The sequence below is a fragment of the Streptomyces sp. NPDC087215 genome (assembly GCF_044744885.1).
Taxonomy (GTDB): domain Bacteria; phylum Actinomycetota; class Actinomycetes; order Streptomycetales; family Streptomycetaceae; genus Streptomyces.
On sequence record NZ_JBIUZD010000001.1, the window covers coordinates 171,623 to 227,765 of the forward strand.

Consider the following 56,143-nt stretch of genomic DNA (forward strand, 5'->3'; position numbering starts at 1 on the left):
CCGATGCTGCTCTGGTTGCCGCGCGGATCGAAGTCGCCCTCGTAATTGATCATGTCCCCGGCGATCTGGTCGCCCATCCCGTAGACGATCCAGGTCCCGTTGACCTTCTCGTACGCCTGCGGGACATGGGCGTGCGTACCGACGATCAGGTCGATGTCGGGGCGGCCGCCGGTCCGCGAGGCGGTGAGCGCGCGGCCGAGGGAGAGCTGGTCCTCGTCGGGTTCGGTCTGCCACTCGGTGCCCCAGTGGACGCTGACCACGACGACGTCGGCACCGGCCGCACGGGCGGAGCGGGCGTCCTCGACGACCTTCCGCTCGTCGAGCAGCCGGACCGCCCAGGGCTGCCCGTCGGGCAGCGGGTGGTCGTTGGTGCCGTAGGTGTACGCGAGGTGGGCGACCGTGGCGCCGCCCGCCTTGAGCAGGGTGGGCTTCGCCGCCTCGGCCTCGGTGCGGGCCGATCCGGCGTGCCGGACCCCGGCCCGGTCCAGGGCGTCGAGGGTGCGGCCGAGGCCCTCGGCCCCGTCGTCGAGGCTGTGGTTGGAGGCGGTGGAGCAGGAGTCGTACCCGGTGGCCTTAAGCGCGGCGGCGACCTCGGGGGGCGACTTGAAGGCGGGGTACCCCGTGTAGGGACCGCCGTCCTTGCCGTAGACGGTCTCCATGTGGCAGAGGGCGAGGCCCGCGCCGGAGACCACGGACCGCACCCCGGAGAACATCGGGGCGAAGTCGTAGCCGTCGCCCTCGGAGTCCTCGGCCGCCCGGCGGATGATCGAGTCGTGCGGGAGGACGTCCCCGGAGGCGACGAGGGTGAATCCGGCGGGCGCCGAGGCACCGCCGGGCGCGGCGGAGGGGGCGGTGGACCCCGCCTTGCCGGGGCGTGCGGCCGAGGTCCCCGGGGCGGCGCCGCCCGCCGGACCGCTCCCGCCGGTGCAGCCGGTCGCCGCCGCGAGCAGGACGGCGGCGAGCGCCGCGGCCCCCGCCGGTCTGGTGCGTGAGGTCATGTACGGCACTCCGCCCGAATCAGAGGATGAACAGGTGTTCACACGAATTGATCTCTCGGACATGCGCCAGTCAAGGGTCGGGGCCGTACGGAGGTGCGAACCCCGCTGAATCGGACGCAACGGTTCCGGCCGACCGCCGCCGCCCTCCCCTCCGGCCCGTTCCGGGCCTACGGGAGCACCACCGGCCACCCCGCGCGACCGTCCACGGGCCGGAATCCGGCCACCGCCCCACCCGCCGCGCGACCGCCCACGCGCGCCCCCGCCGCCCGGCCGCGAACCGCACCCCGCCCCGTCGTCGACCGGCCGTCGACCGTTCGCCGTACCACTCGTCGCTCGGTGCGACCGTTCGTCGCAGACCCGTGTCCGTGCCCTGTCCCTCGCCCGGCGGATGCGTTCGGATACGCCCCGGACGACGAGCACGGGAAAGGCGGCAGGCACGATGACGACGGCGACCACCGACGAGCGGACCCTCCAGGAGCTGCAGCGGGACCACGGCCCCGCCCTGCTCTCCTTCCTGCTCGGGCTCACCTACGGGGACCGCCAGCGGGCCGAGGACCTCGCCCAGGAGACCCTGGTACGGGCCTGGCTCCACCCCGAGGCCTTCACCGGCCCCTACGACTCGATGCGCCCCTGGCTCTTCACCGTCGCCCGCCGCCTCGCCATCGACGCCCGGCGCTCACGCCTCGCCCGGCCCGCCGAGACCGGCGACGGCGTCCTCGCCGTGACCCCCGACCCCGCCGACGCCACCGCCTCCGCCGAAGCCGCGCTCGACGTACGGGCGGCGGTCCGGGGCCTGAGCCCCGAACACCGCGCGGTCCTCGTCCGGCTCTACTTCCACGGCCTCACCGTCAACGAGGCGGCCGTCGACCTCGGCATCCCCGCCGGGACGGTCAAGTCCCGCTCCCACTACGCGCTCCGCCAGCTCGGCCGGTCCCTGCCCGGCTACCGGCCGCGCCACCCCACCGCCCCGGCCCCGAACACCCGCCGCGCCACGCCCCGTACACCGCACGCGGCACCGCGAACCCCGCTCGTCCCACCGGTACCGATCCGGCCGGGAAACGTATCCGAAACCACACGGGCGAGTTGAGCAAAGCGGGACACACGGGCGTCCTCCCCGGAGGAAGCTCTCCCCCGGGTGCCCACACATCCGGGTCCCCGATCTCCGGGAGAAGGTGGGAACGTTGCTGCCCGAGAGCACGAACGGCACCGGCGGGACGAGCGGCGGCGGACTCGCCGTACCGATGGCCTGGCTGTGCGCCGAGTACCTGGCCGACGAGGTGCTGCGGGCCGCCGCGCTCGTGGCGCCCGGCTCGCTGGAGTACCGGGCGGGCCTCCAGGCGCTCGCCCTCACCGTCCACCTCACGGAGGAACCGGAAGGACCGGACGGCCGACGGGCCCTCGGGGGAACCGACGAGTGGCTGCGGCACACCGCGTACGACCGGCCCTGGCCGCAGTGGGCCGAGGAGCGGCTCTCGGCCCGGCGCGCGGCCGACCCGGGCGGTCCCGACCTCGTACTCGCCGAGACGGCCTGGCGGCGGCTGCGGGACACCTGGGTCCGCGCCACCGACCTCGACGGCAGGGACGACCCCACGGCCCCGGTCGACGAGGACGAACAGATCTGGCTGCCCGCCTGGAAGCTGGGGCTGCCGCTCGCGCACCTCTCCCTGCACCTGCGCTGAGCCCGGCCGACGACCGGGCGGGCCGGGTCAGGGCGCCGAACGGTGGACTCCTGGACGGTACTTGGGAATCCGTACGGTCACCTTCATGCCCGCCCCGACCCCCGTCTCGATGACGAGCCCGTGCTCCACCCCGTACACCTGGCGCAGCCGCTCGTCCACATTGGACAGGCCGATGCCGGAGCCGGCCCGGTGCTCGCCGCGCAGCACCGCGCGCAGCAGCTCCGGGTCCATGCCGATGCCGTCGTCCTCGACGGTCACCACGGCCTCGGCGCCCGCGTCCCGGGCGGCGATCGTGACCCGGCAGCCCCGCTCCCGCTCCTGGAGCCCGTGCTTCACCGCGTTCTCCACCAGGGGCTGGAGGCAGAGGAAGGGCAGCGTCACCGGCAGCACCTCGGGAGCGATCTGCAGCGTCACCTTCAGCCGGTCGCCGAACCGCGCTCCGGCGAGCGCCAAATACTGCTCGATGGAGCGCAGTTCGTCCGCCAGATGGGCGAACTCGCCGTGCCTGCGGAACGAGTACCGGGTGAAGTCAGCGAACTCCAGGAGGAGTTCCCTGGCCCGCTCGGGGTCCGTCCGGACGAAGGAGGCGATGGCGGCGAGGGAGTTGAAGATGAAGTGCGGGGATATCTGGGCCCGCAGCGCACGGATCTCCGCCTCCACGATCCGGGTCCGCGAACGGTCCAGCTCGGCCAGCTCCAGCTGCACGGAAGCCCACCGGGCCACCTCCGTCGCGGCCCGCACCAGGACGGCCGACTCCCGCGAACCGTAGGCGACGAGCGCGCCGAGCACCCCGTCCTCCCCGGTGAGCGGGGCGACCACCGCCCAGCGCAGCGGGCACGCCGGGTCGGCGCAGCCGGTGTGCGCCGAGCGGCTGCGCCCCGACTCCAGGGTCTCGGCCGCCTGTTCCGGTACGTGCGCCCGGTGATGCTCCTCGCCCGGTCCGTCCCAGGCGAGGACCGCGCCCCGGTCGATGAGGCAGAGCGCCTCCGTGCCCAGGAGCGAGCGGAGCGTCCCCGCCGCCCGACGGGCGGTCTCCTCGGTGAGTCCGGCCCGCAGCGGCGGCGCGGCGAGCGAGGCGGTGTGCAGGGTGTGGAAGGTGGCCCGCTCCACGGGCGTCCCGAGCCCGGGATCGGCGGCGCGCCCACCGTCGCGGGCCGTGAACCGGCCCAGGACGAACCCGGCGGCGAGCAGGACGGCCGCCGTGGCGACGGCCGCGGCCAGGGCGATGCCGCTCATCCTCGTACCTCCTGGGCGGGGACGGTGCCGGGCCCCTCCTCCGGCGCGCCGGGGCGGGTGACCTCCTCCGGCAGGTGCAGACGGGCGAGGAGCGCCGAAGTGCCGGGCGGGACGCTGCGGGGCGTGGCCAGCGAGACCAGGACCATGGTGAGGAAGCCGAGCGGCACCGACCACACGGCGGGCCAGGCCATCAGGGTGTGCGGCCAGCCCGCGGGCGGGAGCCCGGCCCGGGTCGCCATCACGGCGGCCAGCGCCGAACCGCCGCCGAGCAGCAGCCCGGCCATCGCGCCCGGCGGGGTGAGCCGCCGCCACCAGATGCCCAGGACGAGCAGCGGACAGAAGGAGGACGCGGAGACCGCGAAGGCGAGGCCGACGGCGTCGGCGACCGGCACCTTGGAGGCGACCACCCCGACACCGAGCGGGACGGCGGTGGCGAGCAGGGTCGCGAGCCGGAAGTGCCGTACGCCCCGGGAGGGCAGCACGTCCTGGGTGAGGACCCCGGCGACGGACATGGTCAGCCCGGAGGCCGTGGAGAGGAACGCGGCGAAGGCGCCGCCCGCGAGCAGCGCCCCCAGCAGGTCGCCGAGGAGCCCGCCGAGGACGCGGTCGGGCAGGACGAGCACGGCGGCGTCGGGAGAACCGGTGAGGGCCAGTTCGGGGGCGTAGATCCGGCCGAGGGCCCCGTAGAGCGGCGGCAGCAGGTAGAAGGCGCTGACCAGGCCGAGCACGACGAGCGTGGTGCGCCGGGCGGCGCGGCCGTGCGGGCTGGTGTAGAAGCGGACGGCGACGTGCGGCAGGCCCATGGTGCCGAGGAAGGTGGCGAGGATCAGCCCGTACGTGGCGTACAGCTGGTGTCCGTCGCGGCCCCCGGCCAGGGGCTGGGACCAGCCGAGGGGATCGGCGCCGTCGGCCACCCGCTCGGGGAGGACCGCGCCCGGGGCGAAGGCGAGGGTCGTGCCGCCGAGGACGTGGTGGGTGCCGGACGCGAGCGTGACGGCGCCGCCCTCGTACCGTACGGAGTCGACGGTGCCGGTGACGGTCAGGGAGAGCGGCGCGTCGAGCCCGATCCGAACCGTGTCGGCGACCTGGACGACGGTGTGGCCGCGCAGCACGGCGGGGGCGTCGAACCGGGCGCGCGGCGCGCCCTCGCCGTACCAGGCGGTGAGCAGGAAGAGGGCCGGGACGAACAGCGCGGTCAGTTTCAGCCAGTACTGGAACGCCTGGACGAAGGTGATGCTGCGCATTCCGCCTGCGGCGACCGTGCCGGTGACGACGAGCGCGACGAGGAGTCCGCCGACCCAGTCGGGGGCACCGGTGAGGATCTCCAGGGTGAGCCCGGCGCCCTGGAGCTGGGGCAGCAGGTAGAGCCAGCCGATGCCGACGACGAAGAGGCTGGCGAGCCGACGGGCCTGCGGCGATTCGAGGCGTGCCTCGGCGAAGTCGGAGAGGGTGTACGCGCCCGAGCGGCGCAGCGGGGCGGCGACGAGGACGAGGAGCACGAGGTATCCGGCGGTGTAGCCGACCGGGTACCAGAGCATGGCGGGGCCCTGGACGAGGACGAGTCCGGCGATGCCGAGGAAGGAGGCGGCGGAGAGGTACTCGCCGCTGATCGCGGCGGCGTTGAGGCCGGGGCCGACCGTGCGCGAGGCGACGTAGAAGTCGGAGGTGGTCCGGGAGATCCGCAGGCCGAGGGCGCCGATGAGGACGGTGGCGAGGACGACGGCGGCGACGGCCACGACGGCGTGGGTCTGGTTCACGGGAGCACCTCCCGGGGCGCGTCCACGACGACCGCTCCTCCGTACGTCAGGACCGCCCCGGCGCCGTCCGGCACGGCCGTCTCGCGGTGCGTCACGGCCGCGCCGTCGCCGGTCACGACCGCCCCGCCCTCCGGCATCGCCGTTCCGTCGTCCGTCACGGCCCTTCCGTCGTCCGTCACGACCGGCCCGTCCTTCGGCACGGTCGTCTCATCGTTCGACGAGGCCGGTGAAGTCGCGCTCGTTGCGTTCGGCGCGGCGCACGTACCAGCGGGCGATGCCCCAGACGACGGGGTGGACGGCGACGCCGAGGGCGATCCACACGAACGCCTCGGGCACGGGCAGGGCGAGCAGCAGCGGCAGCGGGCCGACGAGCAGGACCAGCGCGCCGAGGGCGGTGAGCGCGGCGCGCAGCTGGCTGCGCATCAGGGACCGGACGTAGGTGTGGCCGAGGGTGGTCTGTTCGTCGATCTCCGAGCGGGCCGGGGGGTGGACCGGGCGTCGCCGGGCCGGACCCGGCGGGGCGCCGGGTCCGTGGGCGGAGGCGTAGGTGACCGTCTCTCGGCGGGGCCGGCGCGGCGGGTGGTGCTCGGACATCGGGGTCCGCTCCGGCATCTCTCGACGGCCTCCCGTACGGGAAGGGAGGGCCTCGGGCCCGGGGACGCGTGGAGTCTACGCAGGTGGGCGCGGGCGCGGTAGGGGTGCGGGGTCAGCCTGCGGCGCGGCGCATCAGGAGGTCCCGCAGGGGGCGGGCGTGCCGACGGCTGACGGCGAGGTCGGTGCCGCCGATCCGGACGGAGGTGGTGCCCCCGTCGAGCCGCAGTTCGTCGATCCGGGCGAGGGCCACGAGGTGGCTGCGGTGGATGCGGACGAAGCCCCGGGAGGCCCACCGCTCCTCCAGGGTGGAGAGCGGGATGCGGACGAGGTGGCTGCCGTGGTCGGTGTGCAGCCGGGCGTAGTCGCCGTGGGCCTCCGCGTACGCGATGTCCTCGACGGCCACGAAACGGGTGACTCCGCCGAGCTCGACGGGGATCTGCTCGGGCGCGGAGGTCACCGGAGGGACCGGGGCGGCGGTCGCGTGGACCAGGTCGTGGACGCGGCGGACCGCTTCGGCGAGGCGCTCGCGGCGGACGGGCTTGAGGACGTAGTCGACGGCCTTCAGGTCGAAGGCCGTCAGCGCGAAGCCCTCGTGGGCGGTGACGAAGACGACGAGCGGCGGGCGGGCGAAGCCCGCGAGCAGCCGGGCCACGTCGAGTCCGGTGAGGCCGGGCATGTGGATGTCGAGGAAGACCACGTCGACGGCCTCGTCGCCGTCCGGGCCGGACTCCAGGGCGCGGCCGATCCTGCGGAGCGCGGCGGTGGCGTCGCCCGCGCCCTCGGCGGAGCGGACCCGGGGGTCGGCGCGCAGCAGGTAGAGGAGTTCCCCGAGGGCGGGTTCCTCGTCGTCGACGGCCAGTACGCGCACCATGGGCGGAGTGTAGTGGGCGGTCCGGCGGGGTGGGGCCGGTACGTCACCGGGTCCGCGGGGGCCCGGTCCTGCGCATGGGCCCGAGGGGCCGGTCCCTCGTCGGGCGTCCGGTCTATTTCAGGAGCTTGGACAGGCGCCGGTCGGCCAGGAGCTTTCCGCCGGTCTGGCAGGTGGGGCAGTACTGGAGGGAGGAGTCGCTGAAGGAGACCTCGCGGATGGTGTCGCCGCACACCGGGCAGGGTTCGCCGGTGCGGCCGTGGACCCGCAGACCGCTCTTCTTCTCCGCCTTGAGCTTTCCGGCGGCGACGCCCCGGGAGCGTTCGACGGCGTCGAGGAGGGTGGTCCGCATCGCCGTGTACAGGGCGGCCGTCTCCTCGGGGGTGAGGTTCTGGGTGGGTTTGAAGGGGGACGTCTTCGCGGCGTGCAGGATCTCGTCGCTGTACGCGTTGCCGATGCCCGCGATGAGGCTCTGGTCGCGCAGGGCGCCCTTGATCTGGCGCCGTTCCCCGGCGAGGAGGGCGGCGAACTCCTCGGGGCCGAAGTCCTCGGCGAGCGGGTCGGGCCCGAGGCGGGCCACGCCGGGCACCTCGGCCGGGTCGCGGACCACGTACACGGCGAGGCGTTTCGTCGTGCCCATCTCGGTGAGGTCGAAGCCGTCGCCGCCGGTGAGCGCGGTGCGCAGGGCCAGCGGGCCCTTGCCCGGCTTCGGCGGTCCCGAGGGCAGCGGGTCCTGCCAGCGGAGCCAGCCCGCGCGGGCGAGGTGGACGAGGAGGTGGAGCGTGCCCCCTGGGCCCTCGGTGGTGAGGTCGAGGAACTTCCCGTGCCGTCCGACCCCGGTGACCTCGGCGCCCTCGACGGCGGTCACGGGCGGGTCGTACGTCTTCAGGACGCTGATCGCGACGGGCAGCACACGGGCGATCTCCTTGCCCACCAGGTGTGTGCCGAGGAACGCGCGCAGCGCTTCCACCTCGGGGAGTTCGGGCATGTCTCCACCCTGCCGCACGGACGGCGGGGACGCGCGACGGGCGCGGCTCCGGGGACGTGGGTAACGACGGCTGCGGGGCGCGGGCCGGGTCCGGGTCCGGGTCCGGGTCCGGGTCGCAGCGGGCCCGGCCAGGCAGAGCCGTGCCGTGCCGTGCCGTGCCGTGCAGAGCCGTGCCGTGCCGTGCCGTGCGGACCGTGGTGTGCCGTGCCGTCAAGGCCCTCCGGCTCCGTCCTCCTCCAGCGCGAACTCGCACCACACGCACTTGCCGCCGCCCCGGGGCTCGACGCCCCAGACGTCGGAGATCTGCTCGACCAGCAGCAGTCCACGGCCGGACACCCCGGCCTCCCCCGCCTCCCGGCGGCGCGGCAGGGCGCTGGAACGGTCCTCCACCTCGACCCTGAGCCGCCGTTCGGGACCGCCCAGGATCCGCAGGGTCAGGATCGCGCCGCCGTCGGTGTGCATAAGGGCGTTGGTCATGAGTTCGTCGGCGGCGAGTTCGATCTCGTCGGCGCGTTCTCCCCCGCCCCAGGCCCGGACCGCGGCCCGGATCATGTGCCGGGCCGAGCTGAGGGCCTCGGGGTCGTTCTGTGCCACGTGCTGCCGGAACCGTCCGGTGCCCCGGGCCCCGGTCGTCTCCTCGCGGCGCAGCAGCAGGATGGCGACGTCGTCCTCGCCGCCCCGGTCGGCGACCACGTCACACAGGTGGTCGGCGAGTTCCTGGAGGTCGGCGGGGCCTCGCCTGACCAGGGAGGAGAGCCATTGGAGGCCCTCGTCGAGGTCGGCGCCGGGCTTCTCCACCAGTCCGTCGGTGTAGAGCATCAGGGTCCGGCCGGGGTCCAGTTCCAGGGTGGTCACCGGGTAGTCGACCCGGCCGAACTCGGCGGAGAGCCCGAGCGGCAGGCCGCCCTCCACCGGAATCCGGCGGCAGTGGCCGTCGGGTTCCCGGACGAGCGGGTCGACGTGTCCGGCCCGGACGACCTGGACGACGCCGGTGCCGAGGTCGGCCTCGGCGTAGGTGCAGGTGGCGAAGCGTTCGGTGTCGAGTTCGTGGAGGAAGACGGAGGCACGGGCCATCACCGTGGCCGGGGGGTGTCCTTCGGCGGCGTAGGCGCGGAGCACGATCCGCAGTTGTCCCATGACGGCGGCGGCGTGCGTGTCGTGCCCCTGGACGTCTCCGATGACGGCGCCGACCCGTCCGCCGGGCAGGGGGATGAGGTCGTACCAGTCGCCGCCGACGTCCCTGCCGAGGCGGGCGGAGCGGTAGCGGACGGCGGTCTGTGCGCCGGGCAGGTCGGGAATGCGGCGCGGCAGCATCGCCTGCTGGAGGCCCTCCGCCAGGTCGTGCTCCTGTTCGTAGAGCATGGCTCGCTGGAGGCTCTGGGCGATGCTGCTGCCGAGGGCGACGAGCAGGGTCCGCTCGTCCTCGCTGAAGCCGGTCCGGTCGTTGTACAGCAGTCCGAGGGCGCCGATGGGCCTGGCCTGGGCGATGAGCGGGAGGTAGGCGGCGGAGGTGATGCCGAGCCCGCTGATGTGCGGCCAGAGCACGGGGAAGGAGGCGGCGAAGTCCCGCGCCGATTCGATGAAGCGGGGGCGCAGGGTGCGGATGACCTCGCTCATCGGGTAGGGCTCGTCCACCCGGGTGAACCGGGTGCCGGGCACGAAGGAGCCCTCGGGTCCCTCGGCGACCAGTTCGATGCGTCCGGCGTCGAGGAGGCCGACGACGAGGCTCGCGGCGCCGAAGTGTTCGAGTGCGTGGGAGTCGTCGAGCAGGTCGATGACGTCCTGCACGGTCCGCGCGTACGCCAGGGCGGCGGTGGTGCCCTCGACGACACCGGCGCGGCGGCGTCTGCCCTCGTCGAGGCCGAGCCGGGCGGCGGACTCGCTGAGTTCGTGGGTGGCGTCGCGCACCACGCCGACGATGCGCACGGGACGGCCGGTGGCGTCCCGGTGCACCAGTCCCTGGGTGTGGGTCCACTGCTGGACGCCGTCGCGGCGGCGGATGCGGAAGTAGGCGCCGTACTGCTCGCTGCCGTCCTTGAGCGCCTGGGTGACGAGGTTGTCCAGGCGGCTGCCCTCGTCCGGCTGGATCCGTGAGCCGAGGCGTTCGGGGCGTCCGTCGTACTCCGCGCGGTCCATGTCGAAGACGTCGAGCGCGGCGTCGTCCATGGCCATCGTCCCGGCGACGAGGTCCCAGTCGAAGCCGCCCATGCGGAAGGCGGAGCCGTGGGCGGAGAGGATTCCGGCGGTTCCGACGGAACTGCCGGTTCCGACGGAACCGGCCCCCGGCCCCTCGGGCGCGCGGCCGGGCCGTCCGGCCGGTTCCCCGCCCCCGTTGCCCGCGTTCATGGGGCCACGCTAGGCGCGGTGCCGCTCGGGCGCACCACGAAGATCCGTGTCACCCCTGGAAGGTCTCGTGCCGGTCCGGGACGGGCGCGGCCGGGAAGACCTGGTCGGGCGGCAGTTCCCCGTCGGGGGCGGTGGGCGGTTCGGCGTAGGGGTCGGGGAAGGGGTCCCCGTAGGGGTCGGCCGGATGCTCGGGCGGGGTGTCGGGGTGCTCCTCGGGGTGCTGCTCGGGGTCGGGGAAGGGGTACGGCTCCGGGTGCGCGGGGGCCGGTTCGGTACCGGTGCCGCCGCTTCCCGAGGGGTCGGGGCCGATCGGCGGGCTGACCGGTTCGGACGGTACGGGCGGGGGCGGGACGGGCCTGACCGGCGGGTCGGCGTCCGGGCCGGTGGGACGGCCGGGCGGTGCGGTGTCCGGTGTGCCGGGCGCGGTCCGGTCGGGGGTACCGGTGCCGGGTGCCGTCCGGTCCGGTGTGCCCTCGCCGGTGAGGGTGCACGCGTCGGGGTCGCAGGTCGGGGGCACGTCGGGGGCACGGTCATCGGCGCCGTCGCTGCCGGTCCGCCGTTCGATCCAGCTGCGGTCGGTGGCGTTCACGATGACGAGGCTGGTGACGACGGAGGTGGTCGGCCGGACGACGATCACGCGGTCGGGGTCGAAGCCGTCCCAGGGGTCGCCCCGGTGGATGCCGGAGGGGTCGGCGGCGGGGGTGCGCAGCGGGTTGCCGCCGGCGCAGCGGACGCGGGGGGCGCCGTAGGGGTCGACGAGGACGGCCGTACCGGCCTGGAGGACGGACTGGAAGGGCCGGGGCCGGGTCTCGCGGTATCCGTGGCTGGTGACCCTGACGTCCGCGCGGAGCACCACGGGGGTGAGTCCGCGGAGCCAGCCCTCGACGTTGCTCTCGGGGATGCCGGAGGCTTCGGCGAAGGCGCGTTTCTTGTCCTGGTCGGCGGTGAGGAGCGCGGACTGCCGGGGGACGTCGCAACTGCCGACGGACCGGGTGCCGCCGTAGAGGCCGGGGGTGGAGCCGGTGACCTCGTGCGCCTGCTGGGCGGTGTCCTCGGAGTCGCGCTCGGGCGTCGGCGGGCGTACGGCGTTGCGGACGGTGGAGGCGGTGAAGGGGTCGGGGCCCGTCGCGGAGAGCGGCTGGAGGAAGACGTCCGTGACCCCGCCCGCGGCGGGTTCCGCTCCGCCGCGCGAGCCCTCCCACGCGGCGGAGCAGCCGGTGAGCAGCAGGGCGGCGGCGAGCACGGCGGAGGTCCCCGGGACCGTACGGGGGCGGGGGCCGGGGGGCGAGCCCGCTCCCGTACGGGGCCGGGCGTCGGGCCGTCCTCCCGCGCGGGGTCGCTCGTCGGGGTCTGCCGGGACAGGAGCCGGGGAGGCGGTGGGGGTTCGCCGCGTCCGGCGGTGGGCTGAGCGCACCTGTCTGTCTCCCGCTTTCTTCTGCCCGGGGTCCGGGCCCGGGGTCCGGCCGTTCCCTCCTGTCTGCCGCAGCACCCGGTGCGCCGCAAGCGGAGGGCGGCCGACCGGGTGGGGAGGGACACGCGAAGGACTGGAACACGTTCAAGGAAACCCCTACGCTCTCACCCTGCCAGTTGAACGCGTTCAAGCAGGGGGCGGCCGGTCCTCCCCCACGGCCCGCCCGCGAACGGAGCTTCCGGCATGACCCGTCTGCTCAACAGCCTGTCCCGCCCCCGGCCCGCCCTCACCTACGGCGAGCCCGGCGCCACCCGCGCCCCGGCGGACCTCCCCGAGGGATACCGCCACCTGCGCTGCACCACGGTCGTCGGCCACGGTCGCGCGGCCTTCGAACGGGCCGGGACCGCCGTCACCACCTGGCGGATGCACCGCGACTCCGGCGCGTCCCTGCTCTCCGACGCCGGGCGCGCCGCGCCGGGCACGGTCGTCGAGGTGTCGGTCGGCCTCGGCCCGTTCCGGCTCACCGCCCCCTGCTCGGTGATCTGGGCGGCGTACGAGGACCGGCGCACGGGCTTCGCGTACGGCACGCTCACCGGGCATCCCGAGTGCGGTGAGGAGTCCTTCGTCGTGGAACTGGAGGACGACGGCACGGTCCGCTTCACCGTGACCGCCTTCAGCCGCCCCGCCACCTGGTACACCCGGCTCGCCGGACCGCTAGTCCCACCGCTCCAGCGGGCGTACGCGCACCGGCTCGGCCGCACCCTCCGGCGTCTCGTCAGAAGCTGATTCCCGGCCGATACTGGAAGGGATGGAGTGGTTCACGGCACCCGACCTGTGGCTGGGCCGGATCGTCTTCCAGCGGGGCCTGGCCGCGCTGTACTGCGTGGCGTTCCTGTCGGCCGCCCTGCAGTTCCGGGCGCTGATCGGGGAGCGCGGGATGCTGCCCGTGCCGGAGTACGTGCGGGGGACCCGGGCGCGCGACACGCCGTCGCTGTTCCACTGGCGCTACTCGGACCGGCTCTTCGCCGCCGTCTCGTGGTCCGGTGCGGGGCTGGCCCTCGCCCTGCTGGCGGGCGCCGGGGACGCGGTTCCGCTGCCGGTGTCGATGCTGTTCTGGCTGGTGCTCTGGGCGCTGTACCTGTCGATCGTGAACGTGGGCCAGACCTGGTACTCCTTCGGCTGGGAGACGCTGCTCCTGGAGGCGGGCTTCTTGGCCGTGTTCCTCGGCAACGACGACATCGGGCCGCCCGTCCTCGTCCTGTTGCTGCTGCGCTGGCTGCTCTTCCGGGTGGAGTTCGGCGCCGGTCTGATCAAGATCCGTGGCGACCGCTGCTGGCGGAACCTGACCTGCCTCTTCCACCACCACGAGACGCAGCCGATGCCCGGCCCGCTGAGCTGGTTCTTCCACCGTCTGCCGCGCCCGCTGCACCGGGTGGAGGCGGCGGCCAACCATGTCGTGCAGCTGGTCGTGCCGTTCCTGCTGTTCGCCCCGCAGCCGGTGGCGACGGTCGCCGCCGGGCTGATGATCGCCTCCCAGCTGTGGCTGGTGCTCTCGGGCAACTTCGCCTGGCTGAACTGGCTGACCGTGGTGCTGGCCCTGTCCGTCGTGGACGCCTCCGCGCTCACCGGCCCGCACCCGCGCCCGCTACCGCCGCTCTGGTACGTGGTCCTGGTCGTGGCCCTGACCGCGTTCGTCCTGGTCCGCAGCTACCGCCCGGTACGCAATCTGCTCTCCCGCCACCAGGCGATGAACCGTTCGTACGATCCGTACCACCTGGTCAACACCTACGGGGCGTTCGGCACCGTCGGGCGGGTCCGGGAGGAGATCGTCGTCGAGGGCACCCACGACCCCGAGCCGCACGAGGGCACGGTGTGGCGGGAGTACGGCTTCCGTGGCAAGCCCGGGGATCCTCGCAGGATGCCCCGCCAGTTCGCCCCGTACCATCTGCGGCTCGACTGGCTGATGTGGTTCGCGGCGCTCAGCCCGGGGTACGCGCGCCCGTGGTTCGGCCCGTTCGTGGAACGGCTGCTCGACGGCGACCCGGACACCCTGCGGCTGCTCGCCCACGATCCGTTCCCCGGGCGGCCCCCGCTCTTCGTCCGGGCCCGGCTGTACCGGTACCGCTTCACGACCTGGCGGGAACTGCGCGCGACCGGCGCCTGGTGGCACCGGACACCGGTGCGGGAGTACCTGCCGCCGACCCGGCTGCGTCCCGGTGCCCCCGGCCGGACGCGGCCGGGGGCACCGGGATGAGGCAAGGGGATCAGTCGATGCCGGGCAGGATGTGCGGCTCCGCGAGATCGTCCTCGTAGCCCGCGAGCCTGATCGGGGCCGAGCGGGCCCAGACCTCCAGGCTCCCCAGCTCTCCGTTGCGACGCGGCCGTTCCTTGGTCGGGGCCGGTCGCGGTTCCTTCTTCGTCAGTTCGGGTGTCACCGCGCACTCCTTCGTGTCGCGTACCTGTGGGACAAGTGCCGGTCGGTCGCGGTGGCGCCGTTCGTCGGGCGGGACCGCGGCCTTGGTGGAGGACCGGTCCCGGGAAGGCCGTGAGGACGGTGTGTCTCCTCGGTGGCCGACCGTGAACATCAGAGTAACCAAATGAGCGCAGCCGCGCTCTACCGGGCCGCCAACTGTGACGCGATCGGGTGAAGGAAACCGAAGAGCGCCCCCTCCGGCGGAGGGGGCGCTCTCGGGAAGCGCACGGGCACTGCCGTGCGCGGGGACCGCTCGTGCGGGGGAACCACTCGTGCGCGGGGGCCACTCGTGCGCGGGGGCCACCGGTTCGCGGGACTACCAGTTCGCGGGGGCGTAGTCCTTCAGGAAGCACCCGTAGAGGTCCTCGCCTTCCTCGCCGCGCACGATCGGGTCGTACACCCGGGCCGCGCCGTCGACGAGGTCGAGCGGGGCGTGGAACCCCTCCTCGGCCAGCCGCAGCTTGTCGAAGTGCGGGCGCTCGTCGGTGATCCAGCCCGTGTCGACCGAGGTCATGAGGATGCCGTCGGTCTTGAACATCTCCTCGCCGCTGGTCCGCGTCACCATGTTCATCGCGGCCTTGGCCGCGTTGGTGTTCGGGTGCCCGGCGCCCTTGTAGCCACGGCTGAAGACGCCCTCCATCGCGGAGACGTTCACGACGTAGGAACGCCCGCTCGCGGCCTTCCGCGCCGCCTCGGCCATCAGCGGACGCAACTTGCTGATCAGGATGAACGGCGCCGTGTAGTTGCACAGCTGGGTCTCGAGGAGCTCCACCGGGGAGATCTGCTCGATGCTCTGCACCCAGGTGTTGCTGTCGACGACGTCCGGCACGAGACCGCCCGCGTCGATGGCGGTGCCGTCGAGGTGCTTGGCGATGCTGGCGTTGCCCGCGACGAGCGCGAGGTCGGCGACCTGCTGCGCCTCCAGGTCGCGCACGCCCACGGGCAGCTCCGAGGAACCGACGAGCTCGCCGACCGCGCCCGAGTTGAAGGCGCCGATGACGTGGTGGGCGGGCAGCTCACCGGACGGGAGCGCCGCGCTCTCCCCCTCGACGAGCGCGGAGTACGCGGACGGGAGCCTGCGCACGGTCTGCGTCGCGTTGTTGACCAGGATGTCGAGCGGGCCGTCCTCGGTCATCCGGTCGGCGAGCGCCACCACCTGGGCCGGGTCGCGCAGGTCGATGCCGACGACCTCCAGGCGGTGGATCCACTCGGCGGAGTCCTCCATCGCCTTGAAACGGCGGATGGCGTCCTTCGGGAAGCGGGTGGTGATCGTGGTGTGGGCGCCGTCGCGCAGCAGCCGCAGCGCGATGTACATGCCGATCTTCGCCCGGCCGCCGGTCAGCAGGGCCCGCTTGCCGGTGAGGTCGGCGCGGGCTTCGCGCCTGGCCCGGTTCTCGGCCGCGCACGGCTGGCAGAGCTGGTGGTAGAAGTAGTCGACCTCGACGAACCGCGTCTTGCAGACGTAGCAGGAGCGGGGACGCTGGAGTATCCCGGCGATCCGGCCCTCCTCCGTCACGGAGGAGGGCAGCAGGCCCTCGGTCTCGTCGTCGATGCGCTGCGCCGAGCCGGTCGCCGTGGCCTCGGTGACCGCCTTGTCGTTGGCGGTCTTGGCGGCCCTGCGCTCCTGGCGGCGGCGCTGCTTCACCGTCCGGTAGATGCCCGCGGTGGCGCGCCGGACCTGGATCGCGTCCGGGTGGTCGACCTCCAGCTTGTCCAGTTCGTCGAGGACGCTGAGGCAGACGGCCAGGCGCTCGGGGTCGACGCCCGGCCCGTAGTCCTGGGTTTCTTCGGTCACCGTCATGGCCTTCGGGTTCCTCGTTCGCTCGTACGTCGCCGGTCGTGGGCTCTCGAAGGAGCAACTTTACGGAGCGGGGGGCCGCGCCTCCAAACCCGTACGGGGAGCGTGGTCGAAGACACAGTCGCCGCACAGAGCGCCACCCGGGCAGCGGTAGTACAGGCAGCAGCTCGCGCGGCGCAGCCGGGGGCCCCGGACCGTGCCCGCGAGGTCGGGGTGCTCCAGGAGGCCGGAGACCAGCGCGGCGGCCCGCTCGGCGGCCTCCGGGCGGCCGTGGGCGAGGGCCCAGCGGGTCAGCTCGCGCAGGGCGCCGGCGAGGGCGGAGCCCGCGTTGCCCCACAGCAGGCGCGGGGAGACGCGTCCGTCGCGGGCGAAGGCCGCGTGCAGCGGGACCAGGTGTGCCTCCTGGACGGCCGCGCGCAGCTCGGCCACGGTCGCGGGTCGGGTCGCGGAACCGTCCCACCACAGGTCGTCGGGCGAGGTCAGCGCCCCGTCCCAGTGCAGTGCCGCGGGATCGAGGTCGGGGAAGGCGCCGTGGAGGGCGGCCGGTCCGAGCGCGGTGGACCAGAGCCTGGCCGCGAGTCCGAGGTGCGCGACGGAAGCGCCGACGCGTCGCTCGGGGGCATGGAGCCGGGCGGCGACCCGGTCCACGCGCGCGTGGAGGGGTCCGTCCTCCCCCGCGTAGAGACGGGCGAGCGGGCGGTGGGCACCGCCGGTCTCCGGCGGTGCGGTCCGCAGCGCGAAGAAACCGCCCACCGATCCGCTCTCGACGAGATCCACGCGTGACTCCCCCTGGTCCTGTCCGACCGGCTCTGTCCGACCGCCGCCGCCGTGCCGGTGCCCGTGGCGCTCCGGCACGTCGGCCTTCTGTCGGATTCCGGTTTTTTCTCCGTCCACCGTATCGGCCTCCCCGCACCTCCGGCAGTACATGAAAAGACCCTTTACACCCGTTCTGACCTGCACGGGTGTACATCCCACGGCGTACGGCGGAGCCGGGTACCACGTCGGCGGTAGCGGTGAAGACGTCCCCTGGGACGACGACGCGATCGGCCGGTCGGAGAGATCGTGGAAGGTATGAGTCCCCTCCTGCTGTCCGTCCTCCTGGCCCTGGTCTCCGCGGTCGCCTACGCGGGCGCGGCGATCGTGCAGGAGCGGGTCGCGGCCTCCGCCGCCGGTCCGCGCTACGCGCCGCTGCGCAGCCGGGCCTGGTGGGGGTCCGTCCTGCTCAACGGCTTCGGCGCGACCCTGCACGTCGCGGCGCTCGCGTACGGGCCGCTCAGTCTGGTGCAGCCGCTGGGGGCGCTCACGATCGTGTTCGCGCTGCCCATGGCGGCGCTGTTCGTCGGCCGGGGGGCGGGGCGGCGGGCCTGGCGGGGTGCCGTCATGGCCACGGCGGGCCTGGCGGGACTCCTGAGCCTGGCGAGCGGCGCCGGGGGAAGGTCCCTGGCCGACGGGGACCGGTGGCTGCTCGCGCTCTCCGCCTTCGGCCTGGTGGGCGTCCTGTTCGCGGTCGCGCACCTGATCGGCCGGTCGGTGCTCCGCAGCGTCGTGCTCGCCACGGCGGCGGGCGTCTCCTTCGGCATCGCCTCCGTCTTCACCAAGTCGGTGGCCGAGGGCTGGACCCCGGGGGCGCCGCTCGCCGAGTGGACGGGGCTCCTCGTGCTCTCGACACTGGCCGTGACCGGGCTGCTGCTCTCCCAGGCCTCGTACCGGGGTGCCGGTCTCGCCGCACCGCTGGCGACCGTCACGGTCGTCAACCCGGTGGTCGCCGCCACCGTGGGCCTGACCCTGTTCGGTGAGAGCTTCCGCTACGGCACCGCCGGTACGGTGGCGGCGCTGATCTGCGGTGCGGTGGCGGCCGGCGGTCTGGTGGAGCTGACCCTGGACCGGATGGCGCCCCCCGCGACGGGGGTGCCGTCCCCGGGCGGGACGGCACCGGACGCGGAGGCCCCGAAGCCTTCGGGCCCCTCCGGTTCCCCGGCGTCAGAAGGTGACGCCGCGGGCCCTGAGGTAGGCCAGGGGGTCGATGTCGGAGCCGTACCCGGGACCCGTCCGGACCTCGAAGTGGAGGTGCGGTCCCGAACTGTTGCCGGTCGATCCTGAGCGGCCGATCCGCTGCCCCGGGGTGACCCGCTGGCCCTCGCGGACGGTGAGCGCGGAGAGGTGGGCGTACTGGCTGTAGCGGCCGTCGTCGTGGCGCAGGACGATCTGGTAGCCGTACGCGCCGCCCCAGCCCGCGGCGACGATCCGCCCCCCGGACACGGCCTTCACGGAGGTGCCGGTGGGGACGGGGAAGTCGACGCCGGTGTGGTAGCCGCTGGACCAGGAGGAGCCCGGCTTGCCGTAGCGGGTGCCGATGTCGGAGGAGACGGGGGCGGAGTAGCGGTCCTCGTCCGCCTCGGCCGGGCGCGGCCGGGAGACCGGCCTCGGCTGGGGCTTGGCCTCCTCGGTGGGCTTGGCCACGGGCTTCGTGACCGGTTTCGTGACCGGTTTCGTGTCGGTGCGCGCATCCGACGGGGCCGTCGCCGGACGGGTGCGGGGCACGTCGGACCGGGGTGCGGGCGTGGCCTTCGGCGGCGTGGCCCGTGGCGGCTTCGTGACGGTCTTCGGCCCCTTGAGCCCGGGCTTCGGGGTGTTGACGGCTGCCTTCGGCGGGGTCGTACCGACCGGCTCCGCGGGCTTCTTCGGCGCCTCGATGCGCAGGGTCAGGCGCTGGCCGGGGTGGATCAGGTCGGGGTCGTCGCCGACGACGGTCCGGTTGGTGGCGTACAGGCCCTTCCAGCCGTTCCTGACGCGCTCCTCGCGGGCGATCTTCGACAGGGAGTCGCCGGGCGTCACCGTGTACATCTCGCGGACGGTCGGAACGGCGGTCGGGCCGACGTTCCGCGCGGTGCGCTCGGGCAGGGCGCGCTGGCCCGGCAGGGAGGTGGTCCTCGCCGCGTTCCCGCCGGATGCCTTCGCGCCGGAGGCGCCGGGGCTGATGTCCGGTGCGTCCCCGCCCCGGGTGAGCCCCGCTCGGGCGCCGCAGGCGGGCCAGGCGCCGGGGCCCTGGCCCTTCAGGACGCGCTCGGCGATCGCGATCTGCTGGTCCTTGGAGGCCAGGTCGGCGCGCGGCGCGTAGTGGGTGCCGCCGTACCGCTCCCAGGTGGACTGGGTGAACTGGAGTCCACCGAAGTAGCCGTTGCCGGTGTTGATCTGCCAGTGGGAGGTCGACTCGCAGGCCGCGACCTTCTCCCAGACGTCCAGCGACGCGGCCTGTACGCTCCCCGCCCCGATCAGCGGCAGCGCCATTCCGGCGCCTCCCGCCGTGACGGTGAGCGAGGCGCGGTTGATCCGGCTCGGCTGGTGGCGGCGATGACGTCCGCGTACGGCCATGGGCCCCCCTTGAACACAGCGACAGCGGTCCAAGTTAGGGGGTGCGCACGTTCCGTGACAAGTGATACGCGGAAGACCAACCCTCTTGTGTCAGCTCGGTGTTGACCGCGGAGCCCTCAGGCCGGGCCCGGCTGGGGCTGCGGCTCGGGTTCCGGCACGGGCCCACCGGGTCCGGGGACGGGCTCGGGAGAGGGCACGGGAGCAGGCCCGGGGCCCGGTCCGGGCGGGCCGGGCAGCGGGCCGGGCGGGGGTACGGGCGGCGGCGAGGGCACCGGCGACGGGAGGGGCGAGGGCGGCAGCGGGTCCGGATGGGGCTGGGTCATCGAGGTCCTCCGGGTCGACGGGTTCCGGCCCTCCAAGGGTGACCCGCGGAACGCCGGACCGCCCGCCGGGCCCGTACGGGAGGGGTCCGGTCGGGTGGGGCCCGGTCTGCCCGTACGGGAGGGGTGACGAGACCCGTAGGGGCAGGGCGACGGAACGGAACCCCTGTACGGGGCGGGAATCCTTACGGGGCGGGAACCCTTACGGGGCGGGAGACCCTTACGGGTGGCGGCCCCTTGCGGGCAGGGTCTCCTACGGGCGGGGCGGGTCGGACTGCGACCGGAGCCGGAGGGGTGGCGCCCCGGCGACCCGGTCACCACAGCCCCGGACTGGCCTCCAGCTGGAGCTGGGCGGCACGGACGACTTCCGGCGGCGCCGCCGGAGCCTCCTCGGGGTGCCGCCCGGCCCATGCGGCGGCGTACGAACAGAGCGGCACGACGGGAACGCCTTCGGCGGCGGCGAGCGCGTAGAACTCGCGCGCGAGGGACCCGGCGATCCCCTTCCCCTCGTACGCCCGCTCGACGACCGTGTGCACGGCGACGAGCGCGCGGGGTTCGGCGTCGAGGGCGAAGTAGACGATGGCGCCGACGCGGGTCTCCCCCTCGAACGCCTCCAGACGTCCGGACGACCGGTCGTCGACGATCTTCAGTTCGTCCATGCGCCGCTCCCTCTGCTCGTACGGTGACGGGCTACCGCGCGGGCACGGCGCCCGGACCGCGCACCGTGTCGCTCCCGGGAACGGGTGCGGAGGCGTCGGTCCCGAGTTCCACGATGCGGTTGTCGGCGTCGACGTGCACGACGCGCGGGACGAAGGAGCGCGCCTCCGCGTCCTCGACCTGCGCGTAACTGATCAGGATGACGAGGTCACCGGGGTGGACCAGATGGGCGGCGGCGCCGTTGATCCCGATGATCCCGGAGCCGCGTTCGCCCTCGATGACGTACGTCTCCAGACGGGCACCGTTGTCGATGTCGACGATGTGCACCAGCTCACCGGGCAGCAGGTCAGCCGCCTCCATCAGCTCGGCGTCGACGGTGACCGATCCGACGTAGTGCAGATCGGCCTGAGTCACGGTCGCCCGATGAATCTTCGACTTGAAGAGGGTTCGAAGCATGGAAAGACTCCAAAATATCGGCTCCCTGCCTGCGTTTTGCAGGTCAAGGGCTGTCCTCCAGGCTACAACGCCGGGCACTTCGCACACGAGTCCGCCGACCGGGCCGGTTCGAGGAGTCCTGAAACGCGATCGGCCGGGCTCCGCGCCACGGTGAAGTCCCCACCGAGGGGCTCGAACCATGAGAGCGTTTCTGCCATGATCTCCATGCGAAGGGGCCGTGCCGCGTAGGGCACCGGCTTCGCTTCGGCCTCGACGACACCACGGGGGACAGCCCTGGGTGCGGTACCGCGATGTCCCGGGTCTGTCGGGAGCGGCGAACGCCGCCGTCCGACTGCTCGAACGGGAGCGGTTCTCCCCGGGTGCCGTCTCGGTGGCGCTGAGCGTGTGGTCGGTGCGCGTCCATGGCCACCGGCGTCGGTGGAAGCAGTGGGAGGCCGAATTCGCCTGCCCCTGCTGCGGCGAGGGGTGGGCCCGGGACAGGCTGGCGGACGTACTGCTCCTGCTGCCGCCGAGAGCCGCGACGGAACTCCGGGGCCGGGTGGTGCGTCTGGACTCGGTGCTGCTCGCCCGGACGCACCACGATCCGACGACGGACCCGGGCCTCGCGTGGTGGCACCGCCGGTGCTGACCACGGTCGTACCGCCCCCGCGCCGGGAAGGCATGGCCGCCTGCCGCTTCCCTCATCACCGACCCGAGACCGAAATCGTCATCTCCCTCGCTGTCAAAGGGCTTTCTGAACGGTTCTCCCGGCCAGCCGTTGCCGTCACCGACGGCTGCCGCGGCGTTCTTCTCACGTATCGCGCGACCGGGAAGAATCCCGCGCGTCGGCGCTCTTCCGACGACCACCGCACGGAAGCGTGCCGCAGGGAATCGGTGGGCAGTCCGCCGGACACGGGGATGACCATGGCCGAGAACAGCGGTAGCCGCTGACCACTGCTCACGCCTTGGTCACGGCCGAGCCTCACGGGACTCCGCTCCCGGGCGCCGGCGTGCCGTTCCGGGTGCGGGGAGAAGGGGCGTCCGCGCGCGGAGGCCCCGGGCCGGTGGCCGGCCCGGGGCCCGCGTGTGGTGTTCACGCGGCACGAAGACGCGTCAGAAGCGCACGTCGGAGCAGGCGTAGAAGGCGTTGTCGGTGTCGGCGACGGTCCAGACGCCGAGGATCAGGTGGCGGCCGGTCTTCTGGGGAAGGACGCCGGTGTGCGTGACCGTGGCGCCGGGCTGACGTCCGCCGAAGGGGACCGTGAGGAACGGCTGCGGGTCCAGGTCCGCCCTGGTCAGCGGCTTGGTGGGGTCCCAGCCGTTCTTGGTGATGTAGTAGCGGAAGTCGGTGGTGGCGTGACGGGCGCTGATCCGCCAGAGGAAGGTGTGGTTCTGGCCCGCGGTCAGGCTGGTGGCGGGCCAGTTCCCGCCGCGCGGGTCGTCCAGTTCGGAGAAGCGCCCGATGCCGCCGGAGCAGATGCGGCCGTCGGCGGGACCGCGCGAGGGGAATCCCTTGAGACCCTCCACGCTCGGGGGCTCCCACTGGATCTGTCCGCAGTTGCGGACGGTTCCGTTGCCGCACAGTTGCTGGCGGCTGACGGGCGAGTCGGTGTAGCCGTGGCCCTGGGCGGTGCCGCTGGTGGCGAGCAGGGTGGATCCGGCGATGCCGAGGCCCAGGAGTAACGAGGTGAGCTTCTTGCGCATGATGGCTCCCGTGGTCCGAGGTGCGGGTGGGGGCGGGCGCGCGCCTCGGACGTACTGCCGGTGGAACAGTGGGGACGGAACGGCAGCACGGAACAACCGGAAGGCACGCGTCCGACGCGGTCTAGACCAAGTTCGAGACTAGTCCCGACGATTGGGCATGTCCATACCAATGGCGGATCGTCAGGAGTGGCTGGAAGAAGGCGGGTCGGGGGATTCGGACCCGCGCGTGTCGTGGCCCCGGCGCCCCGGGCCGATGAAGTCCGGGCGGCCACACCCGCCGGTGTCCCGGGACGGGGAGAGCGACACGCCTTCCGGCGGCCCGCCCCGGGCCCGGAGAGAGCGACGGTGCTTTCCCCGCACGGGCGGCAGGCGCGGTGGCCTCGGGGGCACTCACTCGCCGGTGGCCTCCAGGAGGCGGCGGGTTCGGGCGCTGGCCCCGGTGAGGACCAGGGGGACGTGGAGGCTCGCGCACAGGCGCCGGGTGCGGGCGAGGGCGCTGAGGGTGGCGGGCGTGGGGTCGGCGCCGGGGAGGGCGAGGACCACCCGGACGGGCCGGTGCGCCTGCACCAGCGTCTGGATCTGGAGGGCGGCGGCGGCCCTGGTGGTGACGTCGAGCTCATGGTGGAGGGTCACGTACAGGACGTGGTGCCGCAGGACGTGGCCGATGAGCATGAGGTCCCTCCGCACGGGGCGACGGCGGCCCACGGCTCGGCGAGAGGGTGGGCGGTTCGTCCGAGGATGGCACGCGGAGGGAGCGGTCGCCGGTCTCGCGGCGCCGTCCGCGCGGGTGCTTCGCCCGTACGGGAGGGAGTCGTGGCGGACGGGCGATGTCACCCGTGCGCGGAGGGCTCTTCGGGATCCTGGGCGCGCCGGGGACGGAAGGGGCCGGAGCCCGAGACGTGCAGCCGACTCGGGCTCCGGCGGGTGCACGCGTGTCGTGCACGGGCGCGTCGGCCGCCGGGGCGGGCGCGCGCTCACTGGTTTCAGTGCCAGTACTTCATGGTCGTACCTCCTCCCCCGTGTCGGGACGCAGCGTCACCTCGAAGCGGTCGAGACCGCGCAGGGTCAGATTGCGCCGGCGTTCGGGTTCCGCGACCGCCCGTGCGTCCGGGAAGTCCCTGGCCAGGGCCCCGAGGACCGATCCGGTGAGCCGGATCGCCATGGACGCGCCCAGACAGGCATGGGCCCCGCGGCCGAACCCGAGGTGCGGGTTCGGAGCGCGGTCGAGTCGCAGTTCGGCGGGGTGGTCGAAGCGGAGCGGGTCGTGATGGGCCGCGCCCAGGAAGAGCGTGACCGGATCACCCGCCCGCAGGGTGACGCCCCCGAGTTCGGTGTCGGTGACGCAGACCCGGGCGTCCGCCTGGACCGGCGCGTCGTACCGGATGAGTTCGTCGACGGCCGTCGACGGGCTGTCCCGGAACGCGGCGAGCGCGCCGGGGGTGGTGAGGAGGGCCGCGGCGGCGTTGCCGAGGAGCCGGGAGGCGGATTCGTAACCCGCGTGCAGGACGGCCCGCAGACTGTTGCGAAGAACCGTTTCTGCAACTCCGCTGCCCGGCGCGTTCTCCGCCACGTGGGCGATGAGGCCGTCCTTGGGCGGATCGGCGAGCCAGCCACCCGCGTACTCGGCCAGCCTGGCGCGGGCGGCGACGGCCGGTTCGTGCTTTTCCGGCCACAGCCCCGCGTCCATGCCGTCCACGACGGTACGGGACATGGGCACGAACCAGTCGAGCCCGGGGGCCGGTACGCCGAGGAACGCGGTGACGAACCGGAGCGCGACCGGTTCGGCCAGTTCCCCGACGAAATCGAAGGAAGGACGCCCGGCGAGCTCGGCGAGGAGGTCGGCGATCCAGCGGTCCAGTTCCTCGTGGAGCGCGGCGCGGTCCTGGGCGCGGAAGCCGTCGAGCAGCAGATGCCGGATGGCGGTGTGCTCCGGCGGATCGAGCGTCTGGACGCTGAGGAGCGGAGCGGGGACGTCCTCCCCGGCACGGCGCCAGTCGGAGGCGAAACGGTTGCTGTCGGTGAGCACCGCGAGGCAGTCGGCGTGCCGGGTGAGCACCCAGGAACCGAGCAGTTCATGCCACAGGACGGGGGTGGCCTCGCGCATCGAGGCATAGGCGGGGTAGGGGTTCCGCAGGTTCGCCGGACTGGCCAGATCCAAGATCGGGTCCACGGCTGCCGCTTGCTCCACGAATCGTCTCCTCCCGCGCACAGTGCCTGGTTGAGGCCTTGAATGCTTCTGAGTCGAGCGGTGCGGAACGTCGGCCGCCGGTGGGCGGAACGTCCCGCTGACACGACACCGGTGGTTCGCCGGTGCTTCATCCGTACATCATTCGAGCCGAGCGCCGGTGACGCTACCACGCAACTGGGGTGGCTGGTATGACTACCTGCCAGAGATCTTTCACAAAGCTGCGGGGAGTTACGGAAGATGACCGGTCAAGACCAGACAATCATTCACGATGTCCCGGTAAACGTCGCTCAACAGCCCAACCCGTACCCGCTCTTCGAGCGCATCCGTGAGCACGGGGTGGTTCAGCGCGTACGGCTGAATCCCACCCTTGAGGTCTGGATGGTCACGGGGTACGACGAGGCCGTGGCGGCGCTCACCGACCCCCGGCTCAGCAGCAGTCCCGTGGGGGTCAACGGACTTGAGGAGGAGATGGCCCACCAGGCGCGCACCAACGTCCTGATGGCCAGTATGCTCGTCGGTGACGGGGAGGATCACACCCGGCTGCGCAACCTGGTGTCGAAGGCGTTCACCGCCCGCCGGGTGGAGCAGTTCGCACCCCGCGTGCAGGCCCACACCGATGCCTTCCTCGACACCTTCGCGGCACGCGGCAGCGCCGATCTGGTCTCCGAGTTCGCCCTGCCGCTGCCCATGGCCGTACTGAGCGAGCTCATCGGCATCCCGGCCGAGGGACAGCCCGACTTCGCCCGGCTCGCCGTCGGCCTGATCATGCCGCCCAACACCCCCGAGCGGCTCGCCAAGGGAGCGCGGGCGCGCGCCGAACTCACCGAGTTCTTCGAGCCGTTGATCGCACAGCGCAAGGCCGATCCGAAGGACGACCTGCTGAGCGCGCTGTGCGCGGCGCAGGCCGAAGAGCGGATCAGCGACCGTGAACTGACGGCCATGACGATCCTGTTGACGCTGGCCGGGCACGAGACGACGGCGAGCCTCATCGCCAACGGCGTCCACGCCCTGCTGCGCCACCCCGACCAGTTCGCCGCGCTCCGCGACGACCCCTCGCTGCTGCCGGGGGCGATCGAGGAACTGCTGCGCTTCGAGGGTCCGGTGAGCCGTGGCGTCGCCCGGTTCACCGTGGACGCGTACGAGATCGGCGGGGTCACGGTCCCGCCGGGCGAGATGATCATCATCGGGCTCGCGGCGGCCAACCGCGATCCCGGACGTTACGACCGTCCCGACATCCTCGACGTGGCACGCCGCGAGATGCCGCAACAACTGGCTTTCGGCCATGGTGTGCATTTCTGTCTGGGTGCGCCGCTCGCCCGCGCGGAGGCCCGGATCGCCCTCGGCTCGCTGCTGCGGCGCTTCCCCGATCTCCGGCTCGCCGACCCGGACGCGGACCTGAGCCGCCGCGAGGGCATCCTGCGCGGGATGGCGACGCTGCCGGTGGTGTTCACGCCCGAGGGGGCGTCCGGGAAGTAGGGACGACCGCGCCAACCGCACCCGGCGGGCCTTCCCCGGGTGCGGTCCCCGTCGGCTCCTCCCCGGGTTCCGTGCCCGAGCGGGAGCTTCCCCCGGTCTCCTCTGGCCGGTCCCCGGCGCGTCACGGGGCCGGTCGGGCCCGCGGTACGGGTCGGAGTCCGGGGGCGGCGGCAGGTCAGGCGTGGCCGCGCAGGGCCGCCGCGTAGGCCTCGTCGGGATCGAGGCGGCGCAGTTCCTCGGCGATCAGCTCGGCGGTGGTCCGCACCTTGAGGGCGAGGACCCGGGCGGGCTGGCCGGGGATCACGAGCCGGGCGACCGGCCCCTCGGGACGGTCGATGCGGATCTCGCCGTCCGCGGTGCCCATGCGGACGGCCGTGACGACGGGACCGCCGGTGACGATCCGCTCGACGGGGACGCGGAGCCGGACCTCGAACCAGCGGGCCAGGAGTTCGGCGCTGGGGTTCTCCGCCTCGCTCTCGACGGCGGCGGAGGTGACGGCCAGCGGCGCCTGGTCGAGCGCGGCGGCCAGCATCGAACGCCAGGGGGTGAGCCGGGTCCAGGCGAGGTCCGTGTCGCCGGGGGCGTACGAGACGGCGCGCCGTTCCAGGGCGGCGATGGGGTCCTCGACCGCGTACATGTCGGTGATGCGCCGCTGGGCGAGGGAGCCGAGCGGGTCCCGCGACGGCACGTCGGGGGCGTCGACGGGCCACCAGACGACGACGGGCGCGTCCGGCAGCAGCAGCGGGAGGACGACGGAGTCGGCGCGGCTGCCGAGTTCGCCGTGCAGCCGGAGCAGGACCGTCTCGCCCGATCCGGCGTCGGTGCCGAGGCGGACCTCGGCGTCGAGCCGGGTCTCGTGCCGCTCGCGGGGCGTGCGGGCGTGCCGTTTGATGACGACGAGGGTGCGGGAGGGATGCTCCCGGGAGGCGTCGTTGGCGGCCTTGACCGCGTCGTAGGCGTTCTCCTCGTCCGTGACGACGACCAGCGTGAGCACGGCCCCGACGGCGGGGGTGCCGACGGCCCTGCGTCCCTGCAGGATCGCCTTGTTGATCTTGCTGGAGTTGGTGTCCGTCAGATCGATCTTCATGCGCGGCGGCCGTCCCTTCCTCTGCGGCGAGCCTAACGCTCCGGCGCGGCGGGCGCGTGCGGACCCCCGGCACCGGCGCGGGTCCGGGCGTCACACGGGTTCGGGCGCGGGCTCGGGGCCGGGCCCGGGGTCCTCCCCGGCGGAACGGTCGGCGCGGCGGCCGACCACGGCGGCGACGGCGAGCGCGCTGCCGACGAAGGCGACCGCGACGATCCACGGGCGGTCGAGGACGTGTCCGGTGGCGTGGTCGAGGGAGTGACGCCCGGCGCCCGTGACACCGATCGCGGCGGCGACGAATCCGAGGAAGGCCGGGTACTCGTAGCCGCCGCCCTGCGCGAAGAACCCGGCCGGGGCGTGGACGGCGACGGCTCCGGCCATGGCTCCGGCCGCCGCCGCTCCGGCGGCGGGGGTGGCGAGACCGAGGGCCAGGAGGGCGCCGCCGCCCGCCTCGCCGAGCCCCGCCGCGACCGCGCTCTCGCGGCCCGGATGGAAGCCCATGGCCTCCATGGCCCGTGTGGTCCCCTCCAGACCGCCCCCGCCGAACCAGCCGAAGAGCTTCTGGGTGCCGTGCGCGGCGAGCACGGCACCGGTACCGACCCGCAGGACGAGCAGTCCGAGATCGCGTCGATTGGGGTGGCCCATGGGTTTCTCCAGGTGCGGGAGGCGGACGCGTACGCCGTCCACTGTCCCCTCCACGGCCGCGCCCCGCCGCCCCGCGGCCGGTCCGTTGCTCCGTACGAGTCACCTTTTGCGGCAGTTGTCCCCGAGTGCTTGGGTGAGAGGGCCGTAGCCGTCGTGGAGCGTCGCCCGCACGACGGACCCGAGGGAAGTGGGTACGCATGACCGCCGAGTCCGGCCGGACCGCAGCCCCGCGCGAGAAGGTGCGGACGCTGACGCCCCGGGCCGAGCGGGACCTGACCGAGCTGGTGCCGATGCGTTCCGTCGCCGACCCGCGCCGCTCCCCGCCGGAGGGGTGCGCGCGGAGCGCCGACTTCCTCGTAAGGGCCTTCACCGGAGCGCGGCTCCGGGACATGCGGCGGGTGCCCGCCCCGGACGGCACGGACGCCGTCCTCGGGCACGCGCCGGGGCCCGAGGGAGCGCCCACTGTGCTCCCGTACCGCCACTACGGCGGGCGGCCTCCGCCGGACGAGGACGCCCGGCGCACCCCGTCGTTCGAGCCGACCGGACGCGACGGGCGCCGGTACGGGCTGGGCGCCGCCGACCGCGAGGGCGCCATCGCCATGCACCTCACGGCGCCGGGCGGTCCGGGCGGCCGGGGCTTCCCCGCGCGCCCGGGTACGGGCTCGGTGGCCGAGGGACTGTGGGAACGGCCCGCCGTCACCGTGCCCGGCATCGACCGCCCGCCCGTGGTGGGCCCCTCGGCCGCCGTGCAGGCACGGGGCCGGGCCGAGGTCAAGGCCGGGGCCGAGGTCAGGGGCAGGGGCAGGGGCAGCCTGCGTGTCCCGCCCGGCGTCGGCGCCGACGCCGACGAGGCCCGGCGCGCCCTGGCCGACCATCTGGTCTCCGCCGCTCCGTGGGACGCGCGGGTGGAGGGGGAGCCGGAGGGCTTCGGCCGGTCGTTCCGGGCCCGCACCGGCGGTCCCGCCCACCGTGCCGTACGCCTCGCGGCGGCGCCGCTCCGCGAGGCGTACGGCACGGACACGGTCCAGTCGGGGCAGGACGGTCCGATCTCCCTGTACGAAGTGCTGGCCCGGCGCTTCCCCGGCGCCGAGGCCGCGTTGATCGGCGTCGAGGAACCCGGCTGTCCGATCCACGCGCCGAACGAGAGCGTCGGCCCCCGGAGAGGGAGCGCGTGGCACTGGCCGAGGCGCTCTCCTCAGCACGTGCGCGACGCCGCTCTGACCGTACGTGCCCCGCCCCGGCCTGCTCCGCCCCGGTCCCTCGGCCGACCGTTCCACTCCACGAAAGGACGCGAACCCCATGACACAGACCCATGACGACCCCCGGCGCGAGGACGTGCCGCCCGGCCCCCTCGGTATGCTCGCGGGCGCCGCCTGGCAGGCACTGCTGATCGCCGGGCTCGCGTCCCTGGTCCTCGGCGTCCTGGTGCTGGTGTGGCCCGGCGCCACCCTGGTGGTGGCCGGTGTGCTCTTCGGCCTCTACCTGCTGTTCAGCGGTGTGATGCAACTGGTCGCCGCCTTCGGTACCCACGTCAGTACGGCGCTGCGGGTGATGGCCTTCATCAGCGGCGCCCTGTCGATCCTGCTGGGCCTGCTCTGCTTCCGGGGCGCGACCCAGTCGATCCTGCTGCTCGCGCTCTGGATCGGGATCGGCTGGCTGTTCCGTGGCATCACGCAGACCGTGGCCGCGGGCTCCGATCCCGCGATGCCCGCGCGCGGCTGGCAGGTCTTCCTCGGCGTGGTGAACGCGCTCGCGGGTGTCGTGCTCATCGTGTCGCCGCTGGAGTCGGCGGCGGTCCTGACGCTCCTCGGCGGTATCTGGCTGATCGTCGTCGGCGCGGTCGAGATCGCCACCGCCGTCCGGGTCCGCTCGCGGGCCAAGCACCTGCCGACGGGCGCCTGAACCCTTCGGGCCACCGGGCTCCCCGCCCTCCGAGGCCCCCGTCTCCCTCCGCTCCCCGTCCTCCGTGGTTCTCCTTCCCCCGCTCCACTCCCCGTCCGCCGTCCGTCCGTTCTCCGGGCGGACGGCGGTGGCTTTGACGCGTGCGCTACATTTTGCCGGTCCTTGAACCACCCGATCCCCCGTGATCGTGACCTTCCGGAGCCGGCAATCCCATGAGCGACATCGTCAACGGTCTCGGCCGGGCCGGCGCGTACGGCGCCCTCGGCGTGGTCCTGCTGATCCTCGGCATCGTGCTCGTGGACCTGCTGACCCCGGGGAAGCTCGGGCGCCAGATCTGGGAGGACCGCAACCGCAACGCCGCGATCCTGCTCAGTTCGGCGCTCCTCGGGATCGGCGGCATCGTCTTCACCTCGATCTGGACCACGTACGACCACTTCGGCAAGGGGCTCGTCTCCACCGCGGCGTTCGGACTGCTCGGTCTGGTGATGATGGCGCTGGCCTTCCTGGTCGTGGACCTGGTCACCCCCGGGAAGCTGGGCGCGACCCTGGTGGACCCGGAGCCGCATCCGGCGGTCTGGGTGACGGCCTCCTGCAACCTCGCGGTCTCCGCGATCGTGTCGGCCTCGATCGCCTGACGGACCGTCCGGCAGCCGTCCTGCGGGCGGGGCCGCGACCGGGACTGCGGCCGTGCGGCGGCCGTCAGCCGCCCGTGGGCTCCACCTCCAGGAAGCGGCGTCCGCGCGGCCCCCGGTAGAGCAGGGCCTCCCAGCCGAGCCGGGCGAGGACGGGCACGCACGCGCCCAGCGCCTCAGCCTCGGACCGTGCGGCGCCCTCGCCGGGCGGCCCCAGCCACTCCACGACGACCGCCTCCGGCCGGTCGGCCGCCCGGACCCGGTAGCCGGTGCCCGTCCGCTCCCCCGAGGCGTCCACCGACGAGGGCACGATCCCGCCGGACTCCAGAGCAAGGGCCACCGCGCGGACCGGACGGCGCCGCTCCCAGTCGGCGGGCACCGCCTTCGGGTCGGCGCCCCCGGAGCCGGTCAGCCGTCTGATCTGGAGCAGCCCGTCGAGGGCCACCCGTACCTCCCGCGAACGCTGTTCGGCATCGGCGGGGGCCACCGGCGGCCCGTCCCCGGTGGCCGCCTCGAACCCGCCGCCGCCCTCGGGAGCGGCGGTCACAGCAGCCGCCGGATGTCACCGCGCACGCGGTAGAAGCCACCCGCCGCCGCGTGCAGGGAGTCGACCACGTACCGCGCGCCGGGCTCCCTGATCGCGCGCGGGAACTGCACGTTCCACCCGGAGTCGTAGCCCTGCGAGACGACCCGCACCCGGGTCCTGCCCGCCTCGCTGAAGCACTCCACGACCACCGATCCTGCCGGGGCGTCACTGACGGCGGCCACGGCGGTGACGGTCGTGGCGGGCTCGTAGACGGGGAGCGCGGCGGCCAGTTTGACGTCCCGGGCGACCGGGACCGTACCGCTCTTGGCCGCTTCGATCGCCGCCTCGCTCGCGTCCACGCACACCAGCGAGCCGTCCGTGGTCACCAGGTAGAGGCGCTCGTCGCGGTACTGCATCGAGAGCGCCGAACCGCCGCCGGTGCCCAGCTTCCACAGCCGTGTGCCGTCCTCCGCGAAGCAGTAGACGGAGGAGGCGGCGTCGGCGGCGAACACGAACCGTCCGCCGGGCGAGGTGGCGCAGGAGTACACCGGTCCGTCGCAGGAGTACACCGCCTCGACGCGCCCGTCCTTCTTCGCGAGCCGCTGGACCTTCCGGCGCGCGGTGCCCGCGTAGACCGAGGTGTCCTCCTGCCAGCCGAAGAGGACCCCGCCGTCGGTGGCCGTGTGCCACAGCTCGCCGCCGCCGTCCGGCGCGTGCGCGGCGACGCCCCGCGTGTCCCCGTAGTACACGGCGCCGCCGTCGGCGCGGACCATCCAGGCGTGCTCGCCCTGGCCGCCGCGCGCCCACTGGTGCTCGTCCTCGTGGTCGATGACGGTGAGCCGTCCCGAACGGTCGGCCACGTGCAGGACGCCCTCGTGGATGTCGAGCCAGAAGATGTCGACGTCGGTGGCGATGTCGTACGCGGCGAAGGGCAGCTTGGACGACAGGTCGTAGACCTTGCCGTCGTCACAGCCCGCGTAGATCCAGAAGTCGTCGGCGACCAGGCACTTGACGCCGTCCGGGAGGCTGAAGCGGGCCTGCACCTCGCCGGAGCGGTCGAGCGTGAAGACGTCCCCCGCCTGATTGCCCACCCAGCAGCGCTCCTCGTCGACATGGATGCCGAAGGCGGCCGAACCGGTCCGGAAGCGCCAGAGGACGGGGGCGACGGCCCGCGCGGTGGACGGCGCGGAGGTGACCTCACGGCGCGTCACGGCCCGCGCGGCCCGCTGTCCCCTGACCGCGGGGGCGTATCCCTTGCGGACCTTCTCCCCTATCTTCTTCGCGGCCGCCGCCTGGGCCTTGGCCGCCGTGGGGAACGTGGAGCGCTGGGTCTGTCCGTCCGCGCCGATCCGGCCGTAACGGACCGACACCGTGAGGTTCTCGACGGTCACTTCGTAGAACTTGTGGGCACCGCCGCCGTCCTGCGACAGCTCCAGATAGGTCGTCGTCGTCATGGTGAGAACGGTAGGGGCACCCACTGACAACAGCCCTTCGTGAGGTCATGGCCAAGGGACCAAAGGCCCGGCGATTCGGGACCTTCGGCGCGGCAATCCGGACATTCAACCCTGTGACGATGGTCCTTGAAGATCATCCGACGTGCCGTCACCTCCCGTGCGGCCGGAAGGGCCTCATGAGCGAGCCACTGAAGCGGCCCCTGCCGGTCCGCGCGCGCAGACACGCCGACGGCATACCGATGAACGACCTCTTCCGGTCGGATTCCGTCCCCGTCCGGCCCGCGTCCGCCCGGCCGGACGCCGACGGCACGACCACCGGGAACACGACGGCGCGGCGCCCGGAGGTCCGGAGCGCGACGGCCGTCGGCGGGACCCCGGTCGGCGGGACACCGGTCGGCAGGGCTCCGGTGGGCAGGGCTCCGGCCGGAACGGCGCACGCCGCGGGGAGGACGACCACGGGGCCGCCCACCACCGGTACCCCCGGCATCGCCGCCTCCCTCCCCCGCCGTCCACCGCCGGGCGACCCCGACCTCGTGGAGCGGCCCGGACCCGCCCTCCCCGGCTGGGTGGCCGTCCTCACCGGTCTGACCGCGCTGACCGGCGCCGCCGCCGCGCTGTGGCGGGCCCGCCCGCTGCCCCACGTCCAACTGCCGCTCTGGCAGTGGGCGGCCCTCGCCGCCTGCGCCGTCGTCGCCGTCGTCTCCTTCGGCGGCCTCACCCGGGGCCGTACCGGATCCGCGTGGGTGCTCTCGCTGTTCGGCCGCTACCGGGGCAGTGTGCGCCGCACCGGGCTCGCCTGGATCAGCCCCTTCGTCCTGCGCCGCCGTGTCGACGTCCGGCTGCGGCACTGGCGCAGCGAACCGATCGCCGTGGTCGACGCCGAGGGCTCGGCCCTGCGCGTGGTCGTCCTGGTCGTCTGGACCGTGCGGGACACCGCCCGCGCGCTGCTCGCCGTCGACGACCACCTCGGCTATCTGCGCGAGCAGGTGGAGGCGGCGACCGCCCGGGTCCTCTCCCAGCTGCCCGCGGACGCCTTCCGGGGCGAGACGCCGACCCTGCGGGACGCCGAGGCGGTCGGCGACGCGCTGACCCGGATGCTGGCGGCCGAGTGCCGCCCGGTCGGCATCGCCGTCTTCTCCGCCCAGCCGACCCGGATCGAGTACGCCCCCGAGGTCGCCGCCGCCATGCGACGGCGGCAGATCGCCGCCCTGGACGCCAAGCACCGGGACTCGGTGCTCACCGGGGTCATCGACGCCGTGGACGACACGGTGACGCGGCTGACCACCCGGGGGCTCGTGGAGCTCGACGACTTCGAACGCCAGGCCCTGGTCAAGGACCTGACCGTGGCCTTCTACACCCGCAGTGGCGGGCGGACCGACCCCGACCAGGAGGGATGAGGATCGTGGACACTCCCGCGTTCACCGAGGAGACGCTCCCGGACTGCGGCTGCGCGGGCTGCGCGTCCGCCCGCCGCTCGACGGCGGACGGACGCGCGGCACCGGCCCTGCACGGGGTCCGCCGCGCCGTCGTCGTGACCGTGGGCGCGGTCGCGCTCGCCGGTGCGGGCACCGGCACGGCCGCCGCCGAACCCGCTCCCGCGCACGCCGGATGGGACGGTTCGAAGTACTGGTTCCGCAACGAGTCCGGCGCATGGCGCTGGACCAGCCACGCCGAGGTGTACGAGCGGAGGAGCGGCGCCTTCGTGACAGCCGTCCCGGGCGCGCGGAGGACCGGCGAGCCGGTGTTCCGGGGGCGCCAGGGCTGGGACGCCGTGGACCGCGTCTACTGGTACCAGTCGCGCGGCCACTGGTACTGGACGGGTCACGCCTGGAAGTACGAGCAGCGGACGGGTCTGCCGGGCGGCATCGCGGGGCCTTCGCAGTCGCCGAAGCCCGACAAGCCCTCGAAGCCCTCGAAGCCCTCGAAGCCCGCCAAGCCGAAGCCTCCGAAGGCCCCGACGCCGCCCACCGCTTCCTCCCGTGGCTGGACGACGCCGGTCTCCTCGTACGTCTTCACCGGCCAGTACGGCCAGCGAGGCTCCTGGTCGAAGGGCTATCACACGGGTCAGGACTTCGCGGTGCCGTCGGGCACGACGGTCCGCTCGGTCGGCCCCGGCCGGGTGGTCACCGCCGGGTACGGGCGTTCGTACGGCTACGAGGTGGTCGTCCGTCACCCGGACGGCCGCTACAGCCAGTACGCCCATCTGTCCCGTATCGACGTGACGCCCGGCCAGAGCGTGTCCGGCGGCCAGCGGATCGCGCTCTCCGGCGCGACCGGCCGGGTGACCGGCCCCCATCTGCACTTCGAGGTGCGGACCTCTCCGTCCTTCGGCTCGGACGTCAGCCCGCTGGCCTATCTGCGCGGGCACGGCGTGCGGGTGTAGACGGTCCGCCGCCTGTACGGGGGTGCCTCCCTACAAGGGGTGCCTCCGGTACAGCGGCGCCTCCCGGTCAGGCGCCCGAGGGCTTCGCGTGGGCCAGCGGATCGGCCAGGACGTCGTGGAGGACGAGGGAGGCCGCGCCCCGGGAGGCGTCGGTGGCGGGTGAGGCGGGGCGCAGACGGCCGGACTCCGGGGTCCAGAGGCCGGAGACGACGCGGGAGGACAGCTCCTCCGTCAGGGCCGGTACCAGCCAGGGCATCAGCTGCGGGTAGATGCCGCCGAGGACGACCGCCTCCGGGTCGAGCAGGTTGACCGCGCCCGACAGGGCCCGGCCGAGCATCCGGCCCGCGTCGGCGAGCGCGGTCAGCGTCCGGCCCTCCCCGGCGCGGGCGCGGTCCGTCAGGTCCTGGACGCCGTGCGCGCCCGCCGCCGCGAGGAGCGCCGCCTGTCCGGCGTACTGCTCCAGGCAGCCGCGCGAGCCGCAGCGGCAGCGGGGGCCGGCCGCGTCCACGGCGAGATGGCCGATCTCGCCCGCGAAGCCGTGGGCGCCGCGCAGGAGTTCGCCGTGGACGACGATCGCCCCGCCGACGCCGATCTCGCCCGTGAGGTGCAGGAAGGTGCGGAGGGCGCCGGACCACAGCTCGGCGAGGGCCGCCATGTTGGCCTCGTTGTCGGAGGTCAGCGCGAGTCCTTCGGCGGTCGGGCGCAGCGCGGTGAGGGCCTCGCCGAAGAGGCGTTCGGCGGGGACGTCGTACCAGCCGAGGTTGGGGGCCTGCCGGACGGTGCCGCCGGACACGAGTCCCGGGAGGGCGAGTCCGGCGCCCGCCGGGGTGAGGTGGCGTTCGGCGGCCGTGTCGAGCGCCTCGGCGGCGAGCCGGGCGGCGCGGGTGAGGACTTCGGGGGCGTCGGCGGCACGGTTGTCGAGGCGCGCGGTGCGGCGGACGCGGTCCGTGCCGGTCAGGTCGACGACGCGGACGGTGACGTAGTCGACGTTGATCTCGACGCCGAGTCCGGCGGGCCCGGTGTCGGCCGGTTTGAGGACGGTGCCCGGCCGTCCGGCCTGCCCGCTGAACGTCTTGCCCGATTCCACGAGCAGTCCGAGGTCGAGGAGTTGCTCGACGAGGGAGGAGACGGCGGGCCGGGTGAGGCCGACCCGGGCGGCGACGGCCGCGCGCGTGGTCTCGCCCGCGTCATGGACGGTCCGCAGGACGAGGCTCAGGTTGTGCCTGCGCACTCCCGACTTGTCGGCCTTGGGTTCCGTGGGCTGATTCATGGTGAGCGAGAGCCTAGTCGCCCCTTTCGCTCACTTGAAACGACCGGGATCGGGGGCCGGGTGGGGCCGGGAAAGAGGGCTGCGCGGGGTGGGGACACGGCCGACCCGGCGGCGCCGGGGTGGGCTGCGAGGTGGAAGCGCGGCGGGGCCGGGCGAGGTCGCTGAGGTGCTCGGCGGCGGCCAGGGCGGCGATCGGGGGGGAGGCGGAGTCGAGGGCGGTTACGGGTACGGGTACAGGTACGGCTGAGGAACACGGCGGGCGGTGCTGGGGGGTGCTGCTCCGGCTGGGCCGAGGAGCGTGATCGAACATGGCCGGGTCAGGCTGCGTCGGGGGGCGGTGATCCGGCAGGGCCGAGGGCCGCGACTGCGCGGGCTGAGGGCAGCGGTCGGGACCGGGCCCGAACGTGACGGGCCGAGGGCGGGCCGGTCCGGGAGCAGCCGGTCCGGGGGCGCCGGTCCGGGGGCAGGCCGGTCCGGGGGCAGGCCGTCATCTCGTCTCCCCGCCCGTCAGCAAGGTCGGCGCGGCGGCCGAGAGGACGTCCTCGACGCGGTTCCAGGTCGTCTCGTCCCGGGGGACCGGGGGGAGTTCCCGGCCCGAGCCCGTGCCCCAGTCGCGCGCCAGCGCCACCGGGTCGGCGCCCGTCACCGCGCCCGCCGCGAGGGCCGCCGCGCCGAGGGCGACGAGCTCGTCGGCGGCGGGGACGAGCAGGGGGCGGCCGGAGAGGCGGCGCACGGTCTCGGTCCAGGCGCGTCCGCGCGCGCCGCCCCCGACCAGACGCAGCGGCCTGTCCCGTACGGCGGGATCGGCCGGATCGAGGCCACAGGCCACGAGGAGCCGGTCGAGGGCGCGCAGCACGGTGAAGGCGGCGCCCTCGTACGCGGCGCCGAGGACAGCCCGGGGGTCCGTGGTGTGCCGGAGGCCGGTGACGAGCCCTGCGGCATGGGGCAGGTCGGGGGTGCGTTCTCCGTCGAGGTACGGCAGGACGACGACCCCGCTGCTCGCGCCGGGCAGGACATCCTCCCGTTCGAGGCCGAGGAGGGCCGCGAACCGGTCGACCGCCAGGGTGCAGTTGAGGGTGCAGCCGAGCGGGAGGTACGTGCCGTCGGTGGCGGCGAATCCGGCGAGCGCGGGGTCGGCCGGGCGGGCGCGGGTCGCGGCGAAGACCGTGCCCGAGGTGCCCAGGCTGACGACCGGGTGGTCCAGGAGTCCACCGGCACCGAGCCCGAGGCCGACGGCGGCGGCCATGTTGTCGCCGGTCCCGGCGGCGACGGCGACGGTGGTGGGCAGTCCGAGGGCCTCGGCGGCGGCCGGGGCGAGGGTGCCGACACGGGTGGCTCCGCCGGGGGCGACGGCGGGCAGCAGGGTCGGGTCGAGGCCGATCAGGTCGAGGACTTCGGGGTCGTACCGGCCGTCGCCGGTCCGGTACCAGCAGGTTCCCGACGCGTCTCCGGGATCGGTCACGGCCTGGCCGGTGAGGCGTTCGGTGAGGAAGTCGTGCGGGAGGCGTACGGCGGTGGCGGCGGCCGCGTGGCGGGGTTCGTGCTCGCGCAGCCACTGCCACTTGGCGGCGGTCATGGAGGCGGCGGGGACCGATCCGGTGCGCTCCGGCCAGGCCGTGGGGCCACCGAGCAGGGCGGCGAGCGCGGCGCCCTGCGGGGCGGAACGGGTGTCGTTCCACAGCAGCGCGGGGCGCAGGGGGCGCCCGCCGGGGCCGAGGGTGACGAGCCCGTGCTGCTGTCCCGCGACGGCGATGCCGGTGACGGAGGCGGCCGGGACTCCCGCCGTGCGGACGGCGGCGCGGACGGCGGCGCCGAGGGCCGTCCACCACTGCTCGGGGTCGCTCTCGCGCGCGCCGGAGGTACCGGTGACGGTGTGCGGGGCGCGGCCGAGGGCGAGGAGTTCGCCCGTCTCGGCGTCCACTGCGGCGGCCTTGGTGGACTGCGTGGAGCTGTCGACCCCGATCACGACGGATCGGGCACCGGAGCGGGCGGGCTCGGCAGGTCGCCCGGCGGATCGTCCGGTGGACACGGCGGATCGGGCCGTGGACTCCCCGGAGCGAGCGGTGGATCCGACGGCCCGAGCGGTGAGCGCGTCCACCCGGCCGATGGGCTCTTCGGACGGGTCCGTGGACCCGACTGCCCGACCGATGGGTGCGTCGGACCGGTCGGCAGACGTGTCTCGGGGAGTGGTCGGGGCGCCGGAGTGACGGGTGGGAGCAGCCGCGCCACGGATCGGCATGTCGATGCCACTGGTCGGCGCATCGCGGCGACCGATGGACGTTCCGGCACGGCCGGTCGGCGCTCCGGGGCGGCTTTCGGGCGTGTCGGTGCGACCGTTCGGCACGCCGGAGTGGCCCATGGGCATGTCGTTACGGCTCTTCGGCACCCCGGAACGGTCCATGGGCACGTCAGCGCGCCCCTTCGCCGCGCCGGAAAGATCCGTGGGCGCGCAAGCACGGCCGATGGGCGTGTCGGAGCGATCAGCGGGCACGTCCTCACCTCTTCTCGTCTCCGGAACTCCGGGACTCCGGGACTCCGGAACTCCGGAACTCCGGAACTCCGGAACTCCGGAACTCCGGGACCCCGGTGACTTCTCACCTCCGGAGCTTCTCGGCTCCGGGGCTTCGGGGCTCACCGGGGGCTGGCGCCGTGGGACGCCGTGGCGTATGACTGGGCGAGATTAGTTATCCCAGAAAACAAATCGCTGCGCCAGCAGGAGGACCCGCCGTGTCCGAGTGTTTCCGCCCCACCCCCGAGGACCGTTTCACCTTCGGCCTGTGGACCGTCGGCTGGCAGGGCCGCGACCCCTTCGGCCACGCCACCCGCCCCGCCCTCGACCCGGTCGAGACGGTCGAACGGCTCGCCGCCCTCGGCGCGTACGGCGTCACCTTCCACGACGACGACCTGATTCCCTTCGGCGCGTCGGACGGTGAGCGCGACACGGCCGTCGAGCGGTTCCGCGCGGCCCTCGACCGCACCGGTCTCGCGGTGCCGATGGCGACCACGAACCTCTTCACCCACCCCGTCTTCAAGGACGGCGCCTTCACCGCCAACGACCGGGACGTGCGCCGCTTCGCCCTGCGCAAGACCCTGCGGAACATCGACCTTGCCGCCGAGCTCGGCGCACGCGTCTACGTGGCCTGGGGCGGGCGCGAGGGCGCCGAGTCCGGCGCGGCGAAGGATGTGCGGACCGCCCTCGACCGGATGAAGGAGGCCTTCGACCTGTTGGGCGAGTACGTCACCGAGCAGGGATACGACCTGCGGTTCGCGATCGAGCCGAAGCCGAACGAGCCGCGCGGCGACATCCTGCTGCCGACCGTGGGGCACGCGCTGGCGTTCATCGAGCGCCTGGAGCGTCCCGAACTGGTCGGGGTCAATCCGGAGACGGGTCACGAGCAGATGGCGGGGCTCAACTTCCCGCACGGCGTCGCACAGGCGCTGTGGGCGGGCAAGCTCTTCCACATCGACCTGAACGGCCAGTCGGGCATCAAGTACGACCAGGACCTGCGCTTCGGGGCGGGTGATCTGCGCCAGGCGTTCTGGCTGGTGGACCTGTTGGAGACGGCCGGGTACGAGGGGCCGCGCCACTTCGACTTCAAGCCGGTGCGGACCGATGGCGCCGACGGGGTCTGGGAGTCCGCGAAGAACTGTATGCGGACCTATCTGATCCTCAGGGAGCGCGCGGCGGCCTTCCGCACCGACCCGGACGTCGGCCGTGCGCTGGCCGCCTCCCGGCTGCCGGAACTGGCCGTGCCCACCGCGCCCGACGGTCTCGCCGGTCTGCTCGCCGACCCCTCCGCGTACGAGACCTTCGACCCGGACGCCACGGCGGCGCGCTCCATGGCGTTCGAGCACCTCGACCAACTGGCCCTGGAGCACCTGCTCGGCGTCCGCTGAGCCCGGCCCGGCGGAACCCGGTGCGGCGCCCGGCCCTGCCAGACTACGCACCGCGCGCCGAACACACCGCCCGGCCGGTCCCGCACAAATCCCGTCCCCGTCCCCGTCCCCGTCCCCGTCCCCGTCCCCGTCCCCGTCCCCGTCCCCGTCCCCGTCCCCGAGGAACCGTATGCGTGTCGCTCTCTTCGTCACCTGCGTCAACGACGCCGTCTTCCCCGCGACGGGGGTGGCCACCGTACGGCTCCTCGAACGCCTCGGCGTCGAGGTCGACTTCCCCGCCGCGCAGACCTGCTGCGGGCAGCCGCAGTTCAACACCGGCTACCGCGCGGAGACCGAGCCGCTGGTGCGTCGCACGGTCCGGGCGTTCGAGGGGTACGCGTACGTGGTCACCCCCTCGGGTTCCTGTGCGGCGATGGTCCGCCACCACTACCCCTCGTTCGGCGCGCGGGCGGCGGAGCTGGCCCCGCGCGTCCTGGAGCTGACCGAGTTCCTGGTCGACGTGCTGGGCGTGACCGACGTGGGCGCGTACTTCCCGCACCGGGTGACGTACCACCCGTCCTGTCACGGGCTGCGGCTCCTCGGACTCGGCGACCGGCCCCGGCGGCTCCTGGCGGCGGTCAGGGGCCTGGAGCTCGTGGAGCTGCCGGGCGCGGAGGAGTGCTGCGGCTTCGGCGGCACCTTCGCCGTGAAGAACCCCGACGTGTCGGCCGCGATGGGCGCCGACAAGATCGCCCACGCGCTCTCCACCGGCGCCGGGGTGCTGTGCGGCGCGGACAACTCCTGTCTGCTGCACGTGGGCGGGATGCTGGACCGGCAGGGAGCCCCGCTGCGCACGGTGCACCTGGCGGACGTCCTGGCGAGCACGGAAGAGGAGCCCTGGCGATGACGGAGCAGCGGACACCCGGCACCTTCGTGGGTATGCCCGCCTTCCCGGAGGCGGCGCGGGCCGCGGTCGGGAACACGACGCTGCGCGCGAACCTGCGGCACGCGACCCACACGATCCGCGACAAACGGGCGCGGGCGGTGGCCGAGCTCGACGACTGGGCCGAACTCCGCGCGGCGGGCAAGGCGATCAAGGATCGGACGCTCCGTCACCTCGACGCCCATCTCGTCCAGTTGGAGGAGTCGGTGACCGCGGCGGGCGGAACCGTGCACTGGGCGGCGGACGCCGCCGAGGCCAACCGGATCGTCACCGGACTCGTCCGGGCCACCGGCGAGACCGAGGTCGTCAAGGTCAAGTCCATGGCCACCCAGGAGATCGGGCTCAACGAGCATCTGGAGGCCGAGGGGATCGCCGCCTACGAGACGGACCTCGCGGAGCTGATCGTGCAGCTCGGCGACGACCGACCCTCGCACATCCTGGTTCCGGCGATCCACCGCAACCGGAGCGAGATCCGGGACATCTTCCGCGAACGCATGGGCCGTTGGGGCCGTCCGGCACCCGAGGGCCTCGGGGACGACCCGGCCGAACTCGCCGAGGCCGCCCGGCTGCACCTGCGGGAGAAGTTCCTGCGGGCGAAGGTGGGGATCTCCGGCGCCAACTTCATGGTGGCCGAGACGGGCACCCTCGTCGTCGTCGAATCCGAGGGCAACGGCCGTATGTGCCTGACGCTTCCGGAGACCCTGATCTCCGTCGTCGGCATCGAGAAGGTCGTGCCGACCTGGCGGGACCTGGAGGTCTTCCTCCAGACCCTGCCGCGCTCCTCGACCGCCGAACGGATGAACCCGTACACGAGCACCTGGACCGGCACGACCGACGCCGACGGGCCCTCCGCCTTCCATCTGGTGCTGCTCGACAACGGCCGCACCGACGTCCTCGCCGACGAGGTGGGACGGCAGGCGCTGCGCTGCATCCGCTGCTCGGCCTGTCTGAACGTCTGCCCGGTGTACGAGCGGGCCGGCGGCCACGCGTACGGCTCGGTCTACCCCGGGCCCATCGGCGCGATCCTCACCCCCCAACTCCGGGGCACCGCGAGCGAGATCGACGCCTCCCTGCCCTACGCCTCCACACTCTGCGGAGCCTGTTACGAGGTGTGCCCGGTCGCCATCGACATCCCCGAGGTCCTGGTGCACCTGCGCACCCGGGTCGCCGAGCGGGGCGGAAAGGGACACCGGCTCGAACGGGCCGCGATCCGCGTCTCGTCCTGGGTGCTCGACCACCCGGCCGTCCTCGCCACCGTCGAACGGCTGGCCTCCGCCACCCGCGCGCTGCACCCGGAGCGGCTTCCCGGACCGGGCGCCCGCCAGTGGTCCGAGCACCGGAATCTGCCCGAGCTGCCCGCCGAACCGTTCCGCGACTGGTGGAAGAAGAACCGCGCATGACCGACTCCCGCGCCCGTGTCCTCGCCCGGATCAGGGCCGCCGTCGCCGACGCGCCCGAAGCCCCGGACGTCCCCAGGACCTATCGTGTCCGCCACGGCACGGAGAGCCCCGACGCGCTCCTCGGCCTCCTCCACGAGAACCTCACCGAGTACCGCGCCCACGTCCACCGCACCGCGCCCGACGGCCTCCCCGGGCTCATCGCCCGGCTCCTGACGGAACACGGGGTCCGTACGGTCGTCGTCCCGCCAGGACTCCCCGAGAGCTGGCTCGCCGGGACCGACGCCGAGCGCCTCACCGACACGCCCCGGCTCACCCCGTACGAACTGGACGGCACCGACGCCGTGGTGACCGGCTGCGCCCTGGCGATCGCCGAGACCGGCACGATCGTCCTCGACGGCGGCCCCGGGCAGGGCCGCCGTGCCCTCACCCTCGTACCCGACCTGCACCTCTGTGTCGTCCGGGCGCCGGACCAGGTCGTGGCATCCGTCCCCGAGGCGCTCCCCCGGCTCGCCCCCGAACGGCCCCTGACCTGGATCTCGGGCCCGTCCGCGACGAGCGACATCGAACTCGACCGGGTCGAGGGGGTCCACGGGCCCCGCACCCTGGAGGTCGTCCTGGTGACGACGGAAGCCTGAGACCCGGCCCGCCGGGGTCAGGAGTTCGACGTCGGCGTCCCGGTCGGGCCGGAGGACCGCCTCCGTGTAAGCGTCCGTACCCGTACTCGTACCCGGGCTCGTACCCGGGCTCGTGCTCGCGGGGCAGGTCACCGAGCGGGCGTGTCCCACCCGCCCGTCCACGGTCCGGCCGAGGAGGAGAGCAGCCGGTGGCGTTCGGCGGCGAAGAGACGTTCCAGCAGGGCCGGGCTCCCGGGGCGGCGGAGCAGCTCGGCGCCGGACAGGACGCGCTCGGCCGGGTCGGCGCCGAGGTCGAGGGTGACACGCCGGTACGCGGGGCCGTGCAGGGCTGTGTGCCGGGCGCGCAGCCGGGCGTGGAGGACGTCGAGCGGGCCGGGGGTGACCGGCCGCGTCCGGGACGTCGGGTCCGGCCCGGTTCGGAACGTCGGGTCCGGTCGCGCACCGGGCGGGTCGGCGAGCAGCGCCCGTAGCGCTTCCGTCTCCCTCTCCGTCCCGGGGTCGCCCCGGTGTCTGAGGACACGGGTGAGGAGCAGCAGTCGGCCCGCGCCCTCCACCCGGACTCCGGTGGCGGTGAGCGTGGTGCGGCCGGTGTCGGTGCGGAGGAGGGTGAGGCCGGTGTATCCGAGCGGGCCGTCGGGATAGCGGGCCCGCAGGGTGAGGACGGTCTCGCGGCGTGCGGTGGCGATGCCCCGCTCCGAGCCGAGCCAGGAGGGGGCTCCGGGAAACCGGTGGTCAAGGCTGATCTCGACGGCGGGGCCCGGCGCGGTGACGTACTGGACGAGGACGTCGTCGGCGCGCGAGACGAAGACCTCGCTGCGGCGTTCACCGCACTCACCGGAGACGACCCCGTCGCTGAAGTCCACGGACCGGCGGACGGGCACGGCGGGGCCGCCGGGCGGGCGCAGGACGCGGGTACGGAATCCGGGGTGGAGCTGCCGGGAGAGGAGCGACGCCCGTTCCCCGGCCGCCGCGAGCGGGGCCTGCTCCTCGGGAGGGGTCTGCCCGGCGGCCGGTTCTTCCGGGCGTACGAGGGTGTGGTGGGTGACGGTCACCCGGTCGTCCTCGGGGTCGCCCAGGACCAGGGCGCCGTGGCGGCCGTTCCCCACGGCGTAGGCGTCCTCCCAGCGTGCGGCGGGGGCGGGTTCCCAGGTGCCGTGGATCACAGGTGCTCCTCCGTCGGATCTCGGGGCGGGGCGAGGGCCGGGCGGTGGCGGCGGAGGACACGGTTGCCTCCTTCCGCGCCTCGGCGTGGGGCCGGGCCGTCTCTCGGCTCCTGCGGATCGGGCAAACAGCCGAGAGACGGCCCACGTCTCAGTCGCCGCCGCCCGCGCAAAGGTTGCCGCCGTCCGAGAATCCGCCGCCGCGAGGAGCGGACCGGCCGTGGCGCCCACGTTTGAGCCGACTCCCGGCCCCGGCCCGTCGCTCCGGGGTCCGCTGTCTCAGACCCACCGCCCACCGCCCGCCGCACACCCCGAATCCCGCCCGCACCGCTGTCCGTGCTCCGGCTCCCGGGCCGGGCGGGTCAGACCGGGCGAGTCAGATCGGGCGGGTCAGACCGCCCAGACCCCGTCGGTCATGAGCCTGCGTCCGGTGATCTCGGGCTCCTCGTGCCAGGCCTCCACGGTGGTGGGGCGGACGCGGAACCAGGCATATGCCGGTCCCGAACCACGCGGATCCCAACCGGACTTGGCAGCGAACGCCTCGATCGCGGCGACCGGCACGTCCTCTCCCCGGAAGGTCGTCACCTCGCCGCCGAGAAGCACCACGTCCCGGGTGTGTCCCAGCGCGAGACGAGCGTGTCCGCCGGCGCCGAGGTTGCGGCCCGTGGGGTTGGTGGGCCGGGTGCAGAGCCAGATGTCGGTGCCGTCCCAGAGGAAGGAGAGCGGGACGAGGTACGGGAGTCCGTCCGCGCTCGCCGAGGCGACCCAGATGTCGGCCTCCCCCGTCAGCCGGTCGAGGAGGTCCTTCTTGCGCTGTTCGGGTCCACGGACCGTCGGAGTGTTCGTCATGCCCCCGAGCCTATGGCCCGCCACCAGGGCAGAGCCGGAGGACCCCGCCGGGCGCCGCGCGGCCGGGCGCCGTACCCGCCGTACCCGCCGCATGTCGGCCGGACACGATCCCGGCCCTCGTCGCACGCACAACCGCCCCGCGAGTCCCACCGGTCACCGTGCCGCTGCCGTCCGGAAGCCGCCGCGCAGGGTGGACCGGCCGCCGTCGGTGCCGGTCAGGACCACGGTGTACGAGTCGGCCCGGAAGTCCCGTACCCCTTCGGCGTGGTTGTACTGGCCCGCGAAGACATGGGAGCCGGGCGGGACCGTGCGGCCCGGTTTCAGGATCCAGCGGTAGACCAGGTGACCGGTCTCCTCGGTGAGCGTCTCGGTGAAGTCCTCGGCGGGACGGGTGCGCCAGTGGCCGGTGCTGACGACACCGGGGGTGCGGGCGATCCGGAGTTCGACGAGGACTCCTTCGGCGGGCGCGTCGGTCGTCAGGGCCAGGTCGCTCTGGGCCCACCAGCGGTTCCCGCCCGCGTCGACGGTGCCGGTGGCCCGCGCGCCGGGTCCGGTGGAGGGTACGGGCGGCACGGCGGCGGGGCCGGGTTGCGGGGTGGTGGGCCCGGTCGCCGCGAGTCCGCCGATGCCGACCGCCCCTCCGATACCGACGACCGCCGCGACGGTGACGGCCACGAGGACTCCTGTCCGGCGGAGTCCGGACGGGTTACGGGAACGCCGGGAGGCTGACACGGCGAGGCCGCGTTCGACCCGGGCGAGGATACGGGCGTGGTCGGGCCGGTGGGCGAGCGCCGCCTCGCGCAACTCCCGGCGGAGTCGTGGCTCGTCCGTCAATCAGTGCCTCCTCGTGGCGAGTTCGGCGGCGGCGCGGGAACCGAGCAGCCGCTGGAGTTCCGCCATTCCCTTGGCCGTCTGGCTCTTGACCGTGCCGACCGACACGCCGAGCGCGAGCGCGGTGTCGCGTTCGGAGAGGTCGAAGGCGTGCCGGAGCACGACGCAGGCGCGCTTGCGGAAGGGCAGGGCGCGCAGGGCGGTGCGGACATCGAGCACGGCGGGCACGTCCGGGCCCTCGGTGTGTTCGGGGCGCCTGTCCCAGAAGGCGGCGATCCTGCGCCGTTCCCGTACGGCGCTCCGGGCGCGGGTACGGGCGAGGTTGGCGACGACGCCCCGGGCGTAGGCGGCGGGGTGGTCGGCGGCGCGGGCCCGGTCCCAGCGGTCCCAGAGGGCGAGCATCGCATCGGCGGCGAGATCGTCGGCGGCGTCGGCCTCGCCGGTCAACAGATTTGCGAGACGGGAGAGTTCGGCGTAGTGACGGGCGAAGAAGAGTCGGAACTCGGCCTCCGCGTCGCCCTCTTCAGGGTCCGGGAAAGCCACGTCGGCCCCCGGGGCCGGGAGCAGGGACGGGAGGGCGGCACCGGGTGGCGTCTCCGAGAGTGACCACGTGCGTCCTCCTCGACTGTTCCCGGCACCCCGGACGCGTGTGCCTACCGCCGGGATCAAGGCCCTGACCCTAGGCGGCGGTTCGAGGCACTGTCCAGACGTGCGGTTCCTGGGTGCGGACGACATGGGGACCCGGACCGGCACTGGCCAGACAGGGAAAGCCTCACGGCGATCGTTCCAGTGAAGCTGGATCACCCCGGAATTCTCCGGCCCCATTCGCGGCGGACCATCGCGGTGGCGCCGGGTCGGGAAGGATTCCGGGCCGGAGGTCCGTAGGCGCCTCGCGCTCGCCCCCAGCCAGTCCCGCAGGGTGACCGCTGTCCCATCGGCCCGGCGTACGAGCCCACGGCCGGGGCCACGTCCGCACGTGTCAGGGCCGGTGGTACGGAGGGACGGGCGCGGTGTCGTTCGTGAGGCAGGTCTCGGCAGGTCCGTGACCGGGGCGGATGCGCCTGTACGGCGGATGTCCTCGGCCGTACGGCCGCCGGGGCGGTGCCGACGGCTGAGGACCGGTCGCCCGTGGTGGCGACGAACCCGGAGCGCCGACAGGTCCAGCGAGAGGGAGAGCACGGCGGCCAGGGCGGTCGGTCGTCCGCGCGGTCGCCCTCCGGGGCGGAGGCATGGGCATCAGGGGTGGTTCTCCTCGCGGCTCGTGAGGTCGGGGGAAGCGAAGAGCGGAAGTGTCCGGGGAACAAGCTCTGAACCAGTGGGAGCGCTCCCACTGTGCAGCGAGGAGGCAGGGGCGTCAAGACACGTGAAGAGTCGAAGGCAATCGACGGGAAATTTACTCGACCCCTCTTTTGCTTGGCATCAGTTGGCGCTACGGTCTGCCCCGACCAGTGGGAGCGAATCCGTCCGGTCGGCACACCGTCAGAGGTGTGCCCTCGCTGCGAGGACTCGCTCATGCGCCATCCACCACGCCTTTCCGCGCTGCTTTCCGGAGCAGCGCTCACCACGGCGAGCACCGCCCTCGCCCTCATGGGTACGGCCTCAGGAGCAGCGGCCGCACCCGTCTGCACCGTGGAGTACGCGGTCGTCGGCCAGTGGGCAGGCGGCTACCAGGGTTCCGTCACCGTCACCAACGAAGGCCCCGCACTGGGCGGTTGGAGCCTGGGCTTCGGCTTCCCGTCCGGCCAGACCCTCAGCCAGGGCTGGGGCGGCAGATGGTCCCAGTCCGGGACCGCCGTCACGGTCGTGAACGAGAGCTGGAACGCGGCGCTCGGCACGGGCGCGAAGGTCTCGGCGGGCTTCATCGCCTCCTGGTCGGGCGCCAACACGGCACCCACCGCCTTCACGCTCAACGGCACACCGTGCGCCACCACCCCGGCACCCACACCCACCGGTCCGACCACCCCTCCCACCACTCCCCCGACCACCCCTCCCACGACCCCGCCGACCACTCCCCCAACCACACCCGCCCCGGTCTCCGGCGCGCCCGAACTCACCGTGTCCGGGAATCGGTTCACCGACCAGAACGGCGCCACCCGACGCCTCCTCGGCGTCAACCGCTCCGGCGGCGAGTTCATGTGCGTCCAGGGGCACGGCATCTGGGACGGCCCCGTGGACGACGCCTCGGTCAGGGCCATCGCCGACTGGAAGGCCAACACCGTCCGCATCCCCCTCAACGAGGAGTGCTGGCTCGGCCTGGACAACGTCAGACCCGAGTACCGGGGCGCCTCCTACATCGCCGCGGTCAAGGATCTGGTCGGCAGGGTCCTCGCGCACGGCATGACGCCGGTGGTCGAACTGCACTGGACGTACGGCCAGTACACCGGGAACTCCTCGGGCTGCGCGGACGTCCACGCGACCTGCCAGAAGCCGATGCCGGACGCCCGGTACACCCCGGACTTCTGGACCTCGGTGGCCGACACCTTCAAGAACGACAGAAGGGTCGTCTTCGACCTGTTCAACGAGCCCTATCCGGACCGGGCGACGCCCACCGCGGCACAGGCCTGGTCCTGCTGGCGCGACGGCGGAACCTGCCCCGGCATCGGCTACGAGGTCGCGGGAATGCAGGACCTGGTGGACGCCGTCCGCGCCACGGGATCGAGGAACCTCGTCCTCGTCCCCGGTCTCGCGTACTCCAACGACCTGAGCCAGTGGCTCACGTACCGCCCCACCGACCCGGCGGGCAATCTGGCCGCCGCCTGGCACGTCTACAACTTCAACACCTGTTCCGACGAGACGTGCTGGAACAACACCCTCGCCCCGGTGGCCGCCCAGGTCCCCCTCCTCGCGGGCGAGATCGGCGAGAACACCTGCGGACACGGATTCGTCGACCGCGTCATGAAGTGGTTCGACGACCGCGGCCTCTCGTACCTGGGCTGGACCTGGAACACCTGGAACTGCAACTCCGGTCCCGCACTGATCAGTTCGTACGACGGCACTCCCACCGCATTCGGCATCGGGCTGCGCGACCACCTGCGCGCCCTCACCCCCTGAAAGGACCACATCCCGCATGAGCCGCACCAGTCGCACCGCCCTCCTGGCGGCCCTCGGCCTCGTCACGGCCACCGGCGCCACCGCCACCGTCCTCGGCACGGCGAACGCAGGCGCCGTCACTCCCGGCTGCAAGGTCGACTACCAGGTCACCAACCAGTGGAACACCGGCTTCGGCGCCAACGTGACCGTCACCAACACCGGTGACCCGGTGGCCGCGTGGACCGTCGAGTGGTCCTACGCCGGGAACCAGCAGATCACCCAGGGCTGGAACGCCACGATCACCCAGTCCGGCGTCGCGGTCACCGCGAAGAACGTCTCCTACAACGGGACCCTGGCCACCGGAGGCTCGACGTCCTTCGGCTTCAACGCCTCGTACAGCGGCACCAACGCCGTCCCCGCGGTCTTCCGGCTCAACGGGATCGTCTGCAACGGCACCACCGAGCCCACACAGCCCCCGACCACCCCTCCCACGACCCCGCCCACCACACCGCCGGCGGGCAGCAGAGCCGACAATCCGTACGCCGGGGCGAAGGTGTACGTGAACCCCGAGTGGTCCGCCAAGGCGGCGGCCGAGCCCGGCGGCAGCAGGATCGCCGGACAGCCCACCGGCGTCTGGCTGGACCGGATCGCCGCCGTCAACGGCTCCACCACCTCCATGGGCCTGCGCGCCCACCTCGACGAGGCCCTGCGCCAGAAGGGCTCCGGCGAACTCGTCGTCCAGCTCGTCGTCTACAACCTGCCCGGCCGCGACTGCGCCGCCCTCGCCTCCAACGGCGAGCTGGGCCCGACCGAGATCGGCCGCTACAAGACCGAGTACATCGACCCGATCGCCGCGATCCTCGCCGACCCCAAGTACGCGGGCCTCCGGATCGTCACCACCGTCGAGATCGACTCGCTGCCCAACCTCGTCACCAACGTCAGCGGACGCCCGACCGCCACCGCCAACTGCGATGTGATGAAGGCCAACGGCAACTACATCACCGGTGTCGGCTACGCGCTCAAGAAGCTCGGCGCGATCGGCAACGTCTACAACTACGTGGACGCGGGCCACCACGGCTGGCTCGGCTGGGACGACAACTTCGGCGCCTCCGCCGAACTGTTCCGGCAGGCGGCCACCGCCGAGGGCTCCACGCTCTCCAACGTCCACGGCTTCATCGTCAACACCGCCAACTACAGCGCCCTCAAGGAGGACCACTTCAGGATCGACGACAACGTGAACGGCGTCTCCGTACGCCAGTCGAAGTGGGTCGACTGGAACCGGTACACCGACGAACTGTCCTACGCCCAGGCCATGCGGACCAGACTCGTCTCGCTCGGCTTCGACAGCAACCTCGGAATGCTGATCGACACCTCCCGCAACGGCTGGGGCGGCACCGCCCGTCCCACCGCGGCGGGCCCCACGGCCAGCGTCGACACCTATGTCAACGGCGGCCGTTACGACCGGCGCATCCACCTCGGCAACTGGTGCAACCAGTCCGGCGCCGGACTCGGCGAACGGCCCCAGGCCGCGCCCGCCGCGGGGATCGACGCGTACGTCTGGGTGAAGCCCCCGGGCGAGTCCGACGGCTCCAGCAAGGAGATCCCGAACAACGAGGGCAAGGGCTTCGACCGGATGTGCGACCCGACGTACACGGGCAACGCCCGTAACGGCAACAGCATGTCGGGGTCGCTGCCGGACGCCCCGATCTCGGGCCGGTGGTTCTCCGCCCAGTTCCAGGAGCTGATGAAGAACGCCCACCCGGCGCTGTAGCGCCCCACCGGGACCCGTGGCCGACCGGCCCCTGCCGTCCGGCCGGCCGGCCACGGGTCCCGCCCCTCAGCACGACTCGCGCACGACCAGCTCCGTCGGCAGCACCCGTCGGCGGGGCTCGTCCGGTGTCCCGGCGATCTCCTGGAGCAGGATCCGGGCCATCGTGCGGCCCATCTCCTCGATGGGCTGCCGGACGCTGGTCAGCGGCGGGTCCATCAGCCGGGCGACCGGGGAGTCGTCGACACCGACCAGGGCCACGTCCTCCGGCACCCGGCGCCCCGCCTCCCGCAGCACCCCGCGCGCCCCGGCCGCCATCACGTCGGACGCGGCGAACACCGCGTCCAGATCCGACCCGCGCTCCAGGAGCTCCCGCATCGCCCGCCGCCCGCCCTCCTCCGTGAAGTCACCCACCGCGACCAGCCCCTCGTCGGGCGCGAGACCCGCCTCGGCGAGCCCCGCCCGGTAGCCGCCGAGCCGGGCGCGGGCGACGTACATGTCGGGCGGTCCGGTGACGGTGGCGACCCGCTTCCGGCCGCGCGCCACCAGGTGCGCCACGGCCGCCCGTCCGGCGCCGATGTTGTCGGAGTCCACGTACGGCACCGGTTCGGCCTCCGAGCGGCGCCCGCTCATGACCACCGGCAGGCCGAGCCCGCCGATCCGGTCGGGCAGCGGGTCGTCACCGTGGACGGAGGCGAGCAGGACGCCGTCGACGCGCCGCGAGGCGAGATACTGCTCGAACCGCTGCCGCTCCCGCTCGTCGCGGACCAGGGTCAGCAGCAACTGCTTTTCGGCGTCGGCCAGTTCCGAGCTGACTCCGCGCATGAGGTCCAGGAAGTAGGGCTCCGCGAAGAGCCGGGCCTCGGTCTCCGGGATGACGAGGGCGACGGCTCCGGTACGGCTTCCGGCGAGAACGCGGGCCGCCTGGTCGGGGACGTAACCGAGTTCGGCGACGGCCCGCTCGACGGCGGCCCTGGTCCGCTCGCTCACCCGGGGGGAGCCGTTGATCACCCGGGAGACCGTGCCCCGGCCGACCCCGGCCCTGGCCGCGACCTCCTCCAGGGTGGGCCTGCCGGTCTGCCGTCCGTTCACCTCTCCCGTACCCCCTCCTGGAACGACGTCGCCGCTCATCCGGCGTCCGTCCGGGACGGAAAGCATGGATGGGAGCGCTCCCACTCTAGTCGACGACCCTCCGGAGGCACCACGGGGGCCTCCGGCCGTCGCGGCGGTGCGTTCAGGAGATGACGCAAGCGTGCCCGCCGAGGGCCGCGAAACCCCCGGAAGGCCTTCCGGTAACGAATCCGCGTTCATGTCTTGACACCCGCACCCGCCAGGCAGCAACCTTCCGGCAACGACGTGGGAGCGCTCCCATCCGGGATGCGCAGAGCCTTGCACCGGGTCCCGGCGGACGCCGCCGAGCCGCGACCGGCCGGCCGGACCTCTTGGCGCACCACGAGCACCACCTGGGGACGAGGAGAGTGGAATGCGCACTTCCAGCAGCAGACGCGGACGCCGTGCGGCGAGCGCGGCGGTCGCCGCCGTCATGACCGGCACCGCCCTGCTCACCGGCTGCGGCGGGGACGGCGGCGGGGCCGGGGGCGACGGAAGGATCACGCTGCGGGTGGGGACCTTCGGTTCCTTCGGCTACGACGACAAGACCGGCGCCAAGCTCTACGCCGAGTACGAGAAGGCCCACCCGCACATCAAGATCGAGGAATCGAACGTCGCCGACGGCCAGAAGTACTGGGACACCCTGAAGCTGCGCCTCTCCCGCGACAGCGGTCTCGCCGACATCCAGGCCGTCGAGGTGGGCTTCATCGCGGAGGCGACCGGCCCGTCCATGGCCGGCAAGTGGGTGGACCTGAGCAAGGAGGGCGGCGCGGACATCGGCGCCTTCCTCGACTGGAAGGTCAAGCAGGCGACGACCGCGGACGGCAGGGTCATCGGCCTCGGCACGGACATCGGCCCGATGGCCGTCTGCTACAACAAGGACCTCTTCGCCAAGGCCGAACTGCCCACCGACCGGGACGCGGTCGGCAGGCTGTGGGCGGGCGACTGGGCCAAGTTCCTCGAGACCGGACGGACCTACCGGAAGAACGCGCCCGCGGGCACCGCCTTCCACGACTCCGCGAGCGGCCTCTTCAACGCGGTGGTCTCCAGCGATCCGGTGCAGTACGCCGACGCGAGCGGCAAGCTCGACTGGGAGAACAGCCCCGGTGTGAAGAAGGCCTGGGACACCGCCGTCGCCGCGGCGGAGGGCGGACTCACCGCCAGACTGCGCCAGTTCGACGAGAAGGGCACCTGGAACGCGGCCTTCAAGAACGCGAAGTTCGCCACCGTCGCCTGCCCCAGCTGGATGACCGGCATCATCAAGGACCAGGCGGGCGCGGCCAACCAGGGCAAGTGGGACATCGCCGCCCCGCCCGTGGCGGGCAACTGGGGCGGCGCCTTCCTCGCCGTGCCGAAGTCCGGGAAGCACGCCAAGGAGGCCGCCGAGCTGGCCGCCTGGCTGACCGCCCCGGCGCAGCACGCCAAGGTGTTCGCGGTCAACGGCAACATCCCCTCGTCCAAGGACACCCTGACCTCGCCCGCGGTCCAGGACGCCGAGCTGCCCTACTTCGGTGACACCCCGGTCGGCAGGATCTTCTCCAGCGCGGCGGCCCGGATCACGCCCGCCACGATCAGCCGCTACGACGGCCAGGTGAAGACCTTCCTCACCGACAACGGCATCCTCGACATCGAGCAGCGCGGCACCGACCCGGCCAAGGCCTGGGAGAACGTCAGGAAGCTGATCGACGACAAGATCGACCAGTAGCGGAGGCCGGGTGCCCGGTCCGCCGCCGCCCGAGCGTCGCCGCCCGAGCGTCGCGGACCGGAACCGTCCGCACCACCCGTCCGCACCACCCCGCCCGCATCGACCTGGAAGGACGCCCCCGTGGCCACCTCCGTTCGGGCGCGGCCGGACGGCTCACCGCCGCCCTCCGCTCCGCCCTCCTCCCCCGGCCCGCGCGGTCGCCGTGCCGCCCCGGCCGGTCTGCGCGGCGCCCTCTACCGCTGGGACGTCACGGCGGCCCCGTACCTCTTCGTCGCTCCCTTCTTCCTCACCTTCGCCGCCTTCGGGCTCTTCCCGCTGATCTACACCGGCTGGCTCTCGCTGAACCGGGTGGAACTGGGCGGCGGCGCGCGGTGGAAGGGCCTGGAGAACTACACCGACCTGGCGACCAGCGAGTTCTTCTGGAACGCGCTCCTCAACACCTTCACCATCGGGGTGCTCTCGACCGTCCCGCAGCTGCTCATGGCCCTGGGCCTCGCCCACCTGCTCCACTACAAGCTGCGGGGCCGGGGCTTCTTCCGGGTGGCGGTCCTCGCCCCGTACGCCACCTCGATCGCGGCGGCGACGCTGGTCTTCGCCCAACTGTTCAACACCGACTACGGGCTGATCAACACCTTCCTCGATGTGCTCGGGATCGGCCCGGTCGACTGGGAGGCGTCCCGGTGGCCCGCCCAGATCGCGATCTCCACGATCGTCGTCTGGCGCTGGACCGGCTACAACGCGCTGATCTACCTGGCCGCGATGCAGGCCGTGCCGCGGGACCTGTACGAGGCTGCCGCGCTCGACGGGGCCTCCCGCTGGCGCCAGTTCCTCAGCGTCACCATCCCCTCCATCCGCCCGACCGTCCTGTTCACGATCGTCGTCTCCACCATCGGCGCCACCCAGCTCTTCGGCGAGCCGATGCTGTACGGCGGGAGCGTCGGCATCAGCGGCGGCAGCGGCAACCAGTTCCAGACACTGAGCCTGCTGATGTACGAGAAAGGCTGGGTGACCGGCGCGCTGGGGCAGGCTTCGGCGCTCGCATGGGTCATGCTGCTGCTCCTGCTGATCGTCGGCGGCGGCCAGGCCCTCGTCTCCCGTCACCACCGCAAGAAGCTGGGGGGCTGACCCGATGGCCCGCACTCTCGACCCGCCCCGCCCGAACCGTCCGTCCCACCGGCCCCGATCGGTGCCGGGGACGGCCCTGCGCGGTCGGCGGACGCGCCCGGCCGCCGGACGGCAGCACCACGCCGGACCCCTGACGTACGTCCTGCTCGCCGTGGCGGCGGCGGTCTCGCTCTTCCCGCTGTACTGGAACGTGGTCGCCGCCTCGCACACCGGCGAGCGGGTGGTGGAGGCCCCCGCACCGCTGCTGCCCGGTTCCCGTCTCCTGGAGAACCTCGCCTTCGCCTGGAACCAGGTCGACATGGGCGAGGCGCTGGTCAACACGACGATCGTGGCGAGCCTGGTGGCCGCGTCCACCGTCCTGTTCTCCACGCTCGCCGGGTTCGCCTTCGCGAAACTCCCCTTCCGGGGCCGTGGGCTGCTGCTGTCGCTCGTGGTCGCCACCATGACGATCCCGCCCCAGCTCAGTGTCATCCCGCTCTACCAGATCATCACCGGCCTCGGCTGGGTCGACCAGCTCCAGTCGGTGGTGCTGCCCTCGCTCGTCGCCGCCTTCGGTGTGTTCTTCATGCGCCAGTTCCTCGTCGAGGCGCTGCCCGTGGAGCTGGTGGAGGCGGCCCGGATGGACGGCGCGCACAGTCTCCGGATCATCTGGCACGTGGTGTTCCCGGTGGCGCGGCCCGCGATGGCCGTGCTCGGAATGCTGGTCTTCGTCCAGGCGTGGAACGACTTCTTCTGGCCGTTCATCGCGCTCACCCCGGACGGCAGTCCCACCCTCCAGGTGGCGCTCGCGGGGCTCGGCGCGGGCAACCACAGCGTGGACCACGCCATCGTGCTGACCGGCGCCCTCATATCCACCGTGCCGCTGCTGCTGGTCTTCGCCTTCCTCGGCAAGCACATCGTCGGCGGCATCACGGCCGGTGCGGTCAAGAGCTGACCGGCCGCCCCTCACCCCACCTCACGGTACTCATCCCGCACACGCGTTGGGAGCGTCCTCCTATGACCGCGTCCGAAACCCGGCCGCTCACCGCCACCCGCTCGTTCCCGCCCGGCTTCCTCTGGGGCGCGGCCACCGCCGCGTACCAGATCGAGGGAGCGGCGGCGGAGGACGGCCGTACGCCGTCCATCTGGGACACCTTCTCGCACACCCCCGGCAAGGTCTTCGGGGGGCACACCGGTGACGTGGCCGTGGACCACTACCACCGGTTCCGCGAGGACGTCCGCATCATGTCCGAACTCGGCCTGGACGCCTACCGGTTCTCCGTGTCCTGGTCCCGGGTGCAGCCCACCGGCCGGGGTCCGGCGGTACAGAAGGGCCTCGACTTCTACCGGGCGCTGGTCGACGAACTGCTGGCCGCCGGGATCGAGCCCGCGCTCACGCTCTACCACTGGGACCTGCCGCAGGAGTTGGAGGACGCGGGCGGCTGGCCGGAGCGGGCCACCGCCGAGCGGTTCGCCGAGTACGCGGGGATCGTCGCCGACGCCCTCGGCGACCGGGTGGTCCGCTGGACCACGCTC

The 56,143-nt window shown here is 73.5% G+C and carries 51 protein-coding genes (2 of these 51 cut by a window edge); 22 read left to right on the forward strand and 29 right to left on the reverse strand.

Going from position 1 to position 56,143, the window contains the following annotated elements:
* Positions 1-998: the 5' portion of a CapA family protein gene (locus tag ACIO92_RS00705; protein WP_366440821.1), read on the reverse strand. 217 nt of this gene lie to the left of the window's left edge; only the first 998 of its 1,215 coding nucleotides appear in the window; its start codon is at positions 996-998; its stop codon lies off the left edge, out of view.
* Positions 999-1,437: 439 nt separating this feature from the next.
* Here ACIO92_RS00705 and ACIO92_RS00710 point away from each other — a divergent pair, with 439 nt between their 5' ends.
* Positions 1,438-2,085 (forward strand): sigma-70 family RNA polymerase sigma factor, encoded by a 648-nt coding sequence (locus ACIO92_RS00710; protein WP_366440820.1) that lies wholly within the window; start codon positions 1,438-1,440, stop codon positions 2,083-2,085.
* 94 nt (positions 2,086-2,179) lie between these two features.
* Positions 2,180-2,677 carry a hypothetical protein gene (locus tag ACIO92_RS00715; protein ID WP_366440819.1) on the forward strand — a complete coding sequence of 166 codons (498 nt, stop codon included), beginning with the start codon at positions 2,180-2,182 and terminating at the stop codon, positions 2,675-2,677.
* Between the two features lie 27 nt (positions 2,678-2,704).
* Here ACIO92_RS00715 and ACIO92_RS00720 read toward each other — a convergent pair whose 3' ends face one another.
* From ACIO92_RS00720 to ACIO92_RS00755, 8 genes are all read right to left on the reverse strand, one after another.
* Positions 2,705-3,913 carry a histidine kinase gene (locus tag ACIO92_RS00720; RefSeq protein WP_366440818.1) on the reverse strand — a complete coding sequence of 403 codons (1,209 nt, stop codon included), beginning with the start codon at positions 3,911-3,913 and terminating at the stop codon, positions 2,705-2,707.
* Positions 3,910-5,670 carry a cation acetate symporter gene (locus tag ACIO92_RS00725; protein ID WP_366440817.1) on the reverse strand — a complete coding sequence of 587 codons (1,761 nt, stop codon included), beginning with the start codon at positions 5,668-5,670 and terminating at the stop codon, positions 3,910-3,912. The genes ACIO92_RS00720 and ACIO92_RS00725 overlap by 4 nt, the downstream gene beginning before the upstream one ends.
* Complete coding sequence (locus ACIO92_RS00730; protein ID WP_366440816.1) at positions 5,667-5,849, reverse strand: hypothetical protein; 183 nt, start codon at positions 5,847-5,849, stop codon at positions 5,667-5,669. Before ACIO92_RS00730 ends, ACIO92_RS00725 begins: the two co-directional genes overlap by 4 nt.
* A 28-nt stretch (positions 5,850-5,877) precedes the next feature.
* Positions 5,878-6,264, reverse strand: coding sequence for a hypothetical protein (locus ACIO92_RS00735; protein WP_366440815.1), 387 nt, complete (start codon positions 6,262-6,264; stop codon positions 5,878-5,880).
* Between the two features lie 112 nt (positions 6,265-6,376).
* The gene (locus tag ACIO92_RS00740) at positions 6,377-7,135 is read right to left on the reverse strand and encodes a LytTR family DNA-binding domain-containing protein (RefSeq protein WP_366440814.1); all 759 of its coding nucleotides are present in this window, start codon (positions 7,133-7,135) and stop codon (positions 6,377-6,379) included.
* A 112-nt stretch (positions 7,136-7,247) separates the two neighbouring features.
* Positions 7,248-8,120 carry a DNA-formamidopyrimidine glycosylase family protein gene (locus ACIO92_RS00745; protein WP_366440813.1) on the reverse strand — a complete coding sequence of 291 codons (873 nt, stop codon included), beginning with the start codon at positions 8,118-8,120 and terminating at the stop codon, positions 7,248-7,250.
* A gap of 210 nt (positions 8,121-8,330) precedes the next feature.
* Positions 8,331-10,466, reverse strand: a complete 2,136-nt coding sequence (locus ACIO92_RS00750; protein WP_402280598.1) for a SpoIIE family protein phosphatase — start codon at positions 10,464-10,466, stop codon at positions 8,331-8,333.
* A gap of 49 nt (positions 10,467-10,515) precedes the next feature.
* Positions 10,516-11,709 (reverse strand): DUF6777 domain-containing protein, encoded by a 1,194-nt coding sequence (locus tag ACIO92_RS00755; RefSeq protein WP_402055915.1) that lies wholly within the window; start codon positions 11,707-11,709, stop codon positions 10,516-10,518.
* Between the two features lie 411 nt (positions 11,710-12,120).
* Here ACIO92_RS00755 and ACIO92_RS00760 point away from each other — a divergent pair, with 411 nt between their 5' ends.
* Together ACIO92_RS00760 and ACIO92_RS00765 are read left to right on the forward strand one after the other, a co-directional pair.
* Entirely contained in the window at positions 12,121-12,663 is a 543-nt protein-coding gene (locus tag ACIO92_RS00760) for a DUF1990 domain-containing protein (RefSeq protein ID WP_366440810.1), read from the forward strand.
* A gap of 22 nt (positions 12,664-12,685) precedes the next feature.
* Positions 12,686-14,131 (forward strand): lipase maturation factor family protein, encoded by a 1,446-nt coding sequence (locus ACIO92_RS00765; RefSeq protein ID WP_401236111.1) that lies wholly within the window; start codon positions 12,686-12,688, stop codon positions 14,129-14,131.
* Positions 14,132-14,141: 10 nt separating this feature from the next.
* On the opposite strand, the gene ACIO92_RS00770 is transcribed toward ACIO92_RS00765, so the two are convergent.
* From ACIO92_RS00770 to ACIO92_RS00780, 3 genes are all read right to left on the reverse strand, one after another.
* A complete protein-coding gene (locus ACIO92_RS00770; RefSeq protein WP_366440808.1) occupies positions 14,142-14,312 on the reverse strand; it encodes a hypothetical protein in 171 nt (56 codons plus the stop codon).
* A gap of 354 nt (positions 14,313-14,666) precedes the next feature.
* Complete coding sequence (locus ACIO92_RS00775) at positions 14,667-16,151, reverse strand: SDR family NAD(P)-dependent oxidoreductase (protein WP_366440807.1); 1,485 nt, start codon at positions 16,149-16,151, stop codon at positions 14,667-14,669.
* Between the two features lie 60 nt (positions 16,152-16,211).
* Positions 16,212-16,925, reverse strand: a complete 714-nt coding sequence (locus ACIO92_RS00780) for a (2Fe-2S)-binding protein (RefSeq protein WP_401236114.1) — start codon at positions 16,923-16,925, stop codon at positions 16,212-16,214.
* A gap of 294 nt (positions 16,926-17,219) precedes the next feature.
* Between ACIO92_RS00780 and ACIO92_RS00785 the strand changes: the two genes are divergently transcribed.
* Positions 17,220-18,248, forward strand: a complete 1,029-nt coding sequence (locus tag ACIO92_RS00785; RefSeq protein WP_366440805.1) for a DMT family transporter — start codon at positions 17,220-17,222, stop codon at positions 18,246-18,248.
* Here ACIO92_RS00785 and ACIO92_RS00790 read toward each other — a convergent pair.
* The 3 genes from ACIO92_RS00790 to panD all read right to left on the reverse strand — a co-directional run bounded on the left by ACIO92_RS00790 (position 18,129) and on the right by panD (position 20,953).
* Positions 18,129-19,520 (reverse strand): transglycosylase family protein, encoded by a 1,392-nt coding sequence (locus ACIO92_RS00790; protein ID WP_402280594.1) that lies wholly within the window; start codon positions 19,518-19,520, stop codon positions 18,129-18,131. The two genes, ACIO92_RS00785 and ACIO92_RS00790, sit on opposite strands and share 120 nt — an antisense overlap.
* Before the next feature lie 634 nt (positions 19,521-20,154).
* Positions 20,155-20,499, reverse strand: a complete 345-nt coding sequence (locus ACIO92_RS00795; protein WP_366440803.1) for a GNAT family N-acetyltransferase — start codon at positions 20,497-20,499, stop codon at positions 20,155-20,157.
* Positions 20,500-20,530: 31 nt separating this feature from the next.
* On the reverse strand, positions 20,531-20,953 hold the full coding sequence (panD, locus tag ACIO92_RS00800; RefSeq protein WP_384852574.1) for an aspartate 1-decarboxylase: 423 nt from the start codon (positions 20,951-20,953) through the stop codon (positions 20,531-20,533).
* Between the two features lie 277 nt (positions 20,954-21,230).
* Between panD and ACIO92_RS00805 the strand changes: the two genes are divergently transcribed.
* Positions 21,231-21,581 (forward strand): hypothetical protein, encoded by a 351-nt coding sequence (locus tag ACIO92_RS00805; RefSeq protein ID WP_401236119.1) that lies wholly within the window; start codon positions 21,231-21,233, stop codon positions 21,579-21,581.
* A gap of 464 nt (positions 21,582-22,045) precedes the next feature.
* Here the strand turns inward: ACIO92_RS00805 and ACIO92_RS00810 are convergent, their stop codons facing one another.
* The 3 genes from ACIO92_RS00810 to ACIO92_RS00820 all read right to left on the reverse strand — a co-directional run bounded on the left by ACIO92_RS00810 (position 22,046) and on the right by ACIO92_RS00820 (position 24,824).
* Positions 22,046-22,636, reverse strand: coding sequence for a lytic polysaccharide monooxygenase auxiliary activity family 9 protein (locus ACIO92_RS00810; protein WP_366440800.1), 591 nt, complete (start codon positions 22,634-22,636; stop codon positions 22,046-22,048).
* 390 nt (positions 22,637-23,026) lie between these two features.
* Positions 23,027-23,308, reverse strand: a complete 282-nt coding sequence (locus ACIO92_RS00815; RefSeq protein ID WP_366440799.1) for a hypothetical protein — start codon at positions 23,306-23,308, stop codon at positions 23,027-23,029.
* Positions 23,309-23,633: 325 nt separating this feature from the next.
* The gene (locus ACIO92_RS00820; protein WP_366440798.1) at positions 23,634-24,824 is read right to left on the reverse strand and encodes a cytochrome P450; all 1,191 of its coding nucleotides are present in this window, start codon (positions 24,822-24,824) and stop codon (positions 23,634-23,636) included.
* 336 nt (positions 24,825-25,160) lie between these two features.
* Here ACIO92_RS00820 and ACIO92_RS00825 point away from each other — a divergent pair, with 336 nt between their 5' ends.
* Positions 25,161-26,300 (forward strand): cytochrome P450, encoded by a 1,140-nt coding sequence (locus ACIO92_RS00825; protein ID WP_366440797.1) that lies wholly within the window; start codon positions 25,161-25,163, stop codon positions 26,298-26,300.
* A gap of 175 nt (positions 26,301-26,475) precedes the next feature.
* On the opposite strand, the gene opcA is transcribed toward ACIO92_RS00825, so the two are convergent.
* Both opcA and ACIO92_RS00835 read right to left on the reverse strand, forming a co-directional pair.
* The gene (gene opcA / locus ACIO92_RS00830) at positions 26,476-27,387 is read right to left on the reverse strand and encodes a glucose-6-phosphate dehydrogenase assembly protein OpcA (protein WP_366440796.1); all 912 of its coding nucleotides are present in this window, start codon (positions 27,385-27,387) and stop codon (positions 26,476-26,478) included.
* Between the two features lie 90 nt (positions 27,388-27,477).
* Positions 27,478-28,029 (reverse strand): DoxX family membrane protein, encoded by a 552-nt coding sequence (locus ACIO92_RS00835; RefSeq protein WP_366440795.1) that lies wholly within the window; start codon positions 28,027-28,029, stop codon positions 27,478-27,480.
* 197 nt (positions 28,030-28,226) lie between these two features.
* Here ACIO92_RS00835 and ACIO92_RS00840 point away from each other — a divergent pair, with 197 nt between their 5' ends.
* The 3 genes from ACIO92_RS00840 (at position 28,227) to ACIO92_RS00850 (ending at position 30,566) form a co-directional block, all read left to right on the forward strand.
* Complete coding sequence (locus ACIO92_RS00840; protein ID WP_402280589.1) at positions 28,227-29,345, forward strand: hypothetical protein; 1,119 nt, start codon at positions 28,227-28,229, stop codon at positions 29,343-29,345.
* Positions 29,329-29,931: an HdeD family acid-resistance protein gene (locus tag ACIO92_RS00845; RefSeq protein WP_366440793.1), complete on the forward strand. Its 603-nt coding sequence runs from the start codon at positions 29,329-29,331 to the stop codon at positions 29,929-29,931. The genes ACIO92_RS00840 and ACIO92_RS00845 overlap by 17 nt, the downstream gene beginning before the upstream one ends.
* A gap of 212 nt (positions 29,932-30,143) precedes the next feature.
* Positions 30,144-30,566: a DUF350 domain-containing protein gene (locus ACIO92_RS00850; RefSeq protein WP_366440792.1), complete on the forward strand. Its 423-nt coding sequence runs from the start codon at positions 30,144-30,146 to the stop codon at positions 30,564-30,566.
* 64 nt (positions 30,567-30,630) lie between these two features.
* On the opposite strand, the gene ACIO92_RS00855 is transcribed toward ACIO92_RS00850, so the two are convergent.
* Together ACIO92_RS00855 and ACIO92_RS00860 are read right to left on the reverse strand one after the other, a co-directional pair.
* Complete coding sequence (locus ACIO92_RS00855) at positions 30,631-31,110, reverse strand: hypothetical protein (protein WP_366440791.1); 480 nt, start codon at positions 31,108-31,110, stop codon at positions 30,631-30,633.
* Entirely contained in the window at positions 31,107-32,543 is a 1,437-nt protein-coding gene (locus ACIO92_RS00860; protein WP_401236127.1) for a WGR domain-containing protein, read from the reverse strand. The genes ACIO92_RS00855 and ACIO92_RS00860 overlap by 4 nt, the downstream gene beginning before the upstream one ends.
* A 176-nt stretch (positions 32,544-32,719) precedes the next feature.
* Between ACIO92_RS00860 and ACIO92_RS00865 the strand changes: the two genes are divergently transcribed.
* Both ACIO92_RS00865 and ACIO92_RS00870 read left to right on the forward strand, forming a co-directional pair.
* Complete coding sequence (locus ACIO92_RS00865) at positions 32,720-33,940, forward strand: SPFH domain-containing protein (protein ID WP_401236129.1); 1,221 nt, start codon at positions 32,720-32,722, stop codon at positions 33,938-33,940.
* Complete coding sequence (locus tag ACIO92_RS00870; protein WP_402280586.1) at positions 33,937-34,926, forward strand: M23 family metallopeptidase; 990 nt, start codon at positions 33,937-33,939, stop codon at positions 34,924-34,926. Before ACIO92_RS00865 ends, ACIO92_RS00870 begins: the two co-directional genes overlap by 4 nt.
* A gap of 67 nt (positions 34,927-34,993) precedes the next feature.
* Here the strand turns inward: ACIO92_RS00870 and ACIO92_RS00875 are convergent, their stop codons facing one another.
* Positions 34,994-36,196, reverse strand: coding sequence for an ROK family protein (locus tag ACIO92_RS00875; protein WP_401236133.1), 1,203 nt, complete (start codon positions 36,194-36,196; stop codon positions 34,994-34,996).
* 487 nt (positions 36,197-36,683) lie between these two features.
* A complete protein-coding gene (gene xylB, locus ACIO92_RS00880) occupies positions 36,684-38,162 on the reverse strand; it encodes a xylulokinase (protein ID WP_401236135.1) in 1,479 nt (492 codons plus the stop codon).
* 761 nt (positions 38,163-38,923) lie between these two features.
* Here xylB and xylA point away from each other — a divergent pair.
* The 4 genes from xylA to ACIO92_RS00900 all read left to right on the forward strand — a co-directional run bounded on the left by xylA (position 38,924) and on the right by ACIO92_RS00900 (position 43,050).
* Positions 38,924-40,093, forward strand: a complete 1,170-nt coding sequence (gene xylA / locus ACIO92_RS00885; RefSeq protein ID WP_402280583.1) for a xylose isomerase — start codon at positions 38,924-38,926, stop codon at positions 40,091-40,093.
* A 169-nt stretch (positions 40,094-40,262) separates the two neighbouring features.
* Complete coding sequence (locus tag ACIO92_RS00890) at positions 40,263-40,979, forward strand: (Fe-S)-binding protein (RefSeq protein ID WP_366440785.1); 717 nt, start codon at positions 40,263-40,265, stop codon at positions 40,977-40,979.
* A complete protein-coding gene (locus ACIO92_RS00895) occupies positions 40,976-42,415 on the forward strand; it encodes a LutB/LldF family L-lactate oxidation iron-sulfur protein (protein ID WP_402055949.1) in 1,440 nt (479 codons plus the stop codon). Before ACIO92_RS00890 ends, ACIO92_RS00895 begins: the two co-directional genes overlap by 4 nt.
* Positions 42,412-43,050 carry a lactate utilization protein C gene (locus ACIO92_RS00900; protein WP_401236141.1) on the forward strand — a complete coding sequence of 213 codons (639 nt, stop codon included), beginning with the start codon at positions 42,412-42,414 and terminating at the stop codon, positions 43,048-43,050. The genes ACIO92_RS00895 and ACIO92_RS00900 overlap by 4 nt, the downstream gene beginning before the upstream one ends.
* Before the next feature lie 128 nt (positions 43,051-43,178).
* Here ACIO92_RS00900 and ACIO92_RS00905 read toward each other — a convergent pair whose 3' ends face one another.
* The 4 genes from ACIO92_RS00905 to ACIO92_RS00920 all read right to left on the reverse strand — a co-directional run bounded on the left by ACIO92_RS00905 (position 43,179) and on the right by ACIO92_RS00920 (position 46,433).
* A complete protein-coding gene (locus ACIO92_RS00905) occupies positions 43,179-44,213 on the reverse strand; it encodes a glycoside hydrolase N-terminal domain-containing protein (RefSeq protein WP_366440782.1) in 1,035 nt (344 codons plus the stop codon).
* 387 nt (positions 44,214-44,600) lie between these two features.
* Complete coding sequence (locus ACIO92_RS00910; RefSeq protein WP_366440780.1) at positions 44,601-45,059, reverse strand: pyridoxamine 5'-phosphate oxidase family protein; 459 nt, start codon at positions 45,057-45,059, stop codon at positions 44,601-44,603.
* 153 nt (positions 45,060-45,212) lie between these two features.
* On the reverse strand, positions 45,213-45,893 hold the full coding sequence (locus tag ACIO92_RS00915; protein WP_402280580.1) for a hypothetical protein: 681 nt from the start codon (positions 45,891-45,893) through the stop codon (positions 45,213-45,215).
* Positions 45,894-46,433, reverse strand: coding sequence for a SigE family RNA polymerase sigma factor (locus ACIO92_RS00920; RefSeq protein ID WP_402280578.1), 540 nt, complete (start codon positions 46,431-46,433; stop codon positions 45,894-45,896).
* Positions 46,434-47,402: 969 nt separating this feature from the next.
* Here ACIO92_RS00920 and ACIO92_RS00925 point away from each other — a divergent pair.
* A complete protein-coding gene (locus ACIO92_RS00925; protein ID WP_402055961.1) occupies positions 47,403-48,941 on the forward strand; it encodes a cellulase family glycosylhydrolase in 1,539 nt (512 codons plus the stop codon).
* A 16-nt stretch (positions 48,942-48,957) separates the two neighbouring features.
* A complete protein-coding gene (locus ACIO92_RS00930; RefSeq protein ID WP_402055963.1) occupies positions 48,958-50,691 on the forward strand; it encodes a glycoside hydrolase family 6 protein in 1,734 nt (577 codons plus the stop codon).
* A gap of 66 nt (positions 50,692-50,757) precedes the next feature.
* On the opposite strand, the gene ACIO92_RS00935 is transcribed toward ACIO92_RS00930, so the two are convergent.
* A complete protein-coding gene (locus ACIO92_RS00935; protein ID WP_402596673.1) occupies positions 50,758-51,780 on the reverse strand; it encodes a LacI family DNA-binding transcriptional regulator in 1,023 nt (340 codons plus the stop codon).
* A gap of 391 nt (positions 51,781-52,171) precedes the next feature.
* On the opposite strand from ACIO92_RS00935, the gene ACIO92_RS00940 reads away from it, so the two are divergent.
* From ACIO92_RS00940 to ACIO92_RS00955, 4 genes are all read left to right on the forward strand, one after another.
* A complete protein-coding gene (locus ACIO92_RS00940; RefSeq protein WP_366440774.1) occupies positions 52,172-53,503 on the forward strand; it encodes an ABC transporter substrate-binding protein in 1,332 nt (443 codons plus the stop codon).
* 120 nt (positions 53,504-53,623) lie between these two features.
* The gene (locus ACIO92_RS00945) at positions 53,624-54,628 is read left to right on the forward strand and encodes a sugar ABC transporter permease (protein WP_366440773.1); all 1,005 of its coding nucleotides are present in this window, start codon (positions 53,624-53,626) and stop codon (positions 54,626-54,628) included.
* A gap of 4 nt (positions 54,629-54,632) precedes the next feature.
* Entirely contained in the window at positions 54,633-55,562 is a 930-nt protein-coding gene (locus tag ACIO92_RS00950) for a carbohydrate ABC transporter permease (protein WP_402055969.1), read from the forward strand.
* Positions 55,563-55,624: 62 nt separating this feature from the next.
* Positions 55,625-56,143, forward strand: the beginning of a protein-coding gene (locus ACIO92_RS00955) for a GH1 family beta-glucosidase (protein WP_402280573.1). 924 nt of this gene lie beyond the right edge of the window; the window shows 519 of its 1,443 coding nt (coding positions 1-519); its start codon is at positions 55,625-55,627; the stop codon falls past the right edge of the window.

Excerpts from the sequence above, each read along its gene's own strand:
- ACIO92_RS00710 (WP_366440820.1), top strand. The coding sequence starts at position 1,438 with ATGACGACGGCGACCACCGACGAGCGGACCCTCCAGGAGCTGCAGCGG.
- ACIO92_RS00720 (WP_366440818.1), bottom strand. The coding sequence starts at position 3,913 with ATGAGCGGCATCGCCCTGGCCGCGGCCGTCGCCACGGCGGCCGTCCTG.
- ACIO92_RS00735 (WP_366440815.1), bottom strand. The coding sequence starts at position 6,264 with ATGTCCGAGCACCACCCGCCGCGCCGGCCCCGCCGAGAGACGGTCACC.
- ACIO92_RS00740 (WP_366440814.1), bottom strand. The coding sequence starts at position 7,135 with ATGGTGCGCGTACTGGCCGTCGACGACGAGGAACCCGCCCTCGGGGAA.
- ACIO92_RS00745 (WP_366440813.1), bottom strand. The coding sequence starts at position 8,120 with ATGCCCGAACTCCCCGAGGTGGAAGCGCTGCGCGCGTTCCTCGGCACA.
- ACIO92_RS00750 (WP_402280598.1), bottom strand. The coding sequence starts at position 10,466 with ATGAACGCGGGCAACGGGGGCGGGGAACCGGCCGGACGGCCCGGCCGC.
- ACIO92_RS00760 (WP_366440810.1), top strand. The coding sequence starts at position 12,121 with ATGACCCGTCTGCTCAACAGCCTGTCCCGCCCCCGGCCCGCCCTCACC.
- ACIO92_RS00765 (WP_401236111.1), top strand. The coding sequence starts at position 12,686 with ATGGAGTGGTTCACGGCACCCGACCTGTGGCTGGGCCGGATCGTCTTC.
- ACIO92_RS00775 (WP_366440807.1), bottom strand. The coding sequence starts at position 16,151 with ATGACGGTGACCGAAGAAACCCAGGACTACGGGCCGGGCGTCGACCCC.
- ACIO92_RS00785 (WP_366440805.1), top strand. The coding sequence starts at position 17,220 with ATGAGTCCCCTCCTGCTGTCCGTCCTCCTGGCCCTGGTCTCCGCGGTC.
- ACIO92_RS00790 (WP_402280594.1), bottom strand. The coding sequence starts at position 19,520 with ATGGCCGTACGCGGACGTCATCGCCGCCACCAGCCGAGCCGGATCAAC.
- ACIO92_RS00795 (WP_366440803.1), bottom strand. The coding sequence starts at position 20,499 with ATGGACGAACTGAAGATCGTCGACGACCGGTCGTCCGGACGTCTGGAG.
- panD (WP_384852574.1), bottom strand. The coding sequence starts at position 20,953 with ATGCTTCGAACCCTCTTCAAGTCGAAGATTCATCGGGCGACCGTGACT.
- ACIO92_RS00810 (WP_366440800.1), bottom strand. The coding sequence starts at position 22,636 with ATGCGCAAGAAGCTCACCTCGTTACTCCTGGGCCTCGGCATCGCCGGA.
- ACIO92_RS00815 (WP_366440799.1), bottom strand. The coding sequence starts at position 23,308 with ATGCTCATCGGCCACGTCCTGCGGCACCACGTCCTGTACGTGACCCTC.
- opcA (WP_366440796.1), bottom strand. The coding sequence starts at position 27,387 with ATGAAGATCGATCTGACGGACACCAACTCCAGCAAGATCAACAAGGCG.
- ACIO92_RS00835 (WP_366440795.1), bottom strand. The coding sequence starts at position 28,029 with ATGGGCCACCCCAATCGACGCGATCTCGGACTGCTCGTCCTGCGGGTC.
- ACIO92_RS00840 (WP_402280589.1), top strand. The coding sequence starts at position 28,227 with ATGACCGCCGAGTCCGGCCGGACCGCAGCCCCGCGCGAGAAGGTGCGG.
- ACIO92_RS00845 (WP_366440793.1), top strand. The coding sequence starts at position 29,329 with ATGACACAGACCCATGACGACCCCCGGCGCGAGGACGTGCCGCCCGGC.
- ACIO92_RS00850 (WP_366440792.1), top strand. The coding sequence starts at position 30,144 with ATGAGCGACATCGTCAACGGTCTCGGCCGGGCCGGCGCGTACGGCGCC.
- ACIO92_RS00860 (WP_401236127.1), bottom strand. The coding sequence starts at position 32,543 with ATGACGACGACGACCTATCTGGAGCTGTCGCAGGACGGCGGCGGTGCC.
- ACIO92_RS00865 (WP_401236129.1), top strand. The coding sequence starts at position 32,720 with ATGAGCGAGCCACTGAAGCGGCCCCTGCCGGTCCGCGCGCGCAGACAC.
- ACIO92_RS00870 (WP_402280586.1), top strand. The coding sequence starts at position 33,937 with ATGAGGATCGTGGACACTCCCGCGTTCACCGAGGAGACGCTCCCGGAC.
- ACIO92_RS00875 (WP_401236133.1), bottom strand. The coding sequence starts at position 36,196 with ATGAATCAGCCCACGGAACCCAAGGCCGACAAGTCGGGAGTGCGCAGG.
- ACIO92_RS00890 (WP_366440785.1), top strand. The coding sequence starts at position 40,263 with ATGCGTGTCGCTCTCTTCGTCACCTGCGTCAACGACGCCGTCTTCCCC.
- ACIO92_RS00895 (WP_402055949.1), top strand. The coding sequence starts at position 40,976 with ATGACGGAGCAGCGGACACCCGGCACCTTCGTGGGTATGCCCGCCTTC.
- ACIO92_RS00900 (WP_401236141.1), top strand. The coding sequence starts at position 42,412 with ATGACCGACTCCCGCGCCCGTGTCCTCGCCCGGATCAGGGCCGCCGTC.
- ACIO92_RS00910 (WP_366440780.1), bottom strand. The coding sequence starts at position 45,059 with ATGACGAACACTCCGACGGTCCGTGGACCCGAACAGCGCAAGAAGGAC.
- ACIO92_RS00925 (WP_402055961.1), top strand. The coding sequence starts at position 47,403 with ATGCGCCATCCACCACGCCTTTCCGCGCTGCTTTCCGGAGCAGCGCTC.
- ACIO92_RS00930 (WP_402055963.1), top strand. The coding sequence starts at position 48,958 with ATGAGCCGCACCAGTCGCACCGCCCTCCTGGCGGCCCTCGGCCTCGTC.
- ACIO92_RS00940 (WP_366440774.1), top strand. The coding sequence starts at position 52,172 with ATGCGCACTTCCAGCAGCAGACGCGGACGCCGTGCGGCGAGCGCGGCG.
- ACIO92_RS00950 (WP_402055969.1), top strand. The coding sequence starts at position 54,633 with ATGGCCCGCACTCTCGACCCGCCCCGCCCGAACCGTCCGTCCCACCGG.